Origin of the sequence: Paraeggerthella hominis (assembly GCF_021044775.1) — a bacterium.
Lineage (GTDB): Bacteria > Actinomycetota > Coriobacteriia > Coriobacteriales > Eggerthellaceae > Paraeggerthella > Paraeggerthella hominis.
In genome coordinates this window covers 228,792-286,462 of record NZ_JAJNOQ010000002.1, presented here as the reverse complement: position 1 = coordinate 286,462, position 57,671 = coordinate 228,792, and the positions used below count along the sequence as shown (strand labels likewise).

Annotated in this window: 45 protein-coding genes and 4 tRNA genes (2 of these 49 cut by a window edge); 32 read left to right on the top strand and 17 right to left on the bottom strand. The window is 55.7% G+C overall.

The window, feature by feature from the left end:
• From LQE90_RS03525 to LQE90_RS03495, 7 genes are all read right to left on the bottom strand, one after another.
• Positions 1-643, bottom strand: the 5' portion of a protein-coding gene (locus LQE90_RS03525) for a Fic family protein (protein WP_216529248.1). It extends 212 nt beyond the left edge of the window; only the first 643 of its 855 coding nucleotides appear in the window; the start codon lies at positions 641-643; its stop codon lies beyond the left edge, outside the window.
• 510 nt (positions 644-1,153) lie between these two features.
• A complete protein-coding gene (locus LQE90_RS03520; protein WP_231088183.1) occupies positions 1,154-2,824 on the bottom strand; it encodes an FAD-dependent oxidoreductase in 1,671 nt (556 codons plus the stop codon).
• Between the two features lie 624 nt (positions 2,825-3,448).
• On the bottom strand, positions 3,449-4,795 hold the full coding sequence (locus LQE90_RS03515; RefSeq protein ID WP_216529249.1) for a citrate/2-methylcitrate synthase: 1,347 nt from the start codon (positions 4,793-4,795) through the stop codon (positions 3,449-3,451).
• Between the two features lie 251 nt (positions 4,796-5,046).
• The gene (locus LQE90_RS03510; RefSeq protein WP_225749672.1) at positions 5,047-5,196 is read right to left on the bottom strand and encodes a DUF5679 domain-containing protein; all 150 of its coding nucleotides are present in this window, start codon (positions 5,194-5,196) and stop codon (positions 5,047-5,049) included.
• Between the two features lie 147 nt (positions 5,197-5,343).
• Positions 5,344-8,601 carry an aminopeptidase gene (locus LQE90_RS03505; protein WP_225749671.1) on the bottom strand — a complete coding sequence of 1,086 codons (3,258 nt, stop codon included), beginning with the start codon at positions 8,599-8,601 and terminating at the stop codon, positions 5,344-5,346.
• Between the two features lie 57 nt (positions 8,602-8,658).
• Positions 8,659-10,032, bottom strand: coding sequence for a hypothetical protein (locus tag LQE90_RS03500; protein WP_216529250.1), 1,374 nt, complete (start codon positions 10,030-10,032; stop codon positions 8,659-8,661).
• A gap of 21 nt (positions 10,033-10,053) precedes the next feature.
• A complete protein-coding gene (locus LQE90_RS03495) occupies positions 10,054-13,128 on the bottom strand; it encodes a helicase C-terminal domain-containing protein (RefSeq protein WP_216529333.1) in 3,075 nt (1,024 codons plus the stop codon).
• A 63-nt stretch (positions 13,129-13,191) separates the two neighbouring features.
• Between LQE90_RS03495 and LQE90_RS03490 the strand changes: the two genes are divergently transcribed.
• Positions 13,192-13,887, top strand: coding sequence for a hypothetical protein (locus LQE90_RS03490; protein WP_231088181.1), 696 nt, complete (start codon positions 13,192-13,194; stop codon positions 13,885-13,887).
• Between the two features lie 66 nt (positions 13,888-13,953).
• On the opposite strand, the gene LQE90_RS03485 is transcribed toward LQE90_RS03490, so the two are convergent.
• Positions 13,954-14,898, bottom strand: coding sequence for a D-alanine--D-alanine ligase family protein (locus LQE90_RS03485; protein ID WP_114566365.1), 945 nt, complete (start codon positions 14,896-14,898; stop codon positions 13,954-13,956).
• Between the two features lie 110 nt (positions 14,899-15,008).
• Here LQE90_RS03485 and rlmN point away from each other — a divergent pair, with 110 nt between their 5' ends.
• The gene (gene rlmN, locus LQE90_RS03480; protein ID WP_500797188.1) at positions 15,009-16,058 is read left to right on the top strand and encodes a dual-specificity RNA methyltransferase RlmN; all 1,050 of its coding nucleotides are present in this window, start codon (positions 15,009-15,011) and stop codon (positions 16,056-16,058) included.
• A 96-nt stretch (positions 16,059-16,154) separates the two neighbouring features.
• On the opposite strand, the gene LQE90_RS03475 is transcribed toward rlmN, so the two are convergent.
• The 8 genes from LQE90_RS03475 to rpmH form a co-directional block, all read right to left on the bottom strand.
• A complete protein-coding gene (locus LQE90_RS03475; RefSeq protein WP_225749669.1) occupies positions 16,155-17,210 on the bottom strand; it encodes a ParB/RepB/Spo0J family partition protein in 1,056 nt (351 codons plus the stop codon).
• Complete coding sequence (locus LQE90_RS03470) at positions 17,203-18,168, bottom strand: ParA family protein (RefSeq protein ID WP_321191394.1); 966 nt, start codon at positions 18,166-18,168, stop codon at positions 17,203-17,205. The genes LQE90_RS03475 and LQE90_RS03470 overlap by 8 nt, the downstream gene beginning before the upstream one ends.
• A gap of 123 nt (positions 18,169-18,291) precedes the next feature.
• Positions 18,292-18,933, bottom strand: a complete 642-nt coding sequence (rsmG, locus tag LQE90_RS03465) for a 16S rRNA (guanine(527)-N(7))-methyltransferase RsmG (RefSeq protein WP_114566364.1) — start codon at positions 18,931-18,933, stop codon at positions 18,292-18,294.
• A 119-nt stretch (positions 18,934-19,052) separates the two neighbouring features.
• Positions 19,053-19,589 (bottom strand): Jag family protein, encoded by a 537-nt coding sequence (locus LQE90_RS03460; protein ID WP_114566363.1) that lies wholly within the window; start codon positions 19,587-19,589, stop codon positions 19,053-19,055.
• Between the two features lie 59 nt (positions 19,590-19,648).
• Positions 19,649-20,434 carry a YidC/Oxa1 family membrane protein insertase gene (locus LQE90_RS03455; protein ID WP_114566362.1) on the bottom strand — a complete coding sequence of 262 codons (786 nt, stop codon included), beginning with the start codon at positions 20,432-20,434 and terminating at the stop codon, positions 19,649-19,651.
• Positions 20,435-20,481: 47 nt separating this feature from the next.
• Positions 20,482-20,715, bottom strand: a complete 234-nt coding sequence (yidD, locus tag LQE90_RS03450; protein ID WP_114566361.1) for a membrane protein insertion efficiency factor YidD — start codon at positions 20,713-20,715, stop codon at positions 20,482-20,484.
• 11 nt (positions 20,716-20,726) lie between these two features.
• Positions 20,727-21,053, bottom strand: a complete 327-nt coding sequence (gene rnpA / locus LQE90_RS03445; protein ID WP_123191618.1) for a ribonuclease P protein component — start codon at positions 21,051-21,053, stop codon at positions 20,727-20,729.
• An 11-nt stretch (positions 21,054-21,064) separates the two neighbouring features.
• Positions 21,065-21,199 (bottom strand): 50S ribosomal protein L34, encoded by a 135-nt coding sequence (rpmH, locus tag LQE90_RS03440; protein ID WP_013981168.1) that lies wholly within the window; start codon positions 21,197-21,199, stop codon positions 21,065-21,067.
• Between the two features lie 877 nt (positions 21,200-22,076).
• Between rpmH and LQE90_RS03435 the strand changes: the two genes are divergently transcribed.
• The 7 genes from LQE90_RS03435 (at position 22,077) to gyrA (ending at position 33,168) form a co-directional block, all read left to right on the top strand.
• Entirely contained in the window at positions 22,077-23,174 is a 1,098-nt protein-coding gene (locus LQE90_RS03435; RefSeq protein ID WP_216529251.1) for an ATP-binding protein, read from the top strand.
• Between the two features lie 112 nt (positions 23,175-23,286).
• Complete coding sequence (dnaA, locus tag LQE90_RS03430) at positions 23,287-24,801, top strand: chromosomal replication initiator protein DnaA (protein WP_216529252.1); 1,515 nt, start codon at positions 23,287-23,289, stop codon at positions 24,799-24,801.
• Between the two features lie 628 nt (positions 24,802-25,429).
• On the top strand, positions 25,430-26,530 hold the full coding sequence (gene dnaN / locus LQE90_RS03425) for a DNA polymerase III subunit beta (protein ID WP_114566358.1): 1,101 nt from the start codon (positions 25,430-25,432) through the stop codon (positions 26,528-26,530).
• Between the two features lie 19 nt (positions 26,531-26,549).
• Entirely contained in the window at positions 26,550-27,671 is a 1,122-nt protein-coding gene (recF, locus tag LQE90_RS03420) for a DNA replication/repair protein RecF (RefSeq protein WP_216529253.1), read from the top strand.
• On the top strand, positions 27,668-28,273 hold the full coding sequence (locus LQE90_RS03415) for a phosphoadenosine phosphosulfate sulfotransferase (protein WP_216529254.1): 606 nt from the start codon (positions 27,668-27,670) through the stop codon (positions 28,271-28,273). Before recF ends, LQE90_RS03415 begins: the two co-directional genes overlap by 4 nt.
• A gap of 129 nt (positions 28,274-28,402) precedes the next feature.
• Positions 28,403-30,352: a DNA topoisomerase (ATP-hydrolyzing) subunit B gene (gene gyrB / locus LQE90_RS03410; protein WP_181792524.1), complete on the top strand. Its 1,950-nt coding sequence runs from the start codon at positions 28,403-28,405 to the stop codon at positions 30,350-30,352.
• A 224-nt stretch (positions 30,353-30,576) separates the two neighbouring features.
• Positions 30,577-33,168, top strand: a complete 2,592-nt coding sequence (gene gyrA / locus LQE90_RS03405) for a DNA gyrase subunit A (RefSeq protein ID WP_255713186.1) — start codon at positions 30,577-30,579, stop codon at positions 33,166-33,168.
• A 148-nt stretch (positions 33,169-33,316) separates the two neighbouring features.
• On the opposite strand, the gene LQE90_RS03400 is transcribed toward gyrA, so the two are convergent.
• The gene (locus LQE90_RS03400; protein ID WP_216529255.1) at positions 33,317-33,826 is read right to left on the bottom strand and encodes a bifunctional nuclease family protein; all 510 of its coding nucleotides are present in this window, start codon (positions 33,824-33,826) and stop codon (positions 33,317-33,319) included.
• Between the two features lie 248 nt (positions 33,827-34,074).
• Here LQE90_RS03400 and LQE90_RS03395 point away from each other — a divergent pair.
• The 23 genes from LQE90_RS03395 to LQE90_RS03285 all read left to right on the top strand — a co-directional run.
• A tRNA-Ile gene (locus LQE90_RS03395) sits at positions 34,075-34,151 on the top strand.
• An 84-nt stretch (positions 34,152-34,235) separates the two neighbouring features.
• Positions 34,236-34,311: transfer RNA gene (locus tag LQE90_RS03390), tRNA-Ala, on the top strand.
• Positions 34,312-34,469: 158 nt separating this feature from the next.
• A complete protein-coding gene (locus LQE90_RS03385) occupies positions 34,470-35,036 on the top strand; it encodes a J domain-containing protein (RefSeq protein WP_216529256.1) in 567 nt (188 codons plus the stop codon).
• Positions 35,037-35,246: 210 nt separating this feature from the next.
• Positions 35,247-37,058: a translational GTPase TypA gene (gene typA / locus LQE90_RS03380; RefSeq protein ID WP_114566351.1), complete on the top strand. Its 1,812-nt coding sequence runs from the start codon at positions 35,247-35,249 to the stop codon at positions 37,056-37,058.
• 224 nt (positions 37,059-37,282) lie between these two features.
• Entirely contained in the window at positions 37,283-38,518 is a 1,236-nt protein-coding gene (locus LQE90_RS03375; RefSeq protein ID WP_216529257.1) for a peptidylprolyl isomerase, read from the top strand.
• Positions 38,519-38,826: 308 nt separating this feature from the next.
• A tRNA-Ser gene (locus LQE90_RS03370) sits at positions 38,827-38,918 on the top strand.
• A gap of 63 nt (positions 38,919-38,981) precedes the next feature.
• Positions 38,982-39,074: transfer RNA gene (locus LQE90_RS03365), tRNA-Ser, on the top strand.
• Positions 39,075-39,154: 80 nt separating this feature from the next.
• Positions 39,155-39,445: a DUF1905 domain-containing protein gene (locus LQE90_RS03360; protein WP_114566349.1), complete on the top strand. Its 291-nt coding sequence runs from the start codon at positions 39,155-39,157 to the stop codon at positions 39,443-39,445.
• Between the two features lie 31 nt (positions 39,446-39,476).
• On the top strand, positions 39,477-39,803 hold the full coding sequence (locus LQE90_RS03355) for a DUF2200 domain-containing protein (RefSeq protein ID WP_231088180.1): 327 nt from the start codon (positions 39,477-39,479) through the stop codon (positions 39,801-39,803).
• Positions 39,804-39,955: 152 nt separating this feature from the next.
• Complete coding sequence (locus LQE90_RS03350) at positions 39,956-40,426, top strand: MarR family winged helix-turn-helix transcriptional regulator (RefSeq protein WP_216529259.1); 471 nt, start codon at positions 39,956-39,958, stop codon at positions 40,424-40,426.
• A 295-nt stretch (positions 40,427-40,721) separates the two neighbouring features.
• Positions 40,722-41,231 carry a hypothetical protein gene (locus tag LQE90_RS03345; RefSeq protein ID WP_216529260.1) on the top strand — a complete coding sequence of 170 codons (510 nt, stop codon included), beginning with the start codon at positions 40,722-40,724 and terminating at the stop codon, positions 41,229-41,231.
• A gap of 450 nt (positions 41,232-41,681) precedes the next feature.
• Positions 41,682-41,975 (top strand): 30S ribosomal protein S6, encoded by a 294-nt coding sequence (rpsF, locus tag LQE90_RS03340; protein ID WP_114566345.1) that lies wholly within the window; start codon positions 41,682-41,684, stop codon positions 41,973-41,975.
• 60 nt (positions 41,976-42,035) lie between these two features.
• Positions 42,036-42,488 carry a single-stranded DNA-binding protein gene (locus LQE90_RS03335; protein ID WP_114566344.1) on the top strand — a complete coding sequence of 151 codons (453 nt, stop codon included), beginning with the start codon at positions 42,036-42,038 and terminating at the stop codon, positions 42,486-42,488.
• Between the two features lie 23 nt (positions 42,489-42,511).
• On the top strand, positions 42,512-42,772 hold the full coding sequence (gene rpsR / locus LQE90_RS03330) for a 30S ribosomal protein S18 (protein WP_114566343.1): 261 nt from the start codon (positions 42,512-42,514) through the stop codon (positions 42,770-42,772).
• A 15-nt stretch (positions 42,773-42,787) separates the two neighbouring features.
• Entirely contained in the window at positions 42,788-43,324 is a 537-nt protein-coding gene (rplI, locus tag LQE90_RS03325) for a 50S ribosomal protein L9 (protein ID WP_114566342.1), read from the top strand.
• Positions 43,325-43,534: 210 nt separating this feature from the next.
• The gene (dnaB, locus tag LQE90_RS03320) at positions 43,535-44,950 is read left to right on the top strand and encodes a replicative DNA helicase (RefSeq protein ID WP_114566341.1); all 1,416 of its coding nucleotides are present in this window, start codon (positions 43,535-43,537) and stop codon (positions 44,948-44,950) included.
• A gap of 36 nt (positions 44,951-44,986) precedes the next feature.
• Positions 44,987-46,273, top strand: a complete 1,287-nt coding sequence (locus tag LQE90_RS03315; protein WP_216529261.1) for a metallophosphoesterase family protein — start codon at positions 44,987-44,989, stop codon at positions 46,271-46,273.
• A complete protein-coding gene (locus LQE90_RS03310; RefSeq protein ID WP_216529262.1) occupies positions 46,270-48,441 on the top strand; it encodes an ATP-binding protein in 2,172 nt (723 codons plus the stop codon). The genes LQE90_RS03315 and LQE90_RS03310 overlap by 4 nt, the downstream gene beginning before the upstream one ends.
• Before the next feature lie 177 nt (positions 48,442-48,618).
• Positions 48,619-49,938 carry an adenylosuccinate synthase gene (locus LQE90_RS03305; protein ID WP_114566338.1) on the top strand — a complete coding sequence of 440 codons (1,320 nt, stop codon included), beginning with the start codon at positions 48,619-48,621 and terminating at the stop codon, positions 49,936-49,938.
• A gap of 64 nt (positions 49,939-50,002) precedes the next feature.
• Positions 50,003-51,295, top strand: coding sequence for a phosphoribosylamine--glycine ligase (gene purD, locus LQE90_RS03300; protein ID WP_114566337.1), 1,293 nt, complete (start codon positions 50,003-50,005; stop codon positions 51,293-51,295).
• Positions 51,296-51,344: 49 nt separating this feature from the next.
• Positions 51,345-52,652 (top strand): coproporphyrinogen III oxidase family protein, encoded by a 1,308-nt coding sequence (locus tag LQE90_RS03295; RefSeq protein ID WP_216529263.1) that lies wholly within the window; start codon positions 51,345-51,347, stop codon positions 52,650-52,652.
• Between the two features lie 397 nt (positions 52,653-53,049).
• A complete protein-coding gene (locus tag LQE90_RS03290) occupies positions 53,050-57,165 on the top strand; it encodes a prepilin-type N-terminal cleavage/methylation domain-containing protein (RefSeq protein ID WP_216529264.1) in 4,116 nt (1,371 codons plus the stop codon).
• A protein-coding gene (locus LQE90_RS03285; protein ID WP_216529265.1) for a TadE/TadG family type IV pilus assembly protein crosses the window boundary here: on the top strand, positions 57,162-57,671 show its 5' portion. The gene runs 141 nt beyond the window's last position; the window shows 510 of its 651 coding nt (coding positions 1-510); the start codon lies at positions 57,162-57,164; its stop codon lies off the right edge, out of view. The genes LQE90_RS03290 and LQE90_RS03285 overlap by 4 nt, the downstream gene beginning before the upstream one ends.

Sequence of the window (57,671 nt, the reverse complement as noted above, 5' to 3'; positions counted from 1 at the left end):
CAAGAACCGCGCGTTTCAACAGGGTTTTCTGTCGATGATTGAATCCATCCGAAGCCGCAATGCGCGCAAGGATCAAATCATCTGACTCCTTGAGGTTTGCAAGGGATTCCTCCATAAGCTGAAGCATGTGCAACATGATGGACATAAACGAATCGTAGTACGCCGTCCAATCCGTAGCAGCCCCGTCCGCCACGATCGACTCTCTCAAAGAGTAGCGAGCGCTTCCTGAAAAACTGCTTCCCATGCTCCAATCTTCCAGAATCTTCGTTTTCGGAAGGAAGCGAAACGCAGGAAGCCCTTTTTTAAGCAGATAGAACCGGCTGGCTATGCACCCCATGAGGTTATTGCACGACGGAAGCGGTGAAAGCCTCCAGAAATGGCAGTTCACCAGCATCGACACCATAATGGGATCTTGAACCGGCTCGGTGTTCAAGTCGTTTCCGGTGGCAACGATGATATCCAGCACGCCGTTGTCTCGAGCCGAAACAGCATGCTGATCCAACAAGGACACCGTACCCGGAGCAGGAAGATCCTCATCCGAAAGCCCTTCGGTAAGGTCCTGGTACAAACGCATAATGACCGATTCGTCGAAGGGGAGCTCTTCGTACGCAGGCAAATCCCTCATAATAGAATGAAAGTTCACCGCAAGCTGCTCCGCGAAAGTCATGCATGCACGCTCGCCGAATATTGCCGCGCGAACGCTTTCGTAGTCCGTTTCAAATCCATCGTGCTTTAAGTTCGCAACGGCTTCCTCTATGTAATACTGCGTCACAAAGCGACACCCGGCGCGCTCCGATATAAGAAGATCAAGAAACGATCCCCGTTGCGTTTTACGAGCTATCTGGCGTAACGAATACTGCAACGTCGCTGGAACCGTATGCCAGTTCTTACGAACTCCCTCGGGAGTGAATTCGACGATCGGCCCGTAAAACGCCTGGCCACGTCGGATGGCCGTCAACGCTTCCCATATTTCGTCCGCTGTATAACCGTCCGGTACAAACCGGCGATCAAGCTCGCTTTTCAGCATGGGGCGGCGCGCCGTTGCCGAAAGCAGAAGCTGAAACTCCGGACTGCTTAAAAACCCCAAAGACACAGACCCCTCCGCTCCCTCATGCCATGGGAGGGCTGCACCTCCCATGGCATGCAGTAACTTTTACGACCAGGCTTCGAGCGAAGAAAGCTGGGCCGCGGCGATTTCACCGAACGCCAGAGAGGGGCCCAACGTGCCGCCGCCTCCTGCATAAAATGCCCCTCCACAGCCAACCCCCGCACAGTTGCCATGAGCAAACAAACGTTTAACCTCGTTACCGTCCGTATCCAAAACCCGAGCGTTTGCGGCGATTTTCATCCCGCCCATGGTTCCAAGCACAACGGGAACCACTTCAGCCGCCCAGAAAGGACCGGTTTCCAGTGGAGCAAGCGTGCGAGCCGCTCCTTCGTAGTTCGAGTCGCCACCCACGTAGTGCTGTCCATAGTAGTCTTGCCCGCGACCGAAATCAGGATCCGAACCGTTCCGCGCATGGTCGTTGTATCGGGCAAGCTCCTCGGCAAGACCCGCAGCATCGATGCCGCATGCCTGGGCAAGTTCTTCGATGGAGCCGTACTGCTTGAACGCCGCCCCCGGCTGACCGGGCTTTCCGCCGTTCAGCCCATACGTGTCAACCGCAGCCTGGTCGGCTATCGCGAACGCGGGAAGGTTCTGCCAACCGCGAGGCTCAACCCCGTTCTCCAAAGCGCAGAACGACCTGCCTACGGAATCGTAGTTGGAGCATTCGTTCGTGAATCGCTTTCCGTGCTTGTTGACGTAGATCACCCCGCGCTTGCAATCGTCGCGAATAGCCGTTGAAAGCTTGCTCGCTCCCATAGCCCGAGCTTCTTCGTACTCGACCTTGTACCCGGGCGAAAGCCAAGCTTCGTTCATGAAGCTAAGATCGCAGCCCGCCTTCATAGCCATTCGCTGTCCGTCGCCGGTACCGTCCGGCGTGCCCCAACTATACAACGCGGGGACGCGCAGATAGGTTTTCATCATCGATTCGTTCCAATCGAACCCTCCCGACGACATGACGACCGCCCGTTTGGCGCGAATTTTCATTTCGCTCTTGCCGTCCTTTGCGACCACGCCAAGCACTTCGGTGGAACCATCGTCAGAAACGCGCGTGACAAGCTGGGTTGCCGGAGTTTTCGCCATGATTTCAACGCCTGCTTTTTCCGCGCTCGATACAAGGGCGCCGCCCAGAACTCCGGCGATTGCCTGATCTTTTTCTACCTTGGGGCAGAGAGAGCGCCCTATGGTCCTTCCTCCCGGCAGATCAGAGCGGTAGTCGATACCGGGTGCCCAATACACCCATTCGACGCCTGCTAGGCGCGTCACGTTGTCTAGAGCGATGTTCACATTGTCTACGAAAGCTTCAGCATGATCAGGAAGGTACGTTTCGCCCGATCCTGCTGCAAGGTACGCGAGTGCGTCCGCTTTCGAGTCCTTGTCACCGTTCTGCTCCATAAGCTTGTTCGCAGGAGCCCAAACCACCGAGGACGAGTACAGGGTAGAGCCACCGGGCTTCGCACCCTTTTCCAGCACGATAACGCTCAGTCCTTCTTCACGTGCTCGAAGCGCAGTGTACAATCCTGTCCCAGCGCCTACGACTACCAAGTCCGCTTCCTTATCCCATGATTCTGCGGACGACGATGACGCCGCGCCTGAACAACCCCCAAGCAAGCTGCTCGCCAACGCGCCGACTGTCACGACGCCGCCAGCGAACAACGCCTCGCGACGAGTAAATTGCTTTGCAGCGCTTGCCTCTACGGTACGTTTCATGCCCTCCATGGCCGATCCTTTCCAAAGCACGACTGTTTCACATGTTCGATTGCGAAGGATCTGCAGATTCCCCTTACCGGTTGCGCCAGTGTACGAAACCGATTCCAAAAGCGTCAAGATGGCAATAATCGTTAGCTTGATATTCTTGTTTTACCTGATCAAATACGTATTATGAAAAGCAATGCCACACGGTGACGATTTTCGCTACGGGGGAAACGGGACTGAAAAAGCGTTTGTTCCAGAACGTATGCTTTCGTATTTTTATTTATAATTTATTTAATAATATTTAAGAGTAGCAGGGTTTAGTATCACGGTAAATCGCGAACTGGCCCTTTATCTGTTTGACGCGAAGCGACTGCACACCTGCACACCTGCACACCTGCACACCTGCACACCTGCACACCTGCACAGAAAAAAGTACCTCGATTGCAACCAATCGCCTTCGTCAATGCCCGATCTTTTAAGATGTTTCACGTGAAACATCTTAACCTCAAGACGTTCAGACACGAACGGCACAGCGCATGAAAACCAATCTATCGCCTATCCTCGTAAAACAAGTAGCGATACGTTCCAAAAAAGAAAAGCCGATGTTTCACGTGAAACATCGGCTTTTCCTGAGTAGTGCTGCAATCTTTAACGATCCGTCATGGGAACGTAGTCGCGCTTTCCCTTGCGTACAGACTTGTAAGCCGGACGAATAATGCGCTTGCCCGAAACGATTTCCTCGAAACGATGCGCAGCCCATCCCGACATGCGAGCACAAGCGAACAGGGGAGTAAACAGATCTTCAGGAATGCCCATCATCGAATACACGAAGCCTGAGTACATATCGACGTTGGCGCACATATCCTTGCGCGTACCCTTTTCCTTCAAGATAACCTCAGGAGCAAGACGTTCGATATTCTCAAGCAGCTGGAATTCCGCCTCGTATTCCGTTCCTCGAGCAAGCTTCTCCGCAAACTTCTTGCAGATCACGGCACGCGGATCCGACTTCGTGTATACGGCATGGCCCATGCCGTATACCAGCCCCGTCTTATCGTATGCTTCCTTATTGACGATCTTCGCCAGGTAATCTGCAACCTGGCCCTCATCAGACCAATCGGAAACATGGTCTTTGATTTCCTTCTGCATAGCCAGCACCTGATGGTTCGCACCGCCGTGCTTACGGCCTTTCAACGATCCAATTGCGCCCGCATACGTGGAATACGCGTCAGTATCCGCCGAAGTTAAAACGCGCGTCGTGAACGTGGAATTGTTGCCGCCGCCGTGTTCGGCGTGCAGGCACAGCATAATATCGAGCATTCGCGCTTCTTCGGGCGTGAAAGCACGGTCTGGGCGAAGCATAGATAAGATGGTCTCTGCAGTAGATTGCCCCGGCAGGAACCGATGCATAATCATCGATTCGTTGTTGTAACGCGCACGCTTGGCGTAATACGTAAGGACCATAATACGAGGCAGGCGCGATATGAGAGAAATAGCCGCATGAACCTCGTGATGAGCGCTGCGATCTTCAGCTTCGGGGTCGTACGCATACAGCAGCAGAATAGTGCGCGCAAGAACGTTCATGATATCGGGGGGAGTATCGCGCATGATCATCGACGCGGTAAACCCATCAGGAAGCTCGCGCTCAGCATCCAGAACGGAAACGAAACGATCCAGCTGGTCCTGCGTAGGAAGTTCTCCCATTAGAAGAAGGTAAGCAACTTCTTCGTAGTTGAAGCGACGATCGATAGCATCGGTATCAAGCAGGTCGTAGATATCGTAGCCGCGATATCGGAGCATGCCGTCATCGGCTATTTTCTCATTATCCGAAATCACGTAGCCATGAACGTTCGCAATATTGGTCAATCCCGCTACGACACCCGTGCCATCAGCATTGCGCAAACCGCGCTTAACGTCGTATAGATCGTAATTATCGACATCAATCGAGTTAATGGTTTTGAAGCTTTCGTACAGCGCGATTTTTTTCTCGTCTCCCATAGCGCATCCTTCCTGCCGCAGCAACGGCTTTTCGATAAAGCGGATACGGCCAATCTGAAACGACGGCCTTGCGTACCTTTAGAGTGGAGAATGAAGTCTTTACCATGATAAAGCGCAACAACCTTCCGCACAACGAGCCAAAGGGAGTTATCGGTGAAAACCATGGTGAAAGAGTATTATACGAGACCTTCGGTATATATAAAAATGCCCGTCCTACGACGGGCATTCAATACTCTTAAAAGAGATGGTGGCTATTTCGCAGCACCGATACGGCAGATCGTGGTGCCGCAATCCGGGCACTTGCCCTTCGTGATGGGCTTACCGTTCTTCGTCATGCTCTCAACGGGATCCTTCATGATTTTCTTTGCCTTGCACTTCACGCAATATGCCTCAATAGCCATGGCTGAAAAACACCTCTCTGTCCTGTACTCTCACGAACCGCAAAGCAGCCCGTCTCTTAAATCAAGGTTGTAAACTTGCATCCCAAGATGCGCAATTGCCCATTATAGGTCACCTGGAACATGCTTGAAGAGTATATCCGCAGGTGACTATATATTCTTCAACAACTCCATAACAAAGTCTGCATTCGACGACAGCGTTTCTTCATCGATGTTTTCCAAAACGTCGTCGCTTTGGGCGAAGTAAGCAGGCTTGGACCCCGCCATGCCCACCAGGTGCATTGCCTGATGGCCGTGCTTGATAGCGAACGAAGCAGCGCTGTCCTGCCACAGAATACGCCCGCCCGACACGCTGACTCCGGTTGCTTGAGAAGCTTTCTTTACGTACCGTTTCATACGAGAAGAAGTTTTTACCGTCTTGAACTGGCCTTCCTGTTCAATCATGCTCAAATCGCCTGCACCCAGAGCTTCGAGATCGATGATGATCGCACCGCGCAAATCCTGCTGGTGCTCTGCCAAGAAAGCCTTCATACCGCTGTTTTGAGTAAGCTCGGATCCCAGCGAGACGAACCATACTTCCGTATTGATATCAGGGTTGCGGAACTGGTATATCTGCTGAAGTTCGTCCGAAATCTCGATTTCAGACGCAGCAGCTTGTGCCGATTCTTCCGCAAGGCTCTCAGAATCGAAATCCGCGTTCTCTACGCGACGGGCCGAGAACGCGCCGCCGTTCCAAGGGCGAGAGGCGTTGCCTTTATAGCCGTCGAATTCGTCATCCTCGACATCAAGCTCCTCGTCGTAGAACCCATCGGCTTCAAAGCTATCACCTTGGCCAACAAAAGCGTTCTCGTCGAACGTATCGAACGACTCATCAAGATAATCGCCCTCGTACGCATCCATACGCGTAGTTGCAGAAGGATCAACGCCGCCCGCGGACTCATCTTCCTCGCGGAAGCTCTCCCATCCGCCACGCTCGGCTCCCACGGTGCGCGCATCGAACGTGTCGTCTACGTTCAACCACTCCTGAGCGCTCGGCGCCTCTTCCTTATCTTTGCGACGGAAACGATCGAGCAAGCGACGGACGCGCGATTTCGGCATTTCCACGTACCCAGGTCCGGCAAAAGCGCCCGTTTCGGTAAAGTTAGCATCGTACGCCGAGTCATCAGCATCGTCGACGTAGATGTCGTCGGGATCCACGTTGTCGAGCAGTTCATCGCCAACAGGAGCGAAGGCGCCGGTAGCTCCAGCAGGCGCGAACGACCCAGCGGCATTTACGTTAGAGCTTTTCGCCTCGGGCGCATTTGTGCGTGCAATAGCCCCCGACAAAGACGGAAGCATAGAGCGAAGGGAAGCGCCTTTTTCGGATGGGGAACCTTCGGCAGACGTCGATCCCGATCCGTCGTTTTCGTCGGAAGATCCCAAACTGATGGAAGGAAGCATGGTAAGCAGGCTCTTCGCAGCAGTTTTACCAGCGCTTTCAACGTCCGCTAAAGGAGCACGCTGTTTCGGCAGCTCGGTGATAGGAGCCGGCTTCGCCGCAGAAACGCCGATATCGGGCAGCACGATGGGCTTACGCGCCGCCTCGTCGAGCGGGGTATCCTGAGCAAGCCCGAACACCGCTTCATCCTCTTCAGAAACGCCGTCGGTCACGTTTACGCGGTTATCCGTACGGTGCTCGTCTTGACGCGTTGCCAAAGCCTCTTCCTGAACCTTGCGAGGATCCAAAAACGACGGCATGGATAGTTCCGGCATGGAAGGTAGATCACCCGGTCGAAGGCCGCTTACATCGATAGGAGCCATCGCGGTGGTGGACAGCGGATCGTTTTCCGCATCCTGCGGAGCGGAAGGCGCAGATCCGTCGAAGGGGTCCGACGAATGCACGTTCTCAGCGCCATATTCGGCAGCAGAAGCAGCGCCGTCGACCGCTTCTCCGTCCTTGGAAGCATTGCCAGGAGCTTCGGCATGGTCGGGGGAAACGTTCCACTGAGGGGCCTTTATCTCGCGAATGCCATCGCGGTTCGCGTCCATCTGCTGCTCGAAGCGGCGCTCAACAGCCATGTTCGCCTCGGCAAAATGACCAGCGCTTTCGCTTACGGCCGCATCGAGCGCGCTCGCATAACGAGAACGCTGCACGGGCTTTTCAACGGTGCGGGGCTTCTTCGCCTTTTCCTGCGCCTTCCTGAACCAATCGGGAACTCCACCCGTCGATGCGGTGGAGTACGGGGTAGGCTCGACCGACGAAACCACGTTCAGGGCAGCATCGCCGGCTGCAACGATTCCCTCAACATCCTGGGCAGCGGCTTCAGCCTTAGCGAGCGCTTCCTGCATGGTATCGGGGGGAATAGTGGAAAACGCTTCCAAAACCTCTCCGCGCACCTCGTGATAATCTTCATCGGAAGGACGAGGCAGGGGAGGCTCTTTGATCTGGACGAGATTCTGCGCTATGTCAGCGGCAGCAGCACCCGCTACAGGTTTTCCGGTCAAAGCCGCAACGGCCGCTTTTGCAGCCGCCAAACGAGCTTCGGGCGTCTGGGGAGCCATCGCGGGCGGCTTCAAGTTCTCGGCCTCGTATACCAGCTCGACTCCCTCGGGAACCAATCCAGCAGCCCGGGCCGCATCTTCGCCATGAATGGCAGCTTCTCCACGTTCGGCCAGTTCAGCTTCACTTACGCGGCCGCGACCCACGCGGCGCGCCACTTCAAGCAGTACGGCCGTACCCGCAGCGTTGCTGTTCGCGCCCTCGTTGTAAGCGGCGAATTTATGAAAAGCGCCGGTCACCAAAGGAATGCAGGCAAGAACCAGCAGGATGACGACAATCACATTAAGAACCGTGGAAACCATTCCACCGTCGTTCAAGAACACCACGTTGCGCAGCAGTAAAACAACGGGCAGCAAGGCCATAGCCCCAAACGTCGTCCATTGAATGGCAGGAAGCGCCTGCGCAAGCGGACCGTTCAGCTCGGCACGCACCTTGCCGCTATCATAACGAGCCACCAGGACGACTTTACGCCGACGAGATCCGCCTGCTTCAGCAGAATAGCCCGGATCGTACTTCGCCACCACGTTTTGACTGACGCCTCGCGCCAAAACCTTAGACAGAACCGGTCGATCGAACGCCTCCGCTGCAAACAAAAGCGCTGCTATCAATGTAACAACCACCGAGGCGATTCCCAGAACAGGCACGAACAAAGCCGCGACCGTGATGACCAGCGAGCAACCACAGCAAATCATGCGGGGAATATCGGCATCCGGAGAGCCGTTAAAATCCTCGATCACTGCGGAAAGGCCAGCTTCTTTCTGCATTTGCTCGGTTATGTACAGCGCCGCCTGCTGCTCCTCTTCGGTTCCCGCTGGACGCGGGCCGATTTCCTGGGACAGATACGCAACGTGATCTACTATTTCCGGCATTAGCTTTGCCTTTCGTTCCCTGGTGTTTCTACAAGGCACATATAACGCAAGTATACGCTATTTGCTTTCCGCGCCCAAATAATCGCGAATAAAAGCATCGGCCGTCCCCGCTTGTAAACGAGCTGTTGAGTACGACTCCTCCATGCTGGACACGACCTGTTCGTATGCTTCGTACACAAGCGTTTCGGGTTTTTCGGGAATAGCCTTCGCAAGAGCGACCGCCTCTGCATCGGCAACGTTGTACGCCTCGTTCTGAGCAGACGCCTCTTCTTTGTTCTTAGCTAAAAACGCGTCATCCGAAGCTATCGCATAGCCAAGGGACTCTATTCTTTTTTCCACATAAGAGAGCAATGCGCTCATATCGGCTTCATCGTAGGCACGTTGCACCTCGGAAAGAGCGCTATAGGCGTCATTGAACGCAGCAAGAGCCTCGTTGGTCTTATCTTTCGAAGCCTGAACATTCTCAGCTGTCGTATTTTTCACCAGTTTAGCCGCGTCGCGTGCGAGGCTATCGGCCTTCAGAACCTCGTTCCAAACATTTTGAAGATTGATAGCGGCAGTTTCAGCCCTGGAAGACTCTTCAAGCAGCTCCGTACCCGATTCAATAAGCGACCGACGAGCAGCAATAGCGGCCACAGTCTGATTAGCCGCTTCCTTATCGCGCGATTCGTTCAGATTAAGCGATGAAGCGCGGGCCTTTTCGTCAGCCTGATTCAATTGAAGGGACGCGGCTTCAAGCTGCGAGTACACGTCTTTGCGCCGTTGCGCCATTCCCTCGTCAAAAGGATGCGAGACCACATCATCGAGTTCCACGATCACTTCGTCAGCCTGATTCACCAAATCAAGCGCCTCGTCTAATTGCGCGACATTGCTCTGATGGCTCTTAAGATCGTTGTACAGATACATCCCGCCAAGCGACAGCAATACCACCATCGTAAGCGATATGACAACAGCAGCCACCACTTTGCTCAATTTGCGGCGGGCTTTGCGCAGGGCTATTTCCTCTTCAGGAGACCGAACGGGTTTAGAAGGGCTCGATGCTTTCCTCGGTGCAGAGGAGGCCGACGAAGACAACCTTGAACGTCTTGTCTTGTCCGAGGATGCAGACTGAGCGCCCCCCATCGCTGGAGCTGCAAAATCAAACGCATCGAAGCGCGAAAAAACCTCTTTGTCGTCCACCGATACGAAGTCACCAGTCGAAAGAGGGAGTCCTTTTTCCTTAGTGGGGGTTCCTGAGGGTTTTTTTCTGCGCGCGGGCAGCGTAAACAAGGACACATGACCGAACGGGCCGCGCTTTTCCTTCTCTGCGCGGCCACCGTCAAGAGCCTCTCGAGCGGCATCGAGCACGCTGAACGAAATCTCGTTCGACGTGCCCTTCGTATGCCTCTTAATATGTGCAGCTCGCGTTAGCTTGTCGTCTCTCCTGGCCATACAACCCCGTCGCAGCTTAGATCACGCACGACCGCGCCGCACATCGTCCGCTATCTCGCGCGCGGACATGATTTTGATAGTTCGGCTTGGTAGAGAATTCAAAAAAGCCTTGCCATAGCTCTTGGTAAGCAATCGCTTATCAGCAAGAATAAGCACGCCTTCGTCCTCGGCCTTGCGAATAAGCCTTCCTGCCGCTTGCTTCGTTTCAAGGACAGCAGCGGGAAGCACGTAACGGCGCCATGCCTGATCGTCGCGCGCCGCGCGCTCGCACGATAAGGGGTCAGTAGGTTTGGAGAACGGCAGCTTAGGAATAATCACGCCCTTCAACGTAGCCCCGGGAGCATCGAACCCTTCCCAAAAGCTCTTGAGAGCGAACAGCGATAGATGTTCGTCGGCAAGGAAATCATCGCGAAGTCCCTTTACCGACACGCCCCATTTCTGGCAGACAACACGGAGATCGTCTTCTTTAAGCTGCGGACTAACTTCGTCGAAGCACTTCTCCATTTCGCGACGATTCGTGAACAGCGTCAGCATAGACCCCTGCTGCGCACGATGAACGTCCACCAGAAGGCGCTGCAACGAAGAAAGGTAGGCTGCGTCGCTCGGTTCGGGCATATCGTCAACAACGTACACTGTCATATGGCCGTCGTAGTCGTAGCTCGAATCAAGCTTGCAAGTCCTGGATTGCGAGAATTCGGTTTCGTTCAGCCCGAGCGAGTTCTCAAACGCAGTGAATTTTCCATCAACCGACAGCGTGGCCGAAGCAAACACCACTGAGTGGGTTTTCGCGAACAAGGTCTCGTTCATAATCGCGCCCATGTTGACCATCAGCGCTTCAAGCTTTTCGGCAACGCGGTCTTTCTTGCGATTGATTGTTGCGGAGTATGCGCAGGATTCGGGCGCTTTAGTCAATATGATGTCAACGGAATCGATCTGTTCTTTCAGCTCGATAGCCATCGATGCGATCTCGCGCTGAATTTCAGCCGCCCCGTCAACCTCTTCCAGATACGCAACCAGATTTTGGCATGCGGCCACCAGCTTTTCCGCAGCATCCGACATAGCCCGCCCCAGCAATGTAACTTGACCGAACGTAGCGCTGTTGCGAATATCGTTATTGATCCAGAGTTCTACGGTTTCGTACCCTCGTCCTCGTTTGTTCTGATCGAAGAACAGCAGGTCTTTCATGTGGGAAGCGAATTCCTGCGCAGCTTCGGCATACGTTTTCCCGGCAGCTCGAGCTTTACTGGTCAACGCATAGAACAGGGAGCTTCCTTCTTCGCTTCCGGAAACCACCACGCGGCGCTCGGCTCGAACGAACACGTTACGGGAAGCTTCGTCAGCACCGGCGCGATGAGCAAGACGCGTAATATCCTCAGCAGCCAGAGAAACCGAAAAAGCTCGGCGCGCTTCCGATTCAGCCCCGTGAGCCTCGTCCACCACCCAGTATCGAATAGAGGGAAGCAACCCGCCATCGGCCACTAAATCGCAAAAGAGAAGACTATGATTGGTCACAACGATATCGGCCGCCTCGGCGCGCCGGCGAGACCCGTGCACAAAACAAGACGTTCCGAAGTAAGGGCATTTACGGCGAAGACAATCATGGCTCGTCGTGGTTACCGCTCGACGGGGCAGTACTCGATAATCGATTTTCAACCCGTCCATGTCGTCGTACGAGGTTTGCTCCACATAAGAAAGAAGAGCCGCGAGCGCCGGAGCCTGAGTTTGCTCCTTACCATTCACAAGCCTCATCTGAGGGCCATCAGACACAATGCGATCTATGCGCCGCAGGCACGGGTAATGAGAGAATCCCTTCAACGGGGCATACGTCAACAGCGGCCTCTCGGGATTCACCGTATGAAGCGCTTCGGCGAGCGCAGGAAGCTCATGGTACACCAGCTGATCAAGCAGTGCGTTGGTTTTCGTCGCAACGCCTACCGTAATGTTGTTCGCCTGCGCCGTAAGCGCAGCCGGCACCAGATAAGCCATCGACTTTCCAACGCCCGTACCCGCTTCGACAATAAGATTTTCCGAACTGGCAAACGCATCGCGCACGGCTTCAGCCATAATGCGCTGCTCTTTGCGCCGCTCGAAATCGCCGTACAAAGCTCCAACAAGTCCCTGCTCGGAAAACGCTTGGTCGATAGCTTCCTGCGAAGGAAACACAAGCTCTCGTTGGGGATTGGAGGCTATATCGTCTGCATCCACCTTAGGAGCATGCTCTTTTTTACCCAGTCGATCCCTTCTCAAAGCACGAAGGGAGAAGTGGTGCTTTGCATCAAGCGGTGATGTTTCACGTGAAACATCATCGGGCTCAACGGCGGCATTCGACGATGTTTCACGTGAAACATCGTTCCAAAGGCTGGAAAAGACCTTGCTGTACGCTGAGCTCGATTGAAGATCGGCAATACGATCGAACACAACCTGCGTAGACCACTGGTCAGGGGTTGCCATTTGAGCAATTTCCCTCACAAGCGCAGGAGGCATAGCCGCCACGCCAGCAAGAAGGATGCGATACATCGCGCAGGTGGCCGCCACGTCCGCATCGGCGCGATGAGTGGAAAGCGGTGCGCCGAAAGCTCGCACAAGATCTAAAAGCCGATGAGACTTCAAGCGCGGTAAAGCTATGCGAGCAAGATCAAGAGAGTCGATCCAAGTGTTCTCCAGAAGCGGATACCCGCTGGGATGACGCGTCGTGAACGTGCGATCGAAATCAACGTTATGAGCAACCACGCTTGCATCGCCGACGAACGACACCAGTGCAGCAAGCGCCTCTTCAGGGGAAGGGGCTTCAGCAACATCGCTATCGTGGATATCGGTCAGACGAGCCACTTCTTCCGGAATAGGCTTACCCGGATTCACGAACGTGATGAACCAATCCACTATCTCGCCCTGCTCGAAGCGAGCAGCGGCAATTTGGGTCAGTTCATCGTGATTGTACGAGAACCCCGTCGTTTCCGTATCAAGCACAACCACGTTACGGTCAAGTTCGCCGAAATCAAGGGATTCCGCCCACGAAGGGAGCAATGCGTAACGGTCGCACACGGGCTGGGGTGTTCCATCGCTTATGAAACTTTGCAGGGTATCCTGCTTGAGCATACTTTGATTATCCATAGCTATCAGCCTATCATCTATCATAGGATCGCACAAACCTAAAACACGGTGATTACACGCCCGACACACCCTGAGCTATACCATGGTAGAGGAGAAAAGATGCAGGCGGAACGCTATTTCGGAACATACGCTCGATTCGAGACAAAATCCAAGAAGGATGCAGCGGCGCTGCTTGGCGCCGACAACCTGGTTGGCGATGTGTTCGAACTAGAGTTCATCGTTCGGGACAAGAAGAACGTTGCCTGGCTGAAGAACCGTTTCGGCGGGCTTATCGGATATCTTGACGAAGAGACTTCTCGCACGCTCAGCATCCTCGTTGCTCGCGGGTGGAACCTCAAGGCGATCCTGTCTTTCATAGCGTTCACCGACGCGCCCGATCCAGGCCATTACTGGGGACAAGTCGCGCTCGTTTGCTACGAGAATGAGCTTGAGCAGCCTATGAGTTCCTTCATACAGGGAATCTCGGCGCGCTTGGCGGACGGGGTTCGCCCCGATGTCTCATTCGGCGATCAAGCAGTGCAGCAGATTGTCGAAAGCGAAGGATCATGGCAACCGAAAGACACCGTGCCGCTTCCTGAGAAAAAGCCTGGAACCGTCATTATGAAAAGCCGCCGCAAAATGAGCGAGAAGCTGATCGAGCAAGGGCGCAAGGGAAACAAGGGGTGCTATGCGGTAAGCTGGATATTCCTTCTTGCAATCGTCGCCTTAGCGTTGTTCGGATTGAAATCCTGCGGAATACTGTAAACGCTTGCAGAAAAAATAGGGCGAGGTTCGTGACCTCGCCCTATTTTTTACCCCACCGTTGAAAGTTTAGGCGCGAAGCGCGTACTGTACCAACTTCGTGCACAAGTCAGGGAAGGAAATCCCCGCCGCCCTGCCAGCATCCGGCAAAAGCGAGGTGCCGGTCATGCCAGGAATCGTATTGGTTTCCAGAATCCAGCACGACCCATCTTCTTCCAAAATGAAATCGGAGCGCGAAACACCATCGCATCCAAGGGCCTTGTGCGCTTCGATAGCTAGCTTCTGCACCATGTTCGTCGTCTCGTCAGAAAGCAGAGCAGGGCAGATATGCTGCGACCCTCCGGGAGCGTACTTCGATTCAAAATCATAAAAGTCGCTTTTCGGAACGATTTCGATAATCGGAAGAGCCTGTAGATCATCCCCTCCGATAACCGCAACAGTCAGCTCGGTGCCTTTGACGTACCGTTCGATAAGGACCTCATCATCTATCTCGAGCGCCTTTTCCACCGCATCCAGAATAGCTTGCTCTCCCTCGACGATGAACACACCGAGCGCGCTGCCTTCCGTACCAGGCTTCACCACGCAGTGATCCCCAAGAAAAGCGATAACCTGACGAGCGTCTACGGAATCGCCTGCGCGAACCGTCACGGAAGGAGGCGTAGGAATATCGTGCTGCTGATAGTACAACTTCGCTTTCGCCTTATCCATGGCCAAGGAGCTTGACCACACCCCTGAGCCAATATAAGGAAGCCCAATCACTTCCAAGAAGCCCTGCACCGTGCCGTCTTCGCCAAGTTTTCCGTGCAAGCATAGGAATGCAACATCGAAAGGTTCGTCGATCAGACGCTTCAAATCCTCTTTCTCAGCAGGATCAAGGACGGTCACGTTAAATCCCGCTTCTTTCAGAGCTTGGGAAGCCCCTTCTCCAGAAGCCAACGATATCTCTCGCTCCCCGCTTTTTCCCCCGGCAAGCAACGCCACGCGACACTCGCGCGGATCGAAGCATTCAGACATGCGTCCTTCTTTCACCCTATGGATACGAACGTCAGCAGTATAGCAAAACGAGCAACACCGAGCGAAAACCATGGTGCGAGAGGAGCAATGTTTCACGTGAAACATGTATAATGACCGGCATGAATACTTCAATTAAAGCTTATACACTCGACGGTCTTACTCAGATTGTGAAAGACCTGGGACAGCCGGCATTCCGCGCAAAGCAACTCTACGAATGGCTCTATACACACAACGTGCAGTCGTTTGATGAAATGTCGAATCTCCCTGCAGCGTTCAGATCATCTCTTGCTGAAAAGTTCTCGATAGATGCTCCTTCGGTAGTTGACCGTCAAATATCGAGCGACGGCACCAGAAAATACCTTATATCGTACGAAGACGGCGTGTGCGTCGAAACGGTTGCCATACCCTCAAGAAGCGGAGATCGTTTGACAGTATGCTTCTCGACACAAGCTGGGTGCGGCATGGCATGTGCCTTTTGCGCAACGGGAAGGGAAGGGTTCACCAGGAACCTCCTTCCGGGTGAAATGGTGGACCAAATACTCTTGATCCAGAAGGACACGGGAACGCGGGTCACGAACGCTGTGGGCATGGGACAGGGCGAACCGTTCCTTAACTACGACAATACGCTTGCCGCGCTGCGCATACTCAACGACCCGAAGGCAGTCGGAATTGGCGCGCGCCACATTAGCATTTCAACCTGCGGCATACTTCCCGGTATAGAAAAGTTCGCCACGGAGCCCGAGCAGTTCACGCTTGCGGTATCGCTTCACTCCGCCGCACAAGGCACCCGCGATTTGCTTATGCCGAAAGTCGATCGCTTCAAGCTTAAAAACCTCAAGCAGGCGCTACAGTCGTACGTCGAGAAAACCAACCGTCGCGTGACGTTGGAATACATCATGATAGAAGGCGTGAACGATTCGAATGCAGAGCTTTCCAAACTGAAAGAGTTCTGCTCCGGTCTTCACTGCCATGTCAACCTGATTCCCATCAACGCCGTTCCCGATTCCGTTTTTCAACCGAGCGATCAGGAAACCATTGAAACCTGGCTCCGTGAAATTCAGAAGCACGGCACCGAAGCTACCTTGCGTGATTCTCGCGGCTCCGATATCGACGGAGCGTGCGGACAGTTAAAAAATACGTATCATAAAAACCAAGGATAGATAACCTATTTAAAGTACTATGACGTTAGAAGAGCTCTTCTAAGCCCTTCTAACGTCATATATTGGTGTTTCTTGAGTACAGACTCGTCTAAATCATTATGAGGGCTTAGAAAGCAGCTCCTCGAACAATCTTTCAAGATCCTCTTCGTCTTTGAATTCGATTTCTATCTTATTCTTCCCTTTGACCGACTTAACCCTTACATTCGTATGCAGAGCATCTTTCAAAGCACGAGCGACGGTTTTGTAAGTTTTAGGCAGCGGAGCCTTCGGCTGAGCGGATTCGTTCTTCTTACCCGACATCAAACGCGCGATTGCTTCAGCTTCCCGCACCGTCAACTTATCCGCAATAATCTTATCGGTGAGCTTTTGACGGCCTTCCTTGGTCGGAATGGATAGAATCGCACGAGCATGGCCTGCCGTAATCTTCTCCTCGAACAAAAGCTGCTGCGCTTCTTCAGGAAGTTCAAGCAACCTCAACGCGTTCGCAACGGTCGAGCGACCCTTCGACATAGCTTGCGCAACTTCAGACTGAGTAAAGTTGCAGCGCTCCATCAAGCGACGATACCCGTACGCTTCCTCGATAGGGTTCAAATCGGAACGCTGGATGTTCTCAACAAGTGCAAGCTCTAAAGAACGATCGTCGTCAGCTTCCTTGATGCGAATGGGAACCTTCTTCAAGCCAGCAAGCTTGCACGCTTGCCAACGGCGCTCTCCGGCTATGATCTGATACGTTTGCTGGCCGAGCGGCCTTACCAGGATAGGCTGCAACAACCCGTCTTTTTCGATGGAAGCAGCAAGCTCCTCCAATTCCTCGCGCTTGAAATTCGTACGAGGCTGATCGGGGTTCGGGCTAATGGACTCGATAGCAACTTCGTCCGTATTACGTTGCACCACGCTTTTGATGGTTACCTGGCTTCCTTCTTCGACGATAGATTCGCCTTCAGCAGGAAAAGAGGTGATTCTGACGCTTGCATCGTCAAGAGGACGCGCCGGTTCACTCGGTGCCGAACGAGGAGGACGGGGGGCTTCCTCTTGCTCATTTTCCACCAACACCCGCTTCGGAGCGGACTCGATAGGAGCCGCTTCTTCGAAAGCACCTCCCAGCAGCGAGTTCAGACCTCGTCCCAAACCACTTTTCGCCGACTTAGCCACGCTGAATCACTTCCTTTGCAAGCTCCACATACGACTGAGCACCTTTTCCCGACGGGTCGTACTGCGTAATAGGCTGCCCGAAGCTTGGTGCCTCGGACAACTTAACGGTACGAGGGATCAATGTCGTAAAGACAGTTTTTCCAAAATAACCGCGCACCTCGCTTACCACCTGCCGCGAGAGCGTGGTACGTCCATCGTACATAGTCAAAAGCACGCCGAAGATATCCAAAGTAGGATTAAGGCGAGTTTTGACACGTTTCATTGAATCAAGAAGTTTTGTCACACCTTCCAGTGCATAGAACTCACACTGGATAGGAATAAGCAGCTTGTCCGCAGCTACTAATGCGTTCACGGTAAGAAGCCCAAGGGAAGGCGGACAATCTATGAAAACGTAGTCGTACTTGCCGCGCAGACTTCCAACGGAGTCTTTCAAACGGTTCTCTCGTGCCATCTCGGAGACAAGCTCGACTTCAGCGCCAGCAAGGTTGATGGTAGCTGGAATGACGTCAAGACCGTCGCATACATCGGGAATGATCACGTTCTCGATAGGCACATCATTGAGCAGGACATCGTAAATACAGTTGGACACCTGGCTCTTCTCGATGCCCAAGCCGCTTGAGGAATTCCCTTGAGGGTCCAAATCAACGAGCAAAACCTGCTTGCCAAGCTCTCCTAGAGCAGCTGAAAGGTTGATCGCCGTCGTAGATTTACCGACGCCGCCTTTTTGGTTGATAATGGCCATAACCTTGGTTTGACCAACCACATGCTTCACCGGAGCCTTATCCTTGAACGATTTGATAGGCTTCGGCGGAGCAGGTTCCTCCACTTTAGCGGGAACCTCTCGCTCAACCACTTCTATATGATCGATCGACAAATCATCCTCAACAAGTATGGTTTCGTCACGCTTGACAGTCTCGGCTGGCTTTTTGTCTCGTTTAAGACTATCGAATAGTCCCACAGGGACCCCCTTTCTTAACCGCAACGACAGTATACCTTGTTTGCATCTTATATAAAGCGCTCCCCTTGAAACGGAGCATTCCCACAACCGCTCTACTCTGCCAGTGTTTCACGTGAAACACCCTTAGAGAGGACGTTTTTGGGCAAAACTTGTTTTACGGGGAAGCTTAATCTTTGGCTTCGCCGTTTTCTCGAAGCACATGATCCTACGACACCGATCTTCCAATTCAAGCGTTCGATCAGACACGAGAGTCATACCTAGCGTTTCCTGCAACGATAGCGCGTGGTCTAGCTCATCATCTTCCATACGGGCTTTATAACAGATTAAGCGGCCGCCTTTTTGCAGAAGAGGCGACGCGAATTCCATAAGCACGGAAACTCGAGACAATGCACGAGCGGTGACTACAGCGAATTCACCCGGATGCTCTCGTGCGAGGTCCTCTATTCGCCCCGTGTAGGTTTCTACCGAGCTAAGGCCAAGTTGAGCAATAATACCGTCAAGTATAGCGGTTTTCTTGCCTACTGAATCGGCGAGGAGCGTCTTTCTCCCGCTTTCTATTGCCAACGGTATCCCCGGATATCCCGCACCCGATCCTATATCCACATACCAACCCTCGGGAGCATCATTCAACTCCGGCAGACCTATGAGAGAATCCTGCACATGCAGGAGCATACCTTCGTCCCATGTTGAAATTCGAGTGATATTCGTTGTTTTATTTGCCTCTATAACAAGCTCGAGGTGTCGCTTCAGTAGATCTTCGTGCATGCATGCTCCTTCATAAGATGTCCTCTGTAGTATAAAGGAATGTTTCACGTGAAACTTTCAAACATGAAAAAGCCCGTATCCGAAGATACGGGCTTTCGATCAAAACAAGGAACGTGCCGTTATCGAGGAAGAATCACCACGTGGCGCGCGCTTCCCTCGCCTTCAGAAGCAGTCTCAACGCGCTTGTCGTCACGAAGCGTAATGTGAACGATTCGGCGTTCGTAAGGAGTCATTGGACGAAGCTTGACGCTGCGGTGCTGACTTGCAGCGCGATTCGCTGAAGAACGAGCAATCGACTCAAGCTTCTCTCGCTGACGCCCCTTATAGCCCTCGACATCTACGATAACCGGATAACGGAAGCCGATCGTCCGCACCGTGATCGCCGATACCAAGAACTGCAGGGCATCAAGCGTCTTACCGTGGCGACCGATAAGCACGGCCAGATCGTCACCGGTAATATCAAGAATCAGCTCGCCTTCGTCACCCTCGTACTCATCGATAGTGACTTCTCCAACGTCGAAATACTTGAGGATATCCTGCAGGGCACCGATCGCAGTATCAGCAATACGATCAAGCTCCTCATCGGTCAACTCGGTGGAATCAATCTCAGAGGGATCGATGCACTCCTCAACGTTTTCAACCAACTCTTCAGCCATAACAGACTCCTTTTATCGAAACAGAAAAGCTGGGGTGTTTCACGTGAAACACCGCCGAGCTACCTTTTCTTGACGGTGTCCTTCTTGGTCGGGCGCGGCTTCTTCACCTTACGGGTAACGTCAACCTCGATAGGCTTAACCTCGATAGTTTCGGCAGCTTCAGCGTCGCGCCTCTTCATGATGCGCATGGAAATCTGCTGCTGAGCAATGCCGATGAGCGACGAAGCGCCCCAGAACAAGAGCACGCCGGCAGGAGAGCCCCAGCTGATCCACAGCATGAAAACGCTCATGACGGCCGCCATGATCATGGTCTGCTTGCGCTGCGGGTTATCCTTGTTGCCCATCTGCATGAGAATCATGGGCAAGAACGTGGCGGCAGCGAACACGACCATAAGGATCAGATAGGGAACAAACGTTCCAAATCCCATGGAAAACGCCTCGGAAGGACGCATAACCAAGCTGGGAACCAGGTTGTAGAACTCATACGTGGTGCCTTGCGTACGGGAACCCATCTCGCTCAACACCTGGAACAGCGCGATGAAGATAGGCATCTGAAGCAGCATCGGCAGACAGCCGGCCAGCGGGTTGAACTTCGCCTCGGCGTACAGCTTCTGCATCTCCTCCTGCTGACGCTGAGGATCATCAGCGTACTTACGCTGGATTTCCTGCATCAGAGGCTGAACCTTCTGCATCTGATAGGAAGACTTCGTCTGCTTGTGCATCAAGGGAGAGATGAGCACACGGAAGATCACCGTGACGACGATGATGGCGAGTCCCCAGTCGCCGCAAAAATCGTAGAAGAAATGGATGATGTTAAACACCCAGTCCTTGATTACGTCCCACATTGTATGTTGTTCCTTCCTCTATACCAAAGAAGGCCGCTTCTACAATCCTACGGTACTGGATCGTAGCCGTGCGGACCTCCCGGACGGCAGCGCAGCACACGTTTGAACGTGAGCTTCAAGCCTTTCCAAAACCCGTAGCGTTGAAACGCTATGAGTCCGTACTCGGAACATGTCGGCGTAAAACGACAGCAAGAAGGAAACAGGGGCGATATAGCGGCCCTATAGAAGGTGATCAGCATCACCGCAATGGTACACGGCAAGCGCTTTACAAAAGCCTTCATATCGATCGACCTTATCGGATCCCCGCGCGTTCCAACGTCTCGTCGCATGCTGCTAGCACTTTACTATAAGAACCCCTGCAAATACCCGACTTCGCGAGAAATATCACATCGAAGCCCTTCCAAGGCCCTCCGAGCTCATGACAGACTGCGCGCATACGCCGCTTTGCGCTATTGCGCCAGACGGCGTTCCCTAGCTTTTTACCCGCAACAAAAGCAACACGACCATTGAGGCCGTGCTGCTTCGTGGGTAACACTATGAGCGTAAGGTACGGCGTATGCAAACGCTTGCCGCAAGAGAACAGATCGGAGATGTCCTCGCGGGACTTTATCGTCTCCAATCTCGCTCTCTTTACACGCAGAGACGCTTGCGGCCCTTTGCGCGGCGAGCAGCCAGCACCTTGCGGCCGCCCTTCGTCGACATACGAGCACGGAAACCGTGGCACTTAGCCCGCTTACGAGTGTTAGGTTGATACGTGCGCTTCATATTGATTCCCTTTCATGGTTTTAGAGCAACCTCGAAAGTATAGCGCAGGTTACGGCGTAGTCAAGCGAAACTCACAAGAACAAACCAACTCCGTTTCAAGTCTTCGCGCTGGGTCGCACTGCCTACCCGCTGCACGCTCACCACTCGTCGACTCGATCGAAAAGACCCCCGAATACGCGTTTCAACATACTGCCAACAAGAACGCCCGTTTCCCTCGTCGATGTCAAACGCCATGCTCATGCTGAAAACAGCGTTGAATCGCTTCCGAAAGCGTGAAAAGAGCCCCGCTAAACAGACTTATCCCCAAAAGCGAGAAACCAAATTGTGGAAAATGTTGAAAACTCTTATTTCATTCGAGCATCATTGTGGAAATCTCCAATTTCGCTGTTTTGTCAAGATATGAATTTGCTTATTTTTACAAGCCCCTCATCAGGCATTAGTTGTTTTCAACTGAATAATTAGGCTTCTGAACTGGTGTTTTATAAAGCTCTAGCTTTTGAAGAGGGCGTTCTTTGACGTAGGTGATACAAATCCACTGTTTCAGGAAAACCGTTCAGCTATGGCCGATGGTGCGTTAAACAGACGCCCTTCGATCGCGCCCGACCACGGTTCTATCAACATTTCCCAAGAGTTTTTCACTATGGGTTTCTTCTCGGTTCTTTCTTTTCTTCAAAGTTTTCCACAATTTTTGAATAAAAAGTGGAAAACGCTGAAAAGGCCGCGTAGATAGTCGATTTTCTTTTCTGGAAAACGGGAATATCCGCAATGAAACGCATTGAATATCCCAGGTGGATAGATTTTAAAGTTGAAAACGTATACAATGCCGTTGAAAGTCATTGAAAAATGCTGAATATCGGATCTGAAAAACGGAACAGAATTGAACAACCAGACTGAAAAAGCAGATCACCAAGGTAAAACGCCCGATGAAAACTCGGCGTTGTACGACTATGCACATGTCGACTCGATCGCGCGCATAGCTTTGTACGACGATCTCAAGAGCGCGCCGCGCGTCACCGAGATCAACCCCGCACCGACGGCGGATTACATTGAAAACCTCGCATCGAGCATTTACGAACAAGCGAAGCTCAGCGGAGGAACCATCCCGTACACGGTGATCCGAGAGGTGTCGGAAAACTTCATCCACGCCCAATTCGCCGAGGTGACCGTGTCCATCCTGGACGGTGGAAACACGATTCGCTTCGCCGACCAGGGGCCGGGGATATTTCAGAAAGACAAGGCACAGCTTCCGGGGTTCTCCTCGGCGGTCGAGTCTATGAAGCAGTACATCCGCGGCGTAGGGTCGGGGCTTCCCATCGTGAAGGAATACCTGGACTTCTCCCACGGAACCATAACCATAGAGGACAACCTGGGAACCGGATCCGTCGTCACCATCAGCCTGCAGCCGAGCGAGTCGGCAGTGCAGGAGCTGTTTGACGCCGTGGCGGAAGGACCCGCAAGGCAGCCCCAGGCTCAGGGCGCACAAGCCGTGCAGCCTTATCAGGAAAACCTCTACCAACAGCAGGCGTACCAACCCCAAGCACAGGGCTACACGGTGCCGGCACAGCCTATTCAACCTATGCAGCCCATCCAGCACATGGCCCCGATGAGCGCTATGCCGGGAACCGTTTACCCTGTTCAGCAAGCACAACCGTACGGTACGACAGGATATCCGATGCAAGCGCCCGCCTACGGGTACCCCACGGCGGCAGTGCCGTCCATGCCTCAAGCGGGTTATCCGCACCATTCCGTCACGCCGCTGGTGCCGCCCCTGTCCCAACGCGAGCGAGATTTCCTTCCTATATTCCTGAACGAAGGGGCACTCGGCGTAACCGACCTGGTGCGCATCACCGGCGTTCCCCAATCGAGCACGTACGTAACGCTGACGAAGCTCGAGCAAGCCGGACTGATAGAGAAAACCGCGGGGCAGAAGCGCATTCTGACGGATCTGGGATACCAGGTAGCCATTTCCCTGTAACCCTTTGCCTGACCCTATCGTTTTATATACAATCGAACACGAAGCGGACGGCCATTGGGAGCACGCCATCGTCGCTCCCCGGGCGGGGGCGAACCCACCAAGGAAGCAGCGTATGAACAGCCAAAAACTCGAAGAAACCTGGCAAGAAGTATGCGACCAGGTCAAAAGCTACAATAACATAGACCCGTCACAGATCAGCGCCTTCTTCTCCCGCCTGCATCCCCAGGCGATGAGCGAGGATTTTCTCATGCTGACGGCCGATAACGACTTCATCAAAACGTGGATCGAGCGTCATTACGTCGGGTTCATCAAGCAAGCGCTCGAAGACCTGTTCCATGTTTCGTTCACCGTCATCATAGAAGTGGACATCACCGCCGCTGACGAGATGCCGACGCCTGCGGCGAGCAGCGCGCCGCGCCAGGAACGACCCGCTGTACCGATGCCGACGCCGGCGGCCGCAGTGGAGCCCGCACCGACGTTGCGCCCGGAAGAACCGCTCGTGGAAGACGTCGCCCCAAAAATAGAGGAAAGCGGCAGCGAAGACGGCGAGAACGCGGAGACCGGACAAGACGGTCCGACGTCCACGCTCACGTTCGAGAACTTCGTCATAGGCGATTCCAACCGCATGGCGTACTCCATGGCGGTCGCCGTTGCGGAAATGCCGGGTAAAGCGCACTTAAATCCCCTGTTCATCTATGGAAAATCAGGGTTGGGGAAAACGCACCTCATGCGCGCGATCCAAAATTACATCAGCGAGAACATCCCCCAGCTGTCCACCATTTACGTGGACTCGGCCGAGTTCTTATCGGAATACACCGAAGCGAGCGCGGCGCACGACAAGCAGAAATCCAGCTACAAGAACTTCAAAACGCGCTACGAAGAAGCCGACGTGCTGCTGATCGACGACGTTCAGTATCTGCAAGGAAAGAAGCAGACGCTCGACATCGTGTTCCAGATCTTCAACAAGCTGACCAGCCAGGGAAAGCAAGTCGTGCTCTCCGCAGACCGCGCTCCCAAGAACATCGACATCGACGAGCGTTACAAAAGCCGATTCAATTCGGGCGGGACGTTCGACATCCAGCCTCCCGAGATCGAGACGAAACTGGGCATCGTGAAAAGCTTCGTTCAGGAATACCGGGATGCGGAGGGGTCTCAAGATTTCAATATTCCCGAAGACATTCAGATGTACATAGCGGAAAGCTCGAGCTCGAACATCCGAGAATTGAAAAGCGCCGTCACGAAGGTTATCTATCAGATGACGTTTTTCAACCAACCGAACCTGAAGCTCGACGATGCGCGCGCGCTGCTTGAGAATCACTTCTCAGGAGGCCCGTCGAAACGCCTGACCATTGCCGATATCCAAAGGGAAGTCGAAACGTTTTACAAGGTGAGCCACGCCGATCTCGTAGGAAAGAAAAGAACGCGCAACATCACCTACGCACGACAGATCGCCACGTACCTATGCCGTGAAATGGTCGATATACCGTACAGCGACATCGGAAAGAAGTTCAACCGCGACCATTCGACCGTCATGTATTCGGTCTCGAACATCGAGGCGAAAATGAAGGAGAACCGGGAGCTTCGCGAAGAGCTTGAAACGCTCCGGCAAATTATCAGGGAAATATAGCCTTGTTCGTGCGCCCGCCCGATCCATTCGGCGGGCGCACGAACGTTCGGAGGAAAGATGACTGAAATATGACTGACAAGTTGAAGAAAACCCCCGAAACCCTCTGGAAAGATAATATAAGCAATAATTCATGTTGATGGAGGGTACTGGATCTAAACATCTAGAAAGGTATTATTTTCAGCTTCTGATCTGGTATTTTAATAGTTATCCACTTTTCCACCGCCCTTATTATTACAACTATTAAAACCTTATATATATTTAGGGAAGACCCCTTAAAACCCAAAACCTAAGATCATGATTCTTTGCGAGCGTCACGAAGAACTTATACCCGTGCGCTCGCTCAGTGCATGTTTCACGTGAAACATGCACGTTTCGGCCACGTGTGTAGGACATCCCTTTGGTCGCATCTCTTCAATTTCAAACGTCCATTCTTTTTGAATGTTCACGCAACGCTGCCGTACTTCCTGCAAGCATACTTTTGATACATGAGCAGATCCGTGTTCCGAGTCCTTTTCTTCACGTGCGCTTGCCGTGCGCGGCAGAGCTTTTATCATGGTGGCAAACGTGAAAACGGATTGATTGTGCGATACTGAACCGGAACCATAGAGAGCAAGAGAAAGGGAGCGGCTTGAAATTCAGCATCAACCAAACGGAACTGCAGAATGCCCTGTCCGTCGTTTTGAAGGGTATCGCTACGCGCTCGACGCTGCCTATTCTGTCGGGCATTTACCTGGATGCGCGCGGCGACACGCTCACGCTTCAGGCAACCGATCTTGAGCTTTCCATCCAGTATGCCGTGCCGGCTTTGGTAGAGGAAGAAGGCAAAGCCGTGTTCCCCGGCAAGCTGTTCTCCGAAATCGTGAAGAACCTTCCCGACGCCGCCGTGCATGTTCATGCTGAAAACGATTCAGCAGTCATCACCTGCGACACGTCGTCGTTCTCGATCAAAACGCTTGATGCCGAGGATTTCCCCGGTTTCCCGCATGTTGACGTGCAGCAGGAAATTTCTATTCCGTTCTCGCAATTTGCCTCGATGGTCAAGCGTGTGGCTCGCGTGGTGTCGAAGGATGAGAGCCGCGCGATCCTGACCGGCGTGCTCATCACGCTGGAAGGGACGCTGCTCAAGATGGTCGCCACCGATTCGTATCGTCTGGCTATCACGGAAGCTGACCTTCCCGATTCGGCGGCAGAGGATTTCCAAGCGGTTATCTCGGGTTCGTTCTTGCAGGAGATTGCGTCCATGCAGCGTACCGACGATCCGCTCAAGCTTGCGTTGGCCGAGAACCAGATCGTCGTGACCTACCACGACACCGTGTTCATCAACCGCCGCATCGAGGGAAACTTCCCCAACTACCGCCAACTGCTCCCTGATTCGTACGTCACGCGCGTGAGCATGGAAGTCGGTCATCTGGTGGCCGGCGTGAAGCGTACGTCTCTTCTGGGGCAGACGAGCTCTCCGGTTAAGTTCGATATCAACATAGCGTCTCAAACCGCCCAGCTATCGGCCGTGGCTCAGGACGTGGGTACTGCTCAGGAAACCCTTCCGTGCGAAGGCGAGGGGGAAGACGTCGAGATCGCGTTCAACTACGCGTACGTTTTGGACGGCTTGTCGTCGGTCGCGACCGATAAGGTGTACCTGGAAGTCCAGTCCGCGCTCAAGCCCGGTATCTTCAAGGCTGACGAAGGGGAGAACTACCTCTACTTGGTCATGCCAGTTCGCATTTCGTAAAGCGGGAGAAGCGTCCGCGGTGGATCTTCGCATATCTCATATCTCGTTTTGCGATTTTCGGAGCTATGAAGCGTTCGCCTTGAGCGACATCGGTCCTTTGACGGTGCTCGTCGGGCCGAACGCTGCAGGCAAGACGAACATTATCGAAGGGGTGCAGCTTCTAACGGCTCAATCGTCGTTCAGGAATCCCACGGTGCCTCAACTGGTGCGCGCCGGTTCTTCGTTCGGTCGGTTGCAGGCGGATGTCACCGACGGAAGCCGTCAATTGACTCTGGGCGTCCAGTTGTCCGAGGGGAAGAAGAAGCACCTGTTGAACGGGAAGCCCAAGCGCACGGCAGATTTGAAGGGCCTTGTTCCTTCGGTGACGTTCACACCCGACGATTTGGAGTTGTCGAAGGGTTCCATGTCCGTCCGCCGCGCCGCTCTCGATTCGCTGGGCTCTCAGCTTTCCGCGAATCACTACTTGATTCGACGCGACTACGAAAAAGTGCTTCGCCATAAGAATCATCTTCTCAAGGAAGATTCGTCTTCGCTGCTCATCGAGAGCATGAACGAGATGATCGTCACCTGTGGCGCGCAGCTGGCGTGCTACCGCAGCGCGTTGTTTGAGAAGCTGGCAAGCTCGATGAGTTCTTACTATTCCGAGATTACCGAAGGTCGTGAGTCCTTGACGGCGTGCTATGTGCCGTCGTGGGAAGATCACGATCCAAGCGTGTCGCGCTCGTACTCGTTCGGTCGCGACGAGGCGCGCGCCTCGCTGTCGTGCGCGCTGCAGAAGCGGCTTCCTGACGAACGTGCGCGCCGCCGCGCGCTCGTAGGGCCCCATGCGGACAAAATCGAGTTCTTCATAAATGGAAGCAACGCGGGCGTGTTCGGGAGCCAAGGGCAGCAGCGCTCGGTGGTTCTGGCATTCAAGCTTGCCGAGGCGTCGCTTATCCAGGATATTCTGGGGCAGAAGCCCGTGCTGTTGCTCGACGACGTGATGAGCGAGCTTGATTCCGCCCGACGCCGAGCGCTCGTGTCGTTTGTGGCCGGGGATATTCAGACGTTCATAACCACGACGAATTTATCGTATTTCGACGAGGATCTGCTTGCACGCGCTCGGGTGGTCCGCTTGGGGGATCGAGGCGATCGGTCGTGAAAACGCTGGGAAGCGGCTTGAAAGAATTGATGGCTTCGTTCGGCGCAGGGGACGATTCCGGAGCCCGCGCTCGTCGCGCGGCAGCGGTGAAGGTCATGTGGCGAAAAGCCGTCGAAGCCGTTTACAAAGATGCGGCGCCTATGGTTCTCGACCATATCAACGCGGTGTACGTCATGCGGGCGGATGATGTGGACGACGCGCGCGCGGCGGCGAGGGTGACGGATGGCGGCACCGTGTTGGTAGTGTATTCGGATGACAGCATGATTCGATCCGACCTTGACGCGCGGCAGGAATTTCTCAAAATGAAGCTCAACGAGCAAGGCGAGCACGTGGAGGCGTTCTGCATCAAGCCATCGCGCTTCGATATGAAATCGAGGCATCCTTTTCGGCCTGATTCCGCCGACGAGCCCGGTGTCGGAGCCTCCGGCGCGCCCGTACGTCCTGCTGCGCGCCGCTCTTTGGCGCCCGAGGAGACCGCGGCGGTGGAGGAGCTTGTTGCCACGGTGGACAACGCCGCTGTTCGCCGTGCGCTCGAGAAAGCCATGATTGCTGATTTGCAACGCAAAACATCGAAAGACGTTAAAAACGACGTTCAGTTCTAAGATCGTGTCTTACAAGGCTTCTCAAAGCCTTCAAACGTGATGTATTTTATTCGTACCACGAATACCTGTGGTAAACTTTATAGGTTGGCGCCGACGCGCCTCACTCACGCATCGCACTACAAAAGGAGCATGTCAGTGGCAAAGAAACCTGACCATTACGACGGTTCTGACATTCAGGTCCTCGAGGGCCTGGAGGCGGTCCGCAAGCGTCCGGGCATGTATATCGGCTCGACAGGTCCTCGTGGCCTTCACCATTTGGTGTACGAGGTTGTCGACAATGCCGTGGACGAAGCTTTGGCCGGTTACTGCGACCAGATCGAAGTGACGATTCACGAAGACAACTCGATCACGGTCGACGATAACGGTCGCGGTATTCCCGTGGATAAGCACCCGAAGGAGAAAATCCCTACGGTCGAGGTGGTTCTCACCATCTTGCATGCCGGCGGCAAGTTCGGCGGCGAGGGCTATAAGGTGTCCGGCGGCCTGCACGGCGTAGGCGTGTCCGTTGTGAACGCGCTTTCCAGCCGCGTGGCCGTGTGCGTGCGCCGCGACGGAAAGGCGTACGAGATCGATTTCGATCACGGCAAGACGGCTACGAAGCTTCACGAAACGGGTCCGGCTAAGCACACCGGCACTACAGTGACGTTCTGGCCCGATCCCGAGATCTTCACCGAGACCACGGTGTACGATTACGACACCCTGGCAAGCCGCTTCCGCGAAATGGCCTTCCTCAACAAGGGCTTGAAGATCGTGCTGCACGACGAGCGCGTAACCGACGCCGACGGTAACCCCCGCACGGACGTGTTCCAGTTCGCCGGCGGCATCGTCGACTTCGTGAAGTTCTTGAACGAGGGCAAGGAAACGCTGAACAAGCCCATCTACTTCGAGGCTGAAAACGCTGACGGCACGGTGGAAGTGGCAATGCAGTGGTCCACTTCGTATTCCACGAACTCGGTCATGGCGTTCGCGAACAATATCAACACGCACGAGGGCGGCACGCACCTCGACGGCTTCAAGCAGGCCGTCACGCGCACGATCAACGAGTACGCGCGCAACAAGGGCATCCTCAAGGAGAAGGACTCCAACCTGTCCGGCGACGATACGCGCGAAGGCTGCGCCGCCGTCATCTCGGTGAAGTTGCACGATCCGCAGTTCGAGGGGCAGACGAAGACGAAGCTCGGCAACACCGAGATCCGCCCGCTCGTGCAGAACGCGGTCACGCAGGGCTTGGCCGAGTACCTGGAAGAGAATCCCACCCCCGCCAAGCGCATCATCGGCAAGGCCACCCAGGCCCTCAAGGCCCGCGAAGCCGCGCGCAAAGCGCGCGAGATGACGCGTCGCAAGGGCGTGCTGGATTCGTTCGCGCTTCCCGGCAAGCTGGCCGACTGCTCGTCGAAGACCCCGGCCGAGTCCGAAATCTTCATTGTAGAGGGCGATTCCGCAGGCGGCTCTGCCAAGCAGGCCCGCGACCGCAAGACGCAGGCCATCCTGCCCTTGCGCGGTAAGATCCTCAACGTGGAGCGCGCGGGCCTGCACCGTTCGCTTTCGAGCGACACCATCAGCTCGCTGATCACGGCGATCGGCACGAATATCGGCGACGACTTCGACGCTGATCAGGCGCGCTACCACCGCATCATCATCATGACCGACGCCGACGTCGACGGCGCGCACATCCGCTGCCTGCTGCTGACGTTCTTCTATCGCTATATGCCGGAGCTGATCAACCGCGGCTACATCTACATCGCGCAGCCTCCCATCTTCGGCCTCAAGAAGAAGAACTCGCGCAACCCGAAGATCGAGCGCTACATCTATGATGAGTCCGCCCTGTCCGCAACGCTGGCCGAGTACGACGACCCGAACAAGTTCGACGTGCAGCGCTACAAAGGTTTGGGCGAAATGGATCCCGAACAGCTGTGGGAGACCACCATGGAGCCGGCCACGCGCACGTTGCTGCAGGTGAACATCGACGACGCCGCCGAAGCCGAGCGCGTTGTGTCCGAGCTGATGGGCGATTTGGTTGAGCCTCGCAAGGAGTTTATCCAGAAGCACGCCCGTGACGTCCGATTCCTGGACATCTAAGGAGAAGGCAAGTGGCAGACAATACTGAAGAATTCGACCCCATCGACGGCTCCGGCGAACGTGACGACAAGCTGAACGAGTTGATCGCCCGCGCCGAGGCCGACGCCGATGCCGAGGAGAGCGCCGACGAGGAAACGGAAGCCGCGGAGGCGCATGCAACGACCGCCGCAGGTGCCGGCGTGTCCGAGGAAGACAAAGCTCGCGCGCTGATCGACACGTCGTCCATGGGCAACCCCCACGGATCCATCGTCGAGGGCGCCAACGGCGGCGAGGGTACCATCGTTCGCAGCGCCTACCTGGGCAAAGAGATGCAGACCTCGTTCTTGGAGTACTCCATGAGCGTTATCGTGTCGCGCGCCCTGCCCGACGTGCGCGACGGCTTGAAGCCGGTTCACCGCCGCATCCTGTACGCCATGAACGAAAGCGGCTACACGCCCAGCCGCCCGCATATGAAGTCGGCCCGTACGGTCGGCGACGTCATCGGCAAGTACCACCCGCACGGCGACTCCGCGGTGTACGACACCATGGTGCGCCTGGCTCAGCCGTTCTCGCTGCGCGTCCCGCTGATCGACGGTCACGGCAACTTCGGCTCCATCGACGGCGACTCCGCCGCCGCCATGCGTTACACCGAGGCCCGCTTGGACAAGGCCGCCATGGAGCTCTTGCGCGACCTGGACAAAGAGACGGTTGACTTCCAGCCGAACTACGACGAAAGCTTGGAAGAGCCCACGGTGCTTCCGGCTCGCTTTCCGAACCTGCTGGTCAACGGCTCGTCGGGTATCGCCGTCGGCATGGCCACCAACATCCCGCCGCACAACCTGGGCGAGACGATCGACGCGACGTGCCTTATGCTGGACAACCCGGAGATCGAAACCGCCGAGCTGATGAAGGCGCTTCCCGGCCCGGACTTCCCCACCGGCGGCATCATCATGGGCAAGAAGGGCATCCTGGATGCCTATGAAACGGGCCGCGGCTCGCTGACCGTGCGCGCCAAGTGCTCGGTGCAGGAGGGCAAGAACGGCCGCAGCTCCATCGTGGTGTCCGAGATTCCCTACCAGGTGAACCGCCAGCGTTTGCTGGAGAAGCTGGGCGAGCTGGTTCGCGAGAAGAAGCTTCCCGAGATCAGCAACATCCACGACGGCGCCGATCGTCACGGCATCGACATCATCATCGATCTGAAGAAGGACGCCATCCCGCAGGTGGTACTCAACAAGCTGTACAAGCACACCCAGCTGCAGGTGGGCTTCGGCGTGATCATGCTGTCGTTGGTGGACGGCGTGCCGCGCGTTCTCTCTCTCAAGGAGATGCTACACTACTACATCGCCCACCAGGAAGACGTCATCGTGCGCCGTACGCGCTACGAGCTGTCGAAAGCCGAGGAACGCGCTCATATCCTGGAAGGCTTGATTGTCGCGCTCGATAACATCGACGAGGTTATCAGCATCATCCGTTCGTCCCAAACCGACAAAGAGGCCGGCGAGCGCTTGACCGAGCGCTTCGGGTTGTCGAAGAAGCAGACCGATGCCATCTTGGAGATGCGCCTGCGTCGTCTGACCGGCTTGGAGCGCGAGAAGATCGAAAGCGAGTTGAACGAACTGCTTGAGCGCATCGCGTACTACAAGCGCGTTCTGAGCGATCCGGCTCTCGTGCGTGAGATCATCAAGGAAGAGCTGCTGGAGGTCAAGAAGAAGTACGGCACCCCCCGCAAGACCCTCCTGTCCGACGCGGCGAAGGATCTGGACGTCGAGGACCTGATCGCCGAGGAGAACATGGTGGTCACGGTTACGAAGTCCGGTTACGTGAAGCGCCTTCCGGTTGCCACGTACCGCCAGCAGAAGCGCGGCGGCAAGGGCATGCAGGGCGTGAACCTCAAGGACAACGATTACGTGGAGCACCTGTTCATCGCCTCCACGCACTCGTACATGCTGTTCTTCTCCACGAAGGGCAAGGTGTACCGACTGAAGGTTTACGAGCTGCCCGAAGCGTCGCGTCACGCGCGTGGCACGGCTATCGTGAACCTGCTGCCGCTTGAGCGCGGCGAGACGATCAGCGCCGTCATCGCCACGAAGGATTTCCCGGAAAACGAGTACCTGATGTTCGCCACGGCCCACGGCATGGTGAAGAAGACGTCGATGGAGCTGTACGATCGTACGCGCCGCGACGGGCTTATCGCCATCAACCTGAAGGACAACGACGAGTTGATCAGCGTGCGCCGCGTTGCGCAAGGCGAGCGTGTGCTCATGGTCTCCTCGGCCGGCAAGGCCATCATGTGGGACGAGGGCGAGGTGCGCGCCATGGGTCGCGACACCATGGGCGTGCGCGGCATGAACGTGCCGCCTATCGCGAAGGTGCTGGGCATGGAGATCGCGCAGCCCGACACCGATCTGTTCGTCATCACCGAGAAGGGCTACGGCAAGCGCACGCCTATCGCCGAGTACCCTGAGCATCACCGCGGCGGCCAGGGCGTGTTCACCATTACGATGACCGAGAAGAAGGGCCTGCTCGCGGCTATGAAGATAGTCGGATCGGACGACGAGATCATGATCATGTCCGAAGAGGGCGTGGTCGTGCGCACCCCGGTTTCGGGTATTTCCGAGCTGGGCCGCTCCACGCAGGGCGTGTGCGTCATGAAGGTGGCCGACAAGGACCGCGTGACCGCAGTGGCGATTTCGAGCCGCGGCAAGAAGAAGTCCGCGAAGCCGGGTTCCGCCGACGAGCTGGACGAGTCGCAGATCGACGACATGGAAGACGAGTCGACTGACGCGCAGGCGCCTGACGCGGCGACTGCCCCCGAGGAAGCACCTGCTGAGGACTAGCACGGACGCGCTTCCCGCTGAGAAAACGAGCCGTTCAACGGCTTGAACATTGAAGAAGGGGTCGAACCGGCAACAGGTTCGACCCCTTCTTTCACACTTGTTGGCTTATCGTCCCGGACGCCGTCGGTTGTTCGAGCGTGCCCTTGCGCTAAGCCTCGAAGTCCTCGGGAGCAATCCCTTCAAGGAACTGGCGGAACTCCTCAAGCTCGTGTTCGGGCACGCCGCCCGACGGGTTCTTGAGCACGTAGGGAAACGATGCGCGTTCCAGCACGTCCTCCTCGATGTAGATAGGAGCCTTCTGGCGCACCGCCAGGGCCAGCGCGTCGCTCGGGCGGGCATCAAGGTCTATCAGCCGGTCATGTTGGCGCAGGGCGAGCCGCGCGAAGAACGTCGAGCCCTTCACGTCGTTGATGACCACGTGATCGACGCAGGCGTCAAGGTTCGTCAGCGCGTCCAAGAACAGATCGTGCGTCATAGGGCGCGAGAAACGCGCTCTCTCAAGCGCGACGCCCATCTGGGTTGCTTCGTTCATGCCGACCCAGATAGGGACGATGCGGTACTTGCCTTGCTGGGGGGCTTCCTCGATCGGTTGCAAAACGATGATCGAGGGTGTGGGAGCGGCGGAAACTATCAGGGTTTGGACGTTGACGGGTACCATCGATGCTCCTTTTCGCAAGGTTCGCCTCGGCATCGAAGCACGGGATGGCTTTCGATGCGATTCTTTCTTCGATTATAACGGTACCGCTTTCATCGGATTGCAGGACCTGCCTCGTTTCGCGCTCGAACAGCGTCCGAAAAGCCTATATTACACCTTTGACCAGGCATGATAAAAAATTTTCAATTTTAAGAAAATCGATGCTTGACCAATCGTTCAAAAGTGGGTTATACTAGCCAGGCACTTTTTTGGGGCCCGTAGCTCAGTTGGTTAGAGCGCACGCCTGATAAGCGTGAGGTCGCTGGTTCAAATCCATTCGGGCCCACCATTTTTTGCGATAAACGCTCCACCGTGAGCCGAGTTAGCCGGTGGAGCGTTTATTAATGTTCGGAACCTTATAGGTTCAAAACATGGGGCATTAGCTCAGCTGGGAGAGCGCGGGCTTTGCAAGCCTGAGGTCAAGGGTTCGATCCCCTTATGCTCCACCATGTATTCAACGGCCGCAAGGCCGTTTTTTCATTCGTCCATTCTGTGAGAGCGCCGCCGCGCTCCCTGAAAAAGCCTCGAGCGTGGTAAAATCTTCTTTCGTACGACCATCGCCAAGCCTTCGTGGAAGGCTGCATTCGAAAACCGCACATGGGGAGCTATGAACCGAACGGAAGCACTGCGCATCTTGGGTCTTGACGAGGACGCGACGCCTGAGGACATCAAGACCGCCTACAAGGAAACGGCGCAGATTCTGCACCCTGATCGGTTCGCCAGCAACAAAAAGCTTCAAGAGCGGGCCACCGAGCAATTCAAGAACCTCCAAGAATCATACGAGTACCTGACCGAGGGCAAAGGGTCGCGCACGTCAGCGCGCCGAGGCGCGCAAGACGGGTCGGATCGCGTTTACGCGACGGGAAGCCAGGAGGAAGCGCGCATGGCGGGAATCGCTGCCGCGCGCATTCAGCTGGTCAAGCAGCGCGACGTGGTTCTTGACGAACGCCGTAACGGTATGGCTATGGCAGCCGTGGGCGGCATCGTGGCGTTCATAACGGGCAGGCGTCCGTTCGGCCTGTTCGGCATCGTTGCCGCTATTTCAGGCGCTGCGGCGGTGTGGGGCATCGTGCAGGTGGTTTCCTCGCAGCGAACGCTCAATACGCTGAACGAGCATATCGACGAATTGAACAAGGAAGAACGGCGTCTCGCCGAGGAGTTGGACGACGTGTAGCCGCCGTTTCGCCGGCGATCGTTCCTTCCTGTTGCATCGATTGTCCGGCGGCGCCTGCATTGTCGCCCGAAACGTACGGAATTCAGGTGGAAAACGTACGTTTCGGGCGACAATCGTCCTCTACGGGAACGGTATCCGCCGCAGGCCCTACCGCAAGGATCATCGCCGCGCCGATCTAGGCGTGGCTTGAATAGAAAGAAGAAGAAAGGCATGAAACAAGAGAATATCCGCAACGTAGCCATTATCGCGCACGTCGACCACGGCAAGACGACCATCGTCGACCGTCTTCTGTATACGTCCGGCGTGTTTCGCGAGAACCAGCAGGTTGAAGAGCGCGTGCTCGACAGCAACGACCAGGAGCGTGAGCGCGGCATCACCATCCTGTCCAAGAACATCTCCGTCACCTACGACGGCGTGAAGATCAACGTCATCGACACGCCGGGCCACGCCGACTTCGGCGGCGAGGTGGAGCGCGTTCTGAACATGGCCGACGGTGCCTTGTTGATCGTCGACGCGTTCGAAGGCCCCATGCCTCAGACGCGGTTCGTTTTGAAGCGCGCTCTTGAGCTGGGGTTGCGCATTGTTTTGGTGGTTAACAAGATCGACCGCCCCGGTTCGCGCCCCGAGGAAGTGGTTGACGAGGTGTTCGACCTGATGGTTGAGCTCGAGGCTTCCGACGAGCAGCTGGACTTCCCCGTCATCTACGCCAGCGCCATGAACGGTTACGCGCGCTTCGCCCCGACCGACGACAACATGAACATGCTTCCTTTGCTGGAGACCATCATCAAAGAGGTCCCCTCCCCCGACTGCGAGCCGAACGGCCCTGTGGCGCTGCAGATCTGCACGGTGGACCACTCCAGCTTCGTCGGGCGCATCGGCGTCGGTCGCTTATTCTCCGGCACCATCCACAAAGGCGAACCCGTGCTGGTCATCAAGAACGACGGCACGCGCTACAACACCAACATCAAGCAGGTGTTCACGTTCGAGGAGCTGGGCAAGAAGGAAAAGCCCGAGGTGCACGCGGGCGATATCGTGGCCGTGGTGGGCGTGGACGACGCTGACATCGGCGATATGGTAACCAGTCGCGACAACCCCATTCGCCTTGATCCCATCCAGGTTGAAGAGCCCACCATCGCTATCGTGTTCGAAGCGTCTTCCAGCCCCCTTGTGGGCCGCGAGGGCGACATCGTGGGCGCTCGCCAGTTGAAAGAGCGCCTGATGCGCGAGGCGGAGAGCAATATCTCTATGCGCATCCAAGAGCTTGAGGACAAGTCCGGCGTCGAGGTTGCCGGTCGAGGCGTGCTGCACCTTTCGGTTCTCATGGAGACCATGCGCCGCGAAGGGTTCGAGTTCCAAGTGGGCCGTCCGCGCGTCCTCATCAAGAAGGACGAGCAGGGACGCAAGCTTGAGCCGATCGAGGAAGCAACCGTCGACGTGCCGAGCGAGTACGCCGGCAAGGCGATCGAGGTGTTCGGCAGCGCCGGCGGCGAAATGGCCGACATGTTCCAGCGCGGCGATCAGACGCACCTCGTGTTCAAGATTCCCTCGCGCGGCACCATGGGCCTGCGCACGCGCCTTTTGAACGTCACGCGCGGTGAAGCCACCATGTTCCACCACTTCAGCGAGTACGGGCCGTATCGCGGCGAGTTCGGCGGCCGCAAGAACGGTTCGCTGATCAGCATGTCCACCGAGAAGAGCGTTGCGTATGCGCTCGACGCCCTGCAGGAGCGCGGCAAGCTGTTCGTCGGTCCGGGCGAGGATTGCTACGAGGGCATGATCGTTGGCCAGTCTGCGAAAGAGGGCGACATGGTGGTCAACATTGCGAAGTCGAAGCAGCTGGGCAACCAGCGTTCGTCGGGCGCCGACAAGGCCATCCAGCTGACTCCCCCGCAAACCTTCACGCTTGAGGAAGCGCTCGAGTACATCGAAGGCGACGAGCTGGTGGAAATCACTCCGAAGAGCATTCGCCTGCGCAAGCGCATTCTTTCCGCTACCGAGCGTAAGAAGGCCAACAAGAAGTAGGCTTTTTCAGTCAAGGCAGTTCCGAGCGCCGTCTCATGCGAGGCGGCGCTTTTCGTATCAGGGTTTTCCCTGAACCTGGCGTGGGGACTGTGAATCGAACATGGGCTTCTTGTGCAAGGTGAGACCCTATTTCGTGCGTATGCGAAAATACGGCCCAGTATCTTTACATGCAGGTTATTTGCAGATGAACTGCGAAGACCACGCGTGTTCGAGGGAAGGGTCTTATGAAAAAGCTGCATCTTGTAAAGACCGTGTGTGCTGTTGGCATCTCCGCTGCGTGCGTTTGGGGGCTGGCAGGCTGCACGGGAGGCAACGGATCCTCGGGTGGTTCCGGCACCGACAGCGTGGCAGCCACGGTGAACGGCGTCGAGATTTCCGAAGGCGATGTGACTAAGTACATCGAAAACCTGAGAACCCAGTACGGCATGACCGATGAGGATTCTTGGGGTAAGTATCTTGTCCAGCTCGATAAGAATCCTGCAGAATTCCGAGAGCAGGTCATCGATGCGTTCGTAACGCGCGAGGTTATCAGGGCTCACGCGGCTGATCGCGGCGTCACGGTTGATGACGCGGAAGTGAACGGCTACGTCGACCAGATGAAGAGCAACTACGAAAACGATGAGAAGTGGCAGGCCGCGCTCGAACAGTCCGGCATGACCGAAGACGATTATCGCGCAGAGGTCAAGCTGCAGCTCACAGACAAGTACCTGAAGGAATCGTTCACCGTCGACGAGGATCCCAGCGAAGCGGACCAGCTTCAGTATGCGCAGATGTATGCAACTGCCTACGACGGCGCCCGTCGCTCTTCCCATATCCTGTTCGATAGCGGTGCCGAGGCAACCGCCCAGGAAGTGTTGGACAAGATCAACTCCGGCGCGCTTGATTTCGCTGAAGCTGCTAAGGAGTACTCGCACGATACCGCTTCCGCCGAAAAGGGCGGCGACATCGGTTGGGATAAGACATCCAAGCTGGTGACCGAGTATCAAGATGCGCTCAACAACCTGCAGAAAGACCAGGTAAGCGGGCTGGTGACCAGCACGTACGGCATCCATATCATCAAGTGCACCGATGTGTACCAGGCTCCCAAGACCAAGGCTGAAGACGGCACCGAAAAGGTGGAGATCACCAGCGTCGATCAGATTCCTTCCGACTGGCTGGATACGATCAAGCAGTCTTTGAAGTCTCAGGCTCAGTCCGAGGCGTACCAGAAGTGGGTCGATGAGCAGCGCGAGGCGTCTGACGTGAAGATCAACGACATGCCTGCTGACGTTCCCTACAACGTTGACGTGACGAAGTACAAGACGGATGAATCTGCTGCTCAGTCGGGTAATTCCACCGATCAGGGCGCGCAAGCAGGTAGCGCCGATAACTCTTCCAACAACTCCGGAAACGCTGACAATGCTTCTTCCGAAGGCGAGCAGAAGAGCGAAGGCTCCGGCCAGCCTGCAGAAGCTTCGTAATAGGTGCTTCCCATAAATTGAGAGCAAGCCGACCGCGCGCAGCGGCCGGCTTGCTGCTTTTCAGGGCTTGCTTCCGATGGGCGTGTGCGGCGGTACGCCGCGGTGATGCGCCGTGGTTTTCGGGCAAGGCGGCGTGCTTGCCGAGCGAAGGTTGTTTCGCGCCGGGCGCATGGGTTTGGATTGATGGGGGCTGTGGTTGGGAAGCTCGTGAAGGTGAAATTTATTGCTTGTGGGGACGTAAGGGCTGTTGTATACTACATACTCGCTGCACGACCTGGTTTCGATTCAGGTGTGCAATTCCATGAAGCGGAGAGATGACCGAGCTGGCCGAAGGTGCACGATTGGAAATCGTGTGTGCTCCAAAAGAGTACCTAGGGTTCGAATCCCTATCTCTCCGCCAGATTAATTCCGCGCCCTTTAAGGGCGCGTTTGCAGTACGGGGCATAGCCTCGACACCCCAAGCGGAGGGGTGGCAGAGTGGTTGAATGCGGCGGTCTCGAAAACCGTTTCACCGGCAACCCCGGTGACGAGGGTTCGAATCCCTCCTCCTCCGCCAGTTTTCAAACAAGCGCCTTCGGGCGCTTTTTGTTTTATCATGCTCCTTATTCATTCGGATACTCGAAGCGAGGGACCATTATGAATCCTGCGGTATACGAATACGATGCGGTTATTCGTTCATCGGAAATTGGAAAAGGCGGCGCGTACGTTCCGTTTCCTTACGACGTTCGCCAAGAGTTCGGAAAAGGCCGCGTCAAAGCCCGTGTCACGTTCGACGGGATTCCCTACGACGGGAGCATCGTCAACATGGGAGTGAAAAACGAAGACGGCTCTGTTTGCTATATAGTGGGTATATTGAAAGGCATACGAAGCGAACTTGGCAAAGGTATCGGCGACACGGTCCATGTAACCGTGCAGGAGCGTGAATGACATGAGCAAAGATCCCTCAAAGGTGTTTTCCATGCCGTTTTCCCGCGTCTACCCGCTCTACCTTCAAAAAGTGGAGCGAAAGGGACGCTCAAAAACCGAGCTTGACGAGGCAATTCGTTGGCTGACGGGATACGGTCAGGAAGAGTTGCAGGAAAAGACGAGCGACGACACCGACCTTGTCGCGTTTTTCGAGCAGGCGCCGCAAATCAATCCTTGCGCCGACAAGGTAACCGGCGTCGTGTGCGGCGTGCGCGTTGAAGCCATAGAGGATCCGCTCATGAGGAACATCCGTCGCTTGGATAAGCTGGTTGACGAGCTGGCAAAGGGGAAACCCTTGGAGAAGGTGCTCAGGAGCTGATAACTCCTTATTCGTGAATAATATAAATACTGCTTATAATCAGCCAAAACTATTAATCACGATGAATTTATGAATAATATAATAGGTGAAAAAACAAGCGGTATAGTAGCTTCTGTCATACAGAGATCAATAAGATGCAAGAAGGAATACCTATGAATCAAGCTACTATGACGTTGAACCAACTGAAGAAAGCCAGCAAGCTTACGCGCCTGGGATTTCACAAGAACGGCCCTAAAAGCTATAAGCGCGGCCAGGGCGCATTGTTGAACGCCTTGATCGAAAACGACGGTGCAACCCAGCGCGATCTGGTAGGCGTGATGGGTATGAGCCGCAGCGAGCTCAAGGATATCGTGAAGAAGGCGGTTCGCAACGGATACGCGACCATCGAGGACGCGGACGGCGAGCGCACCTACGCGGTAAAGTTGACCAACGAAGGCCGCGCTGTTGCTCAGAAGCGCGTTGTCGCGCAGGATAAAACAGCTGATGAAATCCTGTCTTGTCTGAACGAGGAAGAGGTCGCTCAGCTGAACGCGATAACCGAGAAGCTTATTCTGTCCATGAAGGACAAGGGCATCAATGGGGAAAAGAAGGGCCGCAAAGCCCATCGTTGCAGCTGTCACTAAGCTGCGCTGTTCAAAATAAAGGAGCCCTGCATTGCTTCGGCGGTGCAGGGTTTTTTATGCGTTTCATTCCCAGCTTCCATTATGCATGCGCTTCGACGCGGACATAGCCTTCGTTTCACGTGAAACAAAAGAGCCCGCGCGTAAGCCTGAGAATTCTGAAGATACAACGCATACCATCGGCAGTCATACGCGTTAAGGTTGGCAAGCTCTACACTGAATGCAGCGAAAAAACGGTATTGCCGTTATGAGACACGCTTGCGAAAAGGTACGAGCGTTTCATTGAAAGGACGAGGTTATGGCTGATCGCATGGTCGAGAGCGCTGACGTAGAGGTTCCCGAGATTCCTGAAACCCTGGAGAAGGTTCTGCTGTTCTCGCTTGAGGAAGCTAAAGAGAAACTGGCTCAAGGATCCGAGGTAATTCCTTTCACGGCCTTGGTGGTGAAGGAAAACCTGTTCCTGGAGAATCATCCCGGCGAGTCTGCTGAGGAGTGCTTCAACTTTGCGCGTCACACCGTCGAGCATGCCCGCGGCGCGGCGGCGTACGCTCTGTGCTACGACGGCTACATCGAAGTGGACGACGGCGTGAAGGACGCTTTGATCGCCGAAGGCGGCATTCCCGGCGAAGACACCGGATACGCCGTGGGGTACCTGTACGAGACTTCCGAAGACGGAGAGGTGAAATTCGAGGAGGAGCCGGCTTATATTGGCGAAGCTCCCAACTTCATGATCGCGCTTCAGGATGCCGATTCCTACGCCGATGAAGATATCGAAGAGAAATACCTCGAGGAAGACGTTGCCGAGTAAGGCGTTTTCCCCTGAACATATTGTTCGCATTGATTGCCGCGGCCTGCAGAGGGTCGCGGCTTTTTTACGCCTCTGACCTCCTGTGCTAGGATCGACGTAGATTCTTGCTAGATCCGTGCAAGGTTCGAGCGAGCGCTGCGTTAGATTCAAAGCAGAGCGGGGTCATGTAGAAGCTAGATCCGTGCAAGATTCGGATGGATCGAAGATGGCTGCGCGCTGGACGCACGTCATGCATTGGCTAGATCGCCTTGGTATCATGTCCTTAACGTGTTCGACAATGATATTTGGGCAAACGCGACGGTTGTGAAGTGTGGCGAAACGGTGTAATGGCAGAATACTGCGAGTTGTGACGGAAAACTCGTTCCTCCTTTGCTAAACTAGCAAGGCTAATTCCTGCCCCGGTTAACGCCTTCACAGCCCGGGGCCGTACAGTCCAAAGGAGGTGAGCTGATGAAGGCTTATGAATTGCTGTTTTTTGTCGCTCCGTCTATCGACGAAGAAATCCGCGCCGCTGTTATGAAGCGTATCGAGACCACGATCGCCGATGCTAATGGTACGGTTGACAACGTCGACAACTGGGGCAAGCGTAAACTCGCTTACGAGATCAACGGTCTGACCGATGGTGACTACACTCTCATCGACTTCCACGCCGATCCCGCTGACGTTGCCGAACTCGATCGTGTTCTGCGCATCACCGATGCTGTAGTCCGTCACATGATCGTCAAGCGCACCGATCGCGATTAAGGATACGACGCAGGGTCCCGGTTCGAAACCCGGTACCCGTCATGAGAAGAGGAAGACACCATGAGCATTAACCGAGTGATCATCAGCGGAAACCTGACGCGCGATCCCGAGCTTCGCTCCACTGCGAGCGGGCTTCCGGTTCTGGGCTTCGGCGTGGCGGTCAACGACCGTCGCAAGAACCAGCAGACCGGCGAATGGGAGGATTACCCGAACTTCATCGACTGCACGATGTTCGGCGCTCGCGCCGACAGCCTGTCGCGATTCCTGAGCAAGGGCACGAAGGTGTCCATCGAAGGCAAGCTCCGTTGGAGCCAGTGGGAGCGCGACGGACAAAAGCGCAGCAAGATCGAAGTGATCGTTGACGAGCTGGAATTCATGTCCAGCCGAAACAGCGATTCGTCATACGGCGGCGGCATGGGCGGTGGGTACTCCGCGCCGGCAGCTGCTCCCGCAATGGCCGCTCCGGTGGTTGATGCCTCTTCTTCGGTTTATGACGAAGACATCCCGTTTTAAGCGATACGAAAGAGGTTATTGAAATGTCCGATTACGCGAAGCAGCCGCGTCGCAAGTTCTGCCAGTTCTGCAAGGAGGACTCGCAGTTCATCGACTACAAAGATACTCAGATGCTGCGTAAGTTCGTTACCGACCGCGGGAAGATCAAGCCGCGCCGCGTGACGGGTGCCTGCACCCAGCACCAGCGTGACATCGCGAACGCCGTGAAGCGCGCTCGCGAGATGGCTTTGATGCCCTACGCGGTTCCCGCCATCAGCGGTCGCGGCGACCGTCGCAGCCGCTAGGCGCTAGGAGGAACCATGAAAGTCATCCTGCTCCAAGAATTGAAGGGCAAGGGCGGTGAGGGCGACGTCGTCGACGTGGCTCCCGGTTTTGCCAACAACTACCTGTTGCCGAACAAGCTGGCCATCCTGGCCACGAAGGGCAACCTCAAGCAGCTCGAGCAGCGCAAGCACAACATTGCCAAGCGCGAGGAAAATCGCATTGCCGATGCTAACGCTGTGAAAGCCAAGCTCGAAGGCTCCGTCGTCAAGGTTGAGGCCAAGGTTGGCGAAGAGGGTCAGCTGTTCGGTTCCGTTACCGCTCAGATGATCGCCGACGCCATCAAGGCTGCGACCGACGTTGATGTTGACAAGCGCCGCATCGCGCTTGGTCATGCCATCAAGACGGCTGGCGACCACGAGGTTCAGATCTCCCTGTACCGCGAAATCAAGACCACCGTGAAGCTGTTCGTCGGCGACGCGGCTGCCGTCGAAGAGACCGTGGTTGAGGAAGTGGCTGAAGAAGTCGCTCCCGCCGAGGAGGTTGTCGAGGAAGCTGCCGAGTCCGCTGAATAGCGATCGCAGCCTGCTTGAAAAATAGTTTTCCACTGCAAGACGCTGTGGAAACTTGAGGAAAACCCCTTTGCCCCTGATAGCGGGCAAAGGGGTTTCTTTTGCTGCGGTGGATAACGAAACTAGGTGTGTTTGGCTCATAGAAATTACTGATGACCAGGTAGAATGCTTGGGGTATCATAGGGAGCCGATACCTTTGAAAGGATAGATTTCATGTCAGGTCCCATTGCGCCCTACAGCCCGGATTTTGCTCCTGAGGACGAACGCGTCGAAGATCGCCGTCGCCTTGAACCTCAGAATATCGAAGCGGAAAAGTCCGTGTTGGCTGCGTGTATCCTGACTCAGGAAGCTATCGAGGAAGTCGCTGCGAAACTTGTTCCCGCGAACTTTTACCGCGCTTCCCACCAACGTATCTTCGAATCGATGCTCGATTTGTACGCCCGGCATATTCCCATTGACCATATCTCGTTGGCTGACAACTTGAAGGGCTTGGGGCAACTTGAAGCCGTTGGCGGAAAACCGTATCTGATCGAGCTTGCGGACAATACGTTCGCACTTACCAACTGGCAGAACCATGTCGAAATCGTTAAGCGTACGTCTATTTTACGCGACTTGATCCGTGCATCGGCGTCTATCACGGCCCTTGCCTACGATGCCCCCGACGACTTGGGCGTTGTAGTAGAAGAAGCCGAGAAAACGCTGTTCAACGTTACCGAACAGCGCGTTTCGTCGGCGTTCACCGGCATCGATACCTTGCTGGTCGATGCGTTCGAGGAGATCCAGGAGATCGCCGCTCAAGACGGCGGTATCGCCGGCGTTGCATCGGGGTTCAAGGACGTTGACGACCTGTTCCACGGTTTCCGTGGCGGAGACTTGGTCATTCTTGCCGCCCGACCCGGTGTGGGCAAGACGTCGTTCGCGTTGAACCTTGCAACGAATGCTGCCAAGTTGGGCGCTACGGTTGCGTTCCTGTCCCTGGAAATGAGCGGTTCCCAGTTGGTCCAGCGTATCCTGTGCGCCGAGGCCCGCGTGGGTCTTGCGAACGTGCGCTCGGGCAAGTTGCAAGATTCTGACTGGAGCGCCATCGTTGAAGCTTCGAGCAAGCTTTCCAATCTGAAAATGTACATCGACGACACGCCGGCGCTTTCCATCCTCGAGCTGCGTGCGAAAGCGCGCCGAGAGTTGCGCAACGCTGAAAAAGGGTTGATCATCGTCGACTACCTGCAGCTCATGCAGCCGCCCAAAGCGCGCGCCGACGGCAACCGCGCCGTCGAGGTTGGCGAGATCTCCCGAGGCTTGAAGGTGCTCGCAAAAGAAATGGACATGCCCGTTATTGCGCTGTCGCAGTTGTCCCGTGCGGTCGAAATGCGCGGCAAGAAGCGTCCGATGCTTTCCGACCTGCGAGAATCGGGCTCGATCGAGCAGGACGCCGACATCGTTGCCTTCATCGACCGAAGCATGGATGAAATCGAGGCTGAAAGCGAAGACCGTCCCGACCTGGGCACCGCCCAGTTGATTGTGGCGAAGCACCGTAACGGTCCTACGCGCGACATCCCCCTGGCTTTCAACGCCGAGTTTACGCGCTTCATGGATTTCATCGACGATTCGCGCGCTGGCGGCTATATGTAATTCCCTTGTCGCAGGCATTCGAGGTACACTGCTTGCATGGCCGAACGTCTGACATTCATCCACGCCGCCGATCTTCATCTTGGCGCTCCTTTTCGCGGTTTACGCGCGCTTTCCGATGCGTGGGCAGCGCGCCTGCTCACGGCTTTGTCCGAAGCATACGACCGCGTGATAGAGGCCGCTCTTACCCGCGAGGTCGACTTCGTGGTGATGGCGGGCGATATTTTCGATAACGCCCGTCCTTCGTACGGCGACTACCTGCACTTTTTCGCTGGCCTGCGCAGGCTTGAGGAAGCGGGCATACTCGTTTACCTGATCACGGGAAACCATGATCCGTATACCTCGTGGCAGCACGACAGCTTCTCTCTTCCCTCGAATGCGGTCATGCTACCGGGCGATCGTCCGGGATTCGCCCTGTACGAGCGCGATGGCCGCCCGCTTTGCATCGTGGGGGGTCGCGGGTACTACAACCAAACATGGCCGGCTGACGAGTGCATTGCCGAGGGAGTGACGCGCCGCGCTGCTGAAGAGGCACTTGTTCAAAGATACCCTGAAGTTGCCAGTGCTCCGTTCGCGATAGGGGTTTTGCACACGGGCCTCAATCTCGATAATTTGAAAGCGCCCGTTGCACCATCCACTCTCATGAACGCCGGGATGGATTACTGGGCGTTAGGACATATCCACCTTCGGTACGCTTACCCGTCTTTCGAAGATCCTCGCCTGGTGTTTTCCGGTTGCATTCAGGGCCGTGACATCAACGAGACGGGCGAACGCGGAATCTACCACGTTACGCTTACGGAGGGCGCGCGGAACACGATAGAGCCTATTCCCACGGCAAGCGTCGTGTGGCAGCGCATGCGGGTGGACGTTTCCGATTGCGCGAACCTTCCGGCGGTCACCGACAAGATCATGCGCGAGCTGTTCCGCGAAAACGGAAAAGCCCACTGCGAGGAAATGGTTTCGCGCATCACATTGGTGGGGTCGACGCATCTTCATGCTATGCTCGAGCGCGATGATATACGCGCTGACCTGCGAAAGCACCTGAACGATTCGTATCCGGCGTTTTTCTGTGACGCCCTGCTTGATGCAACGGTGGAGCCGCGCGACAAAGATGCGTTGCGTCGGGAAGGGCTGTTCCCCGCGGTGTTTCTTCAGGTCGCCGATGCCCAACGCTCGAATCCCGACGATGAGATAGCGTATCTTCAAGAGGAATTCCTTGCGAAGGGCATGCAGCTGCCCAGTGCTTGCACGCGGCTTGTGGACGACCTGTCCGCAGAAGCCGAAAACCTTGTGCTCGATCTTCTCTCTCAAGGGGAGGACCGATGACCAGGCCTTATCTTGAGCGCGTGAAGATAGCGTCCTTCGGCGCGTTTTCCAATATGGCGGTAGGGCCGTTAACGCCGGGTCTTAACGTGATATTCGGCCGAAACGAATCAGGCAAAACAACCTTGGCTTCGTTTGTCGGCGGCGTTCTGTTCGGGTGGGAAGACGCGCGCGGTATGCGCAACACGTACAAGCCTGCGAACGCCGAACGCGCCGGGTCCTTGTTCTTCCAGGCTGGCGGAAACGAAATAGAACTCTCGCGTGGTCGTAATGCCGACGGGCTTCAAGGCGATGCTGCATTGGCGTCCGACATCGACAAAGAAACGTTCCAAACCATGTTCTCGCTTACGAGCGACGAGCTTCGCACGCTTAGGAACACATCGGACGTCACGGCGAAACTGTTAACGGCAGGGTCGGGAACCGGAGCCTCCCCCGCTCACGCGCGCTCATTGATCCAGAATCGCCTGGCTGAATACACTTCGCGCGCTGCCGGTATCGAACATTCTCTGGTCAACCTAGGCGTCCAGCAGGACGAACTGCGTGAAAAGCTGTCTTACGCCGCTGAAACGGTCGAACGGTTCAAGCGTCAGGACAAGGAGTTTCACGACCTTGCACCGCAACGGGACCAGCTGCTCGCGCGTTTGGACTCGCTTAACTCCGATATAGAGGCGTTGACGGTTTGCCGCGCAAGCGTGGAAAAGATCGACCAAGAGATGGACGATCTGGAGGACAAGGTCGCCTCTTTAAGGGCTGAAGAAGAAACGCTGCGACTGGAGCATCGTCTGCGCGATCGAGGGGATTCGGCCGCGCTCGTTCGCTTGACTACAACGGAAGACCGTGCGTTGCGGGATAAGATCGAGTCCTTGGCAGTTGATGAGGCGAAGTTCGAGCATGCCGTTGATCTTGCCCAGGATAACTTTTCCACTTCGAAGGCTGCGTACGAGGTACTGCTCGAGTCCGAGGACGCAACGTCTGTGCAAGGGGTGATGCGCCGCCAACGCGCAACGCAGATCGTGCTGTCCATCGCCTTGCCTCTCCTGTTCATGCTTTCCGGCGTGCCGCTTTTCATCCACGGCCGAGAGATAACCAGCCTTTCGTTCACCGTTGGCGGCATCGGCCTGATCGTTTTCGCCATCATGTTGGCTCTGGCTGCGATGGTGATGCTGTTTCGGCCTGATAAGAAGGCCGACGCAAAGGAAGAGCGTCTTCAAGATGCGCAGTGGGTTATGTTGCAGGACAAGAAGAAGCTTGAAGCATGCGTGGAAAGCAGGGAGTCGTTTCGCCGGGAGGCGCGCGCTCAGCTTGATTCGGTTGGGTTGGAAGAGGCGCAAGGTTCGCTTCGGCGTGCTCGTACGTTGTTGGATGAAGCGAAGGATGCCCGCGCCGAATCCAACCTGTATCGACAGCGGCAACAGGCCCTTGTGTCGCGGCGCAGTTCGCTTGAAGAAAGCTTGGCGCTTGCGAAGCGCCAGCGCAAGCGCTTGTTCGAGCGCATCGATTCGCGTGCTGAGCGAACCGTGGAAGCGCTTGACGCGGCTTTGGCTCAAAAGGTGCAGCAGCGCAGCGGCCTGTTGGAAACAAGCGAGCATTTGAACCGCCGGTACGGCGAGCTGAAGCAAGAACTGTCCCATGCCGTCAAGGAAAGGGAATTCGACGCGCTCAAGCTGCAAGCGGAAGAGGTGAAGACGCGCATCGATGAGAGCTCCCGCGAATATGCGCGCCTGCTTCTGGCGAAGCGCATGCTCGAAACGGCTATTGGCGCTTGGGAGAGCAAGAGCCAGCCTGAAGTGTATCGCCAGGCAAGTCGCTTGCTTTCCGTTATGACCGATGGCGCGTGGGTTAAGGTGGCCATGACCGCCGAGGGTCGGTTGCAGGTGGTCGACGCAGTCAAAACCGCCCGAGACCCCCTTCATCTGTCGTTGGGGACGTGCCAACAGCTCTACCTTGCTTTGCGTATTGCTTTGCTGATGACGGCTGACAACGTCGGCCGTGCAATACCCATCCTGGCCGACGACATCCTGGTCAACTTCGATTCGGAGCGTCGCGCCGGAGCGGCGCGTGCCCTTGCGGAACTGGCGCGCATGCGGCAGGTGCTTCTGTTCACCTGTCATGAGGAAGTGGTCAAGGCCCTGCGCGCCGTCGATCCAGCCTTGAACAAGCTGGAGCTGTAATTTGCCCTGAACTCCGGCCTGTTTCTCGGTTATGCGGCTGATAAGGGCCCATTAGATGGGGTTTCTCGATAAAGACAGAGGAAGCGCGGGGCCGAACGCGCAACTATACTATAATGCAAGGGTTGTTACGGGACTGCCCCGCATGATGAAACCGGGGCGTTGAAAGGACTCACGCACATGCCCAGCACGGTTCTGATCGGTGCCCAATGGGGCGACGAAGGCAAAGGCAAAATCACTGACCTCATCGCGAGCGAATACGACTACGTGGTTCGCTACCAGGGCGGAAACAATGCCGGCCACACTGTTATCCACGGTAGCAGGAAACTGGCTCTTCATCTTATGCCTTCCGGCGTCATGTACGAGAACGCAGTGCCGGTTATCGGCAACGGCGTTGTCGTCGACCCGGGCGTGCTCATCAAAGAGATGGCCATGTTGGAAGCCGAGGGCATTTCCTGCAAGAACCTCAAGATCTCGTGCGATGCGCACGTTATCATGCCCTACCACAAAGACTTCGACGGCGCCGACGAAAAGCGTCTCGGTGAAAACAAGATCGGCACCACGAAGCGCGGCATCGGTCCCTGCTATCAGGATAAGGTCGCTCGCAAGGGCATTCGCATCCAGGACCTGTTGGACGAGAAGATCTTCCGCCTGAAGCTTGAAGCGGTTCTCGCTCAGAAGAACCCCGTTCTGGAGAAGATCTACGGTTTGCATACGTACACGGTGGAAGAGATCTGCGAAGAGTACCTGCCGTACGCTCGTATTCTCAAGCCGTATATGGCCGAAACGGCGCAGCTGTTGAACGAGGCCGTGCGCGCGGGCAAGTCCATCCTGTTCGAGGGCGCGCAAGGCACGCTGCTCGACATCGATCACGGAACGTATCCTTACGTGACTTCTTCTTCGTGCTGCGCCGGTGGCGCGGCAACCGGAACGGGCGTCGGTCCTACGGCCATCGATCGCGTTTTGGGCATTCAGAAGGCGTACATCACGCGCGTCGGCGGCGGCCCCTTCCCCACCGAGCAGCGCTTTCCCGAAGATGGCGGCGTAGGCGAGGAAGCCGAGACCGGCGAGCTCATGTGCGCTGTCGGTCACGAGTTCGGCGTGACTACGGGCCGCAAGCGTCGCTGCGGCTGGTTCGATGCGGTTATCGCGCGCTATGCAGCTGAGGTCAACGGCCTGACCGATGTGGCGCTGACCAAGCTTGACGTTTTGAGCGCATTCGATACTATCAAGGTGTGCACGGCGTACGAGTGCGACGGCAAGGTTTACGATTACTTCCCCATGCAGCAGAGCGTTCTGTTCCATGCGAAGCCGGTGTACGAAGAGCTTCCCGGTTGGAAGGACGTCGATATCACCGGATGCCGTACCTTCGAGGACCTGCCGGAAACGGCGCAGCGCTACGTCGAGTACCTTGAGCGCATTGTCGGCGTTCCCATCAGCATCATCGCGGTGGGTCCCGATCGCGACCAAACCATCATGCGCGGCTGGGATCGCGCGTAGCTTCTCAGGCTTTCGATTTTCGAGCGTTTCACGTGAAACGCGTTGGTTGATGAAAGGAACGAATGTGAACATCCTGGTGTTGGGCGGCGGCGGTCGCGAAGATGCCATCACGTGGGCCTTGGCGAAGTCTCCTCGCGCCGATCGGCTGTACGTAGCTCCTGGCAACGGCGGAACCGATGCCGTTGCTCAGAACGTTGCCGGGCTGAATCCCGAGGATGCGGATGCCGTGCTGGCGTTCGTGCGGGAGCATGCGATTGACCTGGTTGTCATCGGCCCCGAAGCTCCTTTGGTCGCCGGCGTGGCGGACGTTTTGCGCGAAGCGGGCGTGGCTACGTTCGGACCCGATGCTCAAGGAGCCTTGCTGGAGGGCAGCAAAACCTACAGCAAGGAATTCATGCAAGCCAACGGTATTCCGACGGCTCGTTACGGCAGCTTCACGAACTTGGACGAAGCGCTCGCTTACGTTCGCGAATTGGGCGCTCCCATCGTTGTCAAGGCGGACGGCTTGGCAGCGGGCAAGGGCGTTGTCGTTGCCGACGACCTGGAAACCGCAGAGGATGCTGTTCGTTCCTGCTTCGACGGCGCGTTCGGCGATGCCGGCTCCACCGTGCTCATCGAAGAATGCCTGACGGGTCCCGAGTGTTCGTTGCTTGCGTTCGTCAGCAACGGCAAGGCTCACTGCATGACCACCGCACAGGATCACAAGCGCGCATTCGATGGCGACCGCGGCCCCAATACGGGCGGCATGGGTGTGTACTCGCCGGTGCCTATCGTTACCCCTGAAGAACTGGCCGCTATGCATGAGATCATGGAGACGGCTGCCGCTGCTACGGCTCGCGCGCCGTTTGCCCATGACTATCGCGGCGTTCTGTACGGCGGTTTCATGCTGACGCCGGAAGGCCCTAAGATCATCGAGTTCAACGCTCGTTTCGGCGACCCTGAGACGCAGGTGGTTCTGCCGCGTCTGGAAACCGACCTGGTAGATATCATGATGGCTGTTGCCGAGGGTCGTCCGGACGACATCACCTTGCGCTGGTCCGAGCAGTGGGCGGTGTGCGTGGTTTTGGCGAGCGAGGGCTATCCCGGATCGTACGAAAAAGGAAAGGTCATCCTTGGCGTCGACGAAGCCGAAGCCATAGAGGGCGTTACCGTATTCCACGCCGGTACTGCCAAGAACTACGACGAGGAACTTGTTACCGCAGGTGGACGCGTTCTTAACGTAGTGGCTTTGGGCGATTCGTTCGACGAAGCCCGCGAAAAGGCATACGAAGCGTGCGACTATATCAATTTTGAAGGCAAACAATTCCGAACCGACATCGGCAAAAAAGCTGCTGCTGGACGGACCGCTTGGGAATAAAGGTTTCCGCCGTCCGAAAGGGCGGCGGTTTTTTTGGACAGAGGAGTCTATGCTATCTGAACGCATGCTTACGGCGGCAGTCCGCCAATGCACGAACCAGTACTTGAAACTCAAGCCCACTGACGAGCGCCGTGTTCCGGCTCCGGTGCCTGGTCAGAAATACATGCTTTACATGCACGTGCCTTTCTGCGAGCGCTTGTGCCCGTACTGTTCGTTCAATCGTTTCCCCTTTTCCGAGGATCGTGCGGTACCGTACTTCCAAAGCATGCGCAAAGAGATGATGATGCTCAAAGATTTGGGCTACGATTTCGACAGCCTGTACGTGGGCGGCGGTACGCCGACCATCATGATCGACGAGCTGTGCGACACCATCGACCTTGCTCGCGAGACGTTCTCTATCAACGAGGTCTCCAGCGAGACGAACCCGAATCATCTGATCCCTTCTTACTTGGATAAGCTGCAAGGTCGCGTTCAGCGTTTGAGCGTTGGCGTTCAGAGCTTCGATGACGACCTGCTCAAGCAGATGGATCGCTACGACAAGTACGGAAGCGCCGCCGAGATCTTGGCGCGCGTGCAGGATGCAAGCCCGTACTTCACGTCGTTGAACGTGGACATGATTTTTAATTTCCCGGCGCAGACCGAAGACGTGTTGATCAAGGATATCGAACGCGTGGTGGAAAGCGGGACCAGCCAAACTACGTTCTATCCGCTGATGGCTTCTCCGAGCGTCGCGCGCTCTCTGGCCAGGACGGTTGGCAAGGTTGATTACCAGCGCGAGCGGCGCTTCTACGAGATTATCAGCGAACTGCTTGCCGGTGGTTCCGATCCGCTGTTCGAGCACGGAAGCGCTTGGACGTTCAATAAGCGCGGTACGGGTGCTGCGGGCGATGGTGCGATGATCGACGAATACGTTGTGGACTACGAGGAGTACCCGGCTATCGGCAGTGGCGGTATCACGTATTTGGGAAAGAACCTGTACGTGAACACGTTCAGCGTGAACGACTACAATGCCGCAATCGCTTCCGATCGTATGTCGCTTATGGGAAAGACGGAATTCTCGAAGCATGATCGCATGCGGTACCGCTTCATGATGCAGCTGTTCGGATTGAGGCTGGACAAGCGCCAGTTCGAGCGCGATTTCGGATGCACGGTGGAGCGCGGCCTTCCCGTAGAGGTTGGGTTCATGAAGGCGGCAGGAGCATTCGACCGCGATACGCCTGACGAGTTCACGCTTACGCCGAAGGGCCGCTATCTCATGGTTGTGATGATGCGCCAGTTCTTCATCGGCGTGAACAATCTGCGCGATCAGGCGCGTGCGTCCTTGGTTGGCGAGGAGCGCCAGTTGATTTTCGGCTAACTGCCGCACCCTTCGCGAGGTTCTTGAAAGCGATGCTGCAACGCAGCACCTCTCGAGCATCTTGCAATGCAGTGTCGCCCGAGCGTCGAGGTTTTGCAAAGCGAAGCCCCGCTGCTCGGGCGATTTGTTTTCGCGTGAGAAAAAGCGAGGCCGCAGTCACGTGGTTTCCCGGAGGGGCTTCTTGCTGTAAGACCGCTATTATCGCAGGTCGGACCAGTCTGTTTCCCAAAACTTTGTCGGCGCTTCGAGGAGCCGGGTGGCTCGTTTCCGCCGATTCCGATCGAGCGTTGACCGTCTTTATAATTGTCGTAGTAATGTAGTCTCATTTATGCTTGGTGGTGGTATCATACCAGCACAATTAGTTAAGAACTTGAACGAATGAGATAGGGATGCTTCTTTGGTAAAAGCGCATCAGGCACATACGAAAGGGTTTACGCTTGCCGAGCTGTTGCTGTCGGTAGCGATTCTTTTGGTGCTTGCAGCACTGGCGTTCCCTTCTATCGTAAGCGCTCAGAACAACATGCGCATGGTCGAGCTGAACAACGCCGCCGAGTCGATAGCAAACGCTGCGCAATCCCAGATGACGGCTAAAAAGGTATCGGGCGCGTGGTGGTCGCTCGTCGAGTCCGAGGGATTAGCCCAGACCAAGGCCGTGAATCTTCCCGACACGATCAACGGAAGGCCGACCGATGCCCAAAATACGTTCTATATCACGGCTGACCAAGCCCGAAAGAGCAGTATCGTCCCTCCTCTTGCTGTGGATGATAGCGTTCGCCGGGGCGATTTCATCATAGAGTTCAATGTGACCACGGCAACAGTGGTCAGCGTGTTTTACGCGGATGGAAAAAGCGGGTTCTTCAGCTTTGCTCCCGATAGCACGAATGCCGCGCAAGAGTATTACGAAACGGGGGGACCGCGCGATCGAGCCGCGCGCATGGCTGCCGATTACATGATTGGATATGCCGACTCCACTCCGCACGGGGCAACTCCTGAAATTGCTCTGCAAAACCCCGTGGTGTGGTTGAACGAAAACGGCGAGTTGTGCGTGCAGGATAAAAATCTGTCAAGGAACCCCGAATGGAAAACCTCTATCGAAGTGACCGTGTCTCTAGGCGCGAGCGTTCTTTCACTTTCAGGGCTTGACGGGACGGAAACCTCGTACACCGTGCAAGCGGGATCGGAGACCAAGACCAATTCCAACACGGTGAAAGAAACCAAGGTGTATTCCCTGGGATTGAAGGGCGATGCTGCTCAGGCTGACGTGTACGCAATCGATCTGAACGACTTGAAGCGCGTCTTGCAAGAGGCCGGCGGTCAAGGAGACCTTGCTGCTACGATTGGTGCTTTGTCGAGCTCAGCGGGTGATATTCGCGCGGATGCGCGAGTTTCCTGCTTGGAGAAAACATCCGTTCCTGCTACGGCATCTGCTTATTTCAAGTGGCCTGAAAAGGTGGCGAAGCTTTCGGTTTTGGTAACCAATCCTGCTCTTGAGGCTAAAAACAATGGCGGCAAATCGCGCGCCGCTCATATATCGGGCGTCTATGCCGATCCTTCGGTGAAGCTGGTCACAACTGCAGGCGAGCCGCCGGTTACGGGTATTTCCATGATATCGACCGAGGTGACGTTCGAGCTTAGTGCGGCGGGAATAAAAACATCTTCGGTGCTTGCTGCCGAGAATATCGAATCAACGCGGCAGTCGTATTCGGGAGCCTGGGTGAAACTTGCGGATGCTCGAGAACAGCAAGCTAACGTGTTCGTTTCCGCAGGCTCGTACACGTCTCAGGCGGGAAGTTCTATCGACGTAAGCGGAATGGTCAATCCTGGAAACAACGAGTTGCTGTGGTCCGGCGGAAAACCGTTCGAGGCAAGTGGGAAACAGCGTCAGTATCAGATATACGAAATATGGGTCAACGGCGAACGAGCCGGCTATTTGGACCAAGGCGCTTGGACGTGGGAGAATACGAATCTCGGACGCGATCTGCGTGAATGCGTGCAGTGGTCGGGCAAGGACGCGTCCTTGCCTGCTGCGGAGTCGGCCAACTATGCCACATCGCTTACTATAGACACCGTCAAACTCTACGATTTGGTCGAGCAGGACTTCGATGGGTATGAGATATACGTTCGCACCACGCCGCGCGCGGATGAGGTTCAAGCGTACTTTTCCAGTCTAGCCCCGCGCTTTGCCGAGTACTTGTCGAACGGAAAGACTACGACGGGGTCGCGCGGCGTGAACTTGGGTGCACCGATTCGCCAGCCGTTTGAAAACGAGTTCGGCGCCTCTTCTACCGTTGCTTTGTACAATGTGACCACCAAGGGCGGCAGCTTGAATCTTTCGAACGGAGCATTCCCTCGTCAGGGGGACGTGCGCGTGTATTACACGGCGGCGCCTGCCGTTGCTTGGGGCAAAGGGCTGGACGACGTGACTACGTGCACGAAGCTTCCGAGCGCGCAATTGTGGCTGTACGAGAAGTCCGACGGTTATTTGTCGAGCAATCCGTCGGCATACGTGAGGTCGTCGCGTTCGGGCGCGAGCAGCGATTACGCGCTCAGCAAAACCTCGTCCGCCGATTACGAGTTGTCCACCGAAAGGGACTACCTTTTCTACCGAGCCGTTGAGTATTGCGACGGTAGCGGCAAGCGCCTTGACGGGTACGATGTTCAGTACGTGCCCTATACCGTCCAGGATGACAAAACGCATGCGTCTATCTCGTTGCTTCCGAACAAAGAGGGCCTGGCGTTTGCAGGCTGGAAGGTTGAGGGCGACAGCACCTACCAATCTCCCTCGTTCACTATTATGCCTACCTCGAATTCTCTGGTGGGCGATTGGGATTCGCAGCTTGCGTTCGGCGCGGTCAAACTGAAGGCGCAGTACAAGGAAGTTCCGAAGGATTCCGTTGGGCTGATGTACCTTGAGTTCGACCATGATAATAAAGTGACGGGTTATTACGGAACGCTGGACGGTTCGTCTTGCGACGGTGATCTTCCTGGAAACAACGAGATTGCCTCATGGGGTTACTACGTTGTGGTGCCCGCCGGAGCGGCAGCGCCGGAGTATCAGCAAGGCGGCAATGCCCAAGATCCTTGGAATTGGAAATCGCTAAAAGAGAGCAAGGTCGACGTAGACTTCTCCGTCGGCGGTATTCGGTACGATGCGTACAAAGCGCCCGGTACGGTTTGGGGGCAGTCTCAAAAAAACACGCTGCATTACCCGTTCCGACTTGGGGAGAATCAGCACGACTATTGGTACAACGTGAATTTTGCAGCTGCGATCAGCCTCGATGACGACGCAGCTGACGAATGGGGAGAGGATGATGACCCCTGGATCGTTCGCCATGCGGATCAGTTCGTAGGATGTCTAGATGTCGGTCAGACGCAGGACGAATATACCGACTGCGGTTTCCTTCAGTCTCATGATATCGACCTGAGCAATAAGAATATTAAATACCGCAGTGGGACGGTTTTCTCGGGATCGTACGACGGCGATGGCTTCTCCATCAGGGGATATCGCTTGTCTGAAGACATCGACAGTAGCGGCGTTGTCGGCCTGTTTAGGACGGCGAAGAAGGCGACGTTCAGAAACATACACCTCGAAGACGTCGATCAGAGCGTTCTTGAAGGCCCCGACAGATGGGTTCTTTCGGTGTTAGGCGGCGCTTCGGTGGGAGTGCTGGTGGGCAAAGACGAGAAGTCAATCTTCGAAAACTGTACGGTTTCGGGGGATCCGAACCTCGCAGAAGATGATTTGCATGCAATTCGCGTGCAAACGGGCGATAGCAGCACACCGTCAAATATCGGCGGGCTTATTGGTGTTGCGCGAGAGACCACGATAAAAAACTGCAAGGTCGAATTCTTGTCTCTTGAAGTATCGAGGCTGGGTGTCCTATATTTCGGAAGCGGCGAATGCGTAAATATTGGCGGTTTGATCGGATATGCCAACGAGGTGGAAATTGTCTTCGATGGCGACGATCCTTCGTATTCCCCCTCTCAATTCGTGCAGCTTGAAACGTTCGGGAAAAGCGAAGCTCAAATCCGTATAGGCGGCCTCATTGGGTATTTTAAGAAGGGTAAATTTGAAGAATGGCAAGACAGAAAAACTCTTCTCATACAGATGTCGAATCTAATCGCCACTATTGACGGATCGTCTACATCTGCTTTTATAGGGGCGATCATCGGCTTTAACGATGGCGGTCATATCCCACCCGGTCAATTAAACGAAACGTTTGACGAGGTGTATGCCAATGGGGATTTGCTTGGAAAAGCAAAAGACGCTATTGGAAACAACCGCAAGATCGCCAACAGGCAGTACAACGAACCGTCAGCGAAAGAAGCGTCTCCCGACAAAAAAGAGAGCGCTCAAGGCCATGCTGCAACGCAGGATGACGGCTTGCATCAATTGCCCGGGTCGATTGCTTCCCCCGACCCCGATCAATCAGCGTCAACCGAACCTGCACCTGAGGATGCGCCTCCGGGTGCTGCGGATGCCGAGGATCCTACGGCAAAGGAAGCGGCATGAACCGCGCGCTTCAGCATACCCTGCGTGACGAACGCGGCGCCTCCATTGTTATCGCGCTTGTGTTCTTCTTGATTTGCGCGATCGTTGGGTCCGTGGTGGTAACGGCTGCTTCGGTGAACGCGAAAGCGGTGCAGACCCACAAGGATTTGCAGCAAGATGAATACTCGATGGCATCTGCCGCTGATCTTATAGCCCAGCAATTAGGCGGCGAGGACAAGACGCGCTCGGCGCCTTGCGTGACGGTTTCGATCAGTTACGGACCGGACGGAAAGCCTTCTGTCGACGTGAGCAAAGTTTATTCGGAAGTCGGGAAAGGCTTCTGGACGAAAGACCGGACAGCGACAATCCTTGCCTGCCGGGAGCAAGGTATTCCTTATACAATAGGCGATGCCTCGTCCGATCGCCTTGTCGTGTATCCCCCGTCCGAATCGAAAGCTATGGACCCCGTGTACGGCAAGGTGACGGTGGATGCCGACCTGAACGTAACCGTTGAGCTGTCGCTTGAC

Bases quoted from the DNA above. Each gene is read 5' to 3' on its own strand.
- dnaB (WP_114566341.1), top strand. From the start codon at position 43,535: ATGTCAGGTCCCATTGCGCCCTACAGCCCGGATTTTGCTCCTGAGGAC.
- LQE90_RS03460 (WP_114566363.1), bottom strand. From the start codon at position 19,589: ATGGCTGAAGAGTTGGTTGAAAACGTTGAGGAGTGCATCGATCCCTCT.
- LQE90_RS03455 (WP_114566362.1), bottom strand. From the start codon at position 20,434: ATGTGGGACGTAATCAAGGACTGGGTGTTTAACATCATCCATTTCTTC.
- typA (WP_114566351.1), top strand. From the start codon at position 35,247: ATGAAACAAGAGAATATCCGCAACGTAGCCATTATCGCGCACGTCGAC.
- gyrA (WP_255713186.1), top strand. From the start codon at position 30,577: ATGGGCAACCCCCACGGATCCATCGTCGAGGGCGCCAACGGCGGCGAG.
- LQE90_RS03500 (WP_216529250.1), bottom strand. From the start codon at position 10,032: ATGGCCAGGAGAGACGACAAGCTAACGCGAGCTGCACATATTAAGAGG.
- rpsF (WP_114566345.1), top strand. From the start codon at position 41,682: ATGAAGGCTTATGAATTGCTGTTTTTTGTCGCTCCGTCTATCGACGAA.
- LQE90_RS03485 (WP_114566365.1), bottom strand. From the start codon at position 14,898: ATGTCTGAATGCTTCGATCCGCGCGAGTGTCGCGTGGCGTTGCTTGCC.
- LQE90_RS03400 (WP_216529255.1), bottom strand. From the start codon at position 33,826: ATGGTACCCGTCAACGTCCAAACCCTGATAGTTTCCGCCGCTCCCACA.
- LQE90_RS03515 (WP_216529249.1), bottom strand. From the start codon at position 4,795: ATGGGAGACGAGAAAAAAATCGCGCTGTACGAAAGCTTCAAAACCATT.
- dnaA (WP_216529252.1), top strand. From the start codon at position 23,287: ATGAACAGCCAAAAACTCGAAGAAACCTGGCAAGAAGTATGCGACCAG.
- gyrB (WP_181792524.1), top strand. From the start codon at position 28,403: ATGTCAGTGGCAAAGAAACCTGACCATTACGACGGTTCTGACATTCAG.
- LQE90_RS03495 (WP_216529333.1), bottom strand. From the start codon at position 13,128: ATGCTCAAGCAGGATACCCTGCAAAGTTTCATAAGCGATGGAACACCC.
- LQE90_RS03520 (WP_231088183.1), bottom strand. From the start codon at position 2,824: ATGGAGGGCATGAAACGTACCGTAGAGGCAAGCGCTGCAAAGCAATTT.
- rplI (WP_114566342.1), top strand. From the start codon at position 42,788: ATGAAAGTCATCCTGCTCCAAGAATTGAAGGGCAAGGGCGGTGAGGGC.
- LQE90_RS03345 (WP_216529260.1), top strand. From the start codon at position 40,722: ATGGCTGATCGCATGGTCGAGAGCGCTGACGTAGAGGTTCCCGAGATT.
- rpsR (WP_114566343.1), top strand. From the start codon at position 42,512: ATGTCCGATTACGCGAAGCAGCCGCGTCGCAAGTTCTGCCAGTTCTGC.
- rlmN (WP_500797188.1), top strand. From the start codon at position 15,009: ATGACCGGCATGAATACTTCAATTAAAGCTTATACACTCGACGGTCTT.
- LQE90_RS03350 (WP_216529259.1), top strand. From the start codon at position 39,956: ATGAATCAAGCTACTATGACGTTGAACCAACTGAAGAAAGCCAGCAAG.
- LQE90_RS03375 (WP_216529257.1), top strand. From the start codon at position 37,283: ATGAAAAAGCTGCATCTTGTAAAGACCGTGTGTGCTGTTGGCATCTCC.
- yidD (WP_114566361.1), bottom strand. From the start codon at position 20,715: ATGAAGGCTTTTGTAAAGCGCTTGCCGTGTACCATTGCGGTGATGCTG.
- LQE90_RS03360 (WP_114566349.1), top strand. From the start codon at position 39,155: ATGAATCCTGCGGTATACGAATACGATGCGGTTATTCGTTCATCGGAA.
- LQE90_RS03385 (WP_216529256.1), top strand. From the start codon at position 34,470: ATGAACCGAACGGAAGCACTGCGCATCTTGGGTCTTGACGAGGACGCG.
- LQE90_RS03510 (WP_225749672.1), bottom strand. From the start codon at position 5,196: ATGGCTATTGAGGCATATTGCGTGAAGTGCAAGGCAAAGAAAATCATG.
- LQE90_RS03305 (WP_114566338.1), top strand. From the start codon at position 48,619: ATGCCCAGCACGGTTCTGATCGGTGCCCAATGGGGCGACGAAGGCAAA.
- rpmH (WP_013981168.1), bottom strand. From the start codon at position 21,199: ATGAAGCGCACGTATCAACCTAACACTCGTAAGCGGGCTAAGTGCCAC.
- LQE90_RS03335 (WP_114566344.1), top strand. From the start codon at position 42,036: ATGAGCATTAACCGAGTGATCATCAGCGGAAACCTGACGCGCGATCCC.
- LQE90_RS03295 (WP_216529263.1), top strand. From the start codon at position 51,345: ATGCTATCTGAACGCATGCTTACGGCGGCAGTCCGCCAATGCACGAAC.
- LQE90_RS03505 (WP_225749671.1), bottom strand. From the start codon at position 8,601: ATGCCGGAAATAGTAGATCACGTTGCGTATCTGTCCCAGGAAATCGGC.
- LQE90_RS03355 (WP_231088180.1), top strand. From the start codon at position 39,477: ATGCCGTTTTCCCGCGTCTACCCGCTCTACCTTCAAAAAGTGGAGCGA.
- rsmG (WP_114566364.1), bottom strand. From the start codon at position 18,933: ATGCACGAAGATCTACTGAAGCGACACCTCGAGCTTGTTATAGAGGCA.
- LQE90_RS03310 (WP_216529262.1), top strand. From the start codon at position 46,270: ATGACCAGGCCTTATCTTGAGCGCGTGAAGATAGCGTCCTTCGGCGCG.
- LQE90_RS03315 (WP_216529261.1), top strand. From the start codon at position 44,987: ATGGCCGAACGTCTGACATTCATCCACGCCGCCGATCTTCATCTTGGC.